This window comes from Microcoleus sp. M2_D5, from assembly GCF_036701935.1.
Lineage (GTDB): Bacteria > Cyanobacteriota > Cyanobacteriia > Cyanobacteriales > Microcoleaceae > Microcoleus.
In genome coordinates this window covers 1-57671 of sequence record NZ_JAUBRP010000041.1, presented here as the reverse complement: position 1 = coordinate 57671, position 57671 = coordinate 1, and the positions used below count along the sequence as shown (strand labels likewise).

At 46.4% G+C, this 57671-nt stretch carries 54 protein-coding genes (1 of these 54 running past the window's edge); 31 read left to right on the top strand and 23 right to left on the bottom strand.

The features are described 5' to 3' along the window. The 4 genes from QUA50_RS18025 to tatC form a co-directional block, all read left to right on the top strand. Positions 1-606, top strand: the final stretch of a protein-coding gene (locus tag QUA50_RS18025) for an EAL domain-containing protein (RefSeq protein ID WP_333265327.1). The gene continues 1569 nt to the left of window position 1, outside the view; 606 of the gene's 2175 nt are visible here — the last part of the coding sequence; its start codon lies off the left edge, out of view; it ends in the stop codon at positions 604-606. A 204-nt stretch (positions 607-810) separates the two neighbouring features. Next, entirely contained in the window at positions 811-1998 is a 1188-nt protein-coding gene (locus tag QUA50_RS18020) for a transposase (protein WP_333265326.1), read from the top strand. An 86-nt stretch (positions 1999-2084) separates the two neighbouring features. Next, positions 2085-3032, top strand: coding sequence for an NAD(P)-dependent alcohol dehydrogenase (locus tag QUA50_RS18015; protein WP_333265324.1), 948 nt, complete (start codon positions 2085-2087; stop codon positions 3030-3032). A gap of 494 nt (positions 3033-3526) precedes the next feature. Further along, the gene (gene tatC / locus QUA50_RS18010; RefSeq protein ID WP_333265335.1) at positions 3527-4294 is read left to right on the top strand and encodes a twin-arginine translocase subunit TatC; all 768 of its coding nucleotides are present in this window, start codon (positions 3527-3529) and stop codon (positions 4292-4294) included. A gap of 256 nt (positions 4295-4550) precedes the next feature. Here tatC and QUA50_RS18005 read toward each other — a convergent pair whose 3' ends face one another. Both QUA50_RS18005 and QUA50_RS18000 read right to left on the bottom strand, forming a co-directional pair. Then, positions 4551-4859 carry a carbon dioxide-concentrating mechanism protein CcmK gene (locus QUA50_RS18005; RefSeq protein WP_006631236.1) on the bottom strand — a complete coding sequence of 103 codons (309 nt, stop codon included), beginning with the start codon at positions 4857-4859 and terminating at the stop codon, positions 4551-4553. A gap of 411 nt (positions 4860-5270) precedes the next feature. Then, a complete protein-coding gene (locus QUA50_RS18000; protein WP_333036983.1) occupies positions 5271-5588 on the bottom strand; it encodes a DUF3067 family protein in 318 nt (105 codons plus the stop codon). A 214-nt stretch (positions 5589-5802) separates the two neighbouring features. Between QUA50_RS18000 and petC the strand changes: the two genes are divergently transcribed. From petC to QUA50_RS17970, 6 genes are all read left to right on the top strand, one after another. Continuing rightward, on the top strand, positions 5803-6345 hold the full coding sequence (gene petC / locus QUA50_RS17995; RefSeq protein WP_006631238.1) for a cytochrome b6-f complex iron-sulfur subunit: 543 nt from the start codon (positions 5803-5805) through the stop codon (positions 6343-6345). A 159-nt stretch (positions 6346-6504) separates the two neighbouring features. After that, positions 6505-7494 (top strand): cytochrome f, encoded by a 990-nt coding sequence (gene petA, locus QUA50_RS17990; RefSeq protein WP_333265321.1) that lies wholly within the window; start codon positions 6505-6507, stop codon positions 7492-7494. Positions 7495-7598: 104 nt separating this feature from the next. Continuing rightward, a complete protein-coding gene (locus tag QUA50_RS17985) occupies positions 7599-8450 on the top strand; it encodes an alpha/beta fold hydrolase (RefSeq protein WP_333265319.1) in 852 nt (283 codons plus the stop codon). A gap of 159 nt (positions 8451-8609) precedes the next feature. Beyond that, entirely contained in the window at positions 8610-9053 is a 444-nt protein-coding gene (gene psbQ, locus QUA50_RS17980; RefSeq protein ID WP_333265317.1) for a photosystem II protein PsbQ, read from the top strand. 491 nt (positions 9054-9544) lie between these two features. Beyond that, positions 9545-10672 (top strand): FAD-dependent oxidoreductase, encoded by a 1128-nt coding sequence (locus QUA50_RS17975; protein ID WP_333265314.1) that lies wholly within the window; start codon positions 9545-9547, stop codon positions 10670-10672. 51 nt (positions 10673-10723) lie between these two features. Then, positions 10724-11206 carry a hypothetical protein gene (locus QUA50_RS17970; protein WP_333265312.1) on the top strand — a complete coding sequence of 161 codons (483 nt, stop codon included), beginning with the start codon at positions 10724-10726 and terminating at the stop codon, positions 11204-11206. Here the strand turns inward: QUA50_RS17970 and QUA50_RS17965 are convergent. From QUA50_RS17965 to QUA50_RS17955, 3 genes are all read right to left on the bottom strand, one after another. After that, positions 11192-11671 (bottom strand): hypothetical protein, encoded by a 480-nt coding sequence (locus QUA50_RS17965; RefSeq protein WP_333265309.1) that lies wholly within the window; start codon positions 11669-11671, stop codon positions 11192-11194. The two genes, QUA50_RS17970 and QUA50_RS17965, sit on opposite strands and share 15 nt — an antisense overlap. A 214-nt stretch (positions 11672-11885) precedes the next feature. Then, positions 11886-12302 carry an NUDIX hydrolase gene (locus QUA50_RS17960; RefSeq protein WP_333265307.1) on the bottom strand — a complete coding sequence of 139 codons (417 nt, stop codon included), beginning with the start codon at positions 12300-12302 and terminating at the stop codon, positions 11886-11888. A gap of 392 nt (positions 12303-12694) precedes the next feature. Further along, the gene (locus QUA50_RS17955) at positions 12695-15325 is read right to left on the bottom strand and encodes a M1 family metallopeptidase (protein WP_333265306.1); all 2631 of its coding nucleotides are present in this window, start codon (positions 15323-15325) and stop codon (positions 12695-12697) included. 224 nt (positions 15326-15549) lie between these two features. On the opposite strand from QUA50_RS17955, the gene QUA50_RS17950 reads away from it, so the two are divergent. Then, positions 15550-16632 carry a class I fructose-bisphosphate aldolase gene (locus QUA50_RS17950; RefSeq protein WP_333265304.1) on the top strand — a complete coding sequence of 361 codons (1083 nt, stop codon included), beginning with the start codon at positions 15550-15552 and terminating at the stop codon, positions 16630-16632. Between the two features lie 306 nt (positions 16633-16938). After that, positions 16939-17820 carry a CRISPR-associated endoribonuclease Cas6 gene (gene cas6 / locus QUA50_RS17945; protein WP_333265302.1) on the top strand — a complete coding sequence of 294 codons (882 nt, stop codon included), beginning with the start codon at positions 16939-16941 and terminating at the stop codon, positions 17818-17820. On the opposite strand, the gene QUA50_RS17940 is transcribed toward cas6, so the two are convergent. Then, positions 17821-18147: an antibiotic biosynthesis monooxygenase gene (locus QUA50_RS17940; RefSeq protein ID WP_333265299.1), complete on the bottom strand. Its 327-nt coding sequence runs from the start codon at positions 18145-18147 to the stop codon at positions 17821-17823. 417 nt (positions 18148-18564) lie between these two features. Between QUA50_RS17940 and QUA50_RS17935 the strand changes: the two genes are divergently transcribed. Together QUA50_RS17935 and QUA50_RS17930 are read left to right on the top strand one after the other, a co-directional pair. Beyond that, positions 18565-19032: a response regulator gene (locus tag QUA50_RS17935; RefSeq protein ID WP_333265297.1), complete on the top strand. Its 468-nt coding sequence runs from the start codon at positions 18565-18567 to the stop codon at positions 19030-19032. 100 nt (positions 19033-19132) lie between these two features. Then, positions 19133-19426 carry a DUF2103 domain-containing protein gene (locus QUA50_RS17930; RefSeq protein ID WP_333265295.1) on the top strand — a complete coding sequence of 98 codons (294 nt, stop codon included), beginning with the start codon at positions 19133-19135 and terminating at the stop codon, positions 19424-19426. Here QUA50_RS17930 and QUA50_RS17925 read toward each other — a convergent pair. Continuing rightward, positions 19415-20041 carry a HEAT repeat domain-containing protein gene (locus tag QUA50_RS17925; protein WP_333265293.1) on the bottom strand — a complete coding sequence of 209 codons (627 nt, stop codon included), beginning with the start codon at positions 20039-20041 and terminating at the stop codon, positions 19415-19417. The two genes, QUA50_RS17930 and QUA50_RS17925, sit on opposite strands and share 12 nt — an antisense overlap. Positions 20042-20112: 71 nt before the next feature. After that, on the bottom strand, positions 20113-20835 hold the full coding sequence (locus tag QUA50_RS17920) for a LuxR C-terminal-related transcriptional regulator (protein WP_333265291.1): 723 nt from the start codon (positions 20833-20835) through the stop codon (positions 20113-20115). 87 nt (positions 20836-20922) lie between these two features. On the opposite strand from QUA50_RS17920, the gene QUA50_RS17915 reads away from it, so the two are divergent. After that, on the top strand, positions 20923-21627 hold the full coding sequence (locus QUA50_RS17915) for a DJ-1/PfpI family protein (protein WP_333265290.1): 705 nt from the start codon (positions 20923-20925) through the stop codon (positions 21625-21627). 198 nt (positions 21628-21825) lie between these two features. Here QUA50_RS17915 and QUA50_RS17910 read toward each other — a convergent pair whose 3' ends face one another. The 6 genes from QUA50_RS17910 to QUA50_RS17885 form a co-directional block, all read right to left on the bottom strand. Continuing rightward, positions 21826-22659 (bottom strand): HEAT repeat domain-containing protein, encoded by an 834-nt coding sequence (locus tag QUA50_RS17910; protein ID WP_333265289.1) that lies wholly within the window; start codon positions 22657-22659, stop codon positions 21826-21828. Between the two features lie 244 nt (positions 22660-22903). After that, the gene (locus QUA50_RS17905; RefSeq protein ID WP_333265288.1) at positions 22904-23266 is read right to left on the bottom strand and encodes a phycobilisome linker polypeptide; all 363 of its coding nucleotides are present in this window, start codon (positions 23264-23266) and stop codon (positions 22904-22906) included. 4 nt (positions 23267-23270) lie between these two features. Next, on the bottom strand, positions 23271-24140 hold the full coding sequence (locus QUA50_RS17900; RefSeq protein ID WP_333209621.1) for a phycobilisome linker polypeptide: 870 nt from the start codon (positions 24138-24140) through the stop codon (positions 23271-23273). A gap of 193 nt (positions 24141-24333) precedes the next feature. Beyond that, positions 24334-25149 carry a phycobilisome linker polypeptide gene (locus QUA50_RS17895; protein ID WP_333265287.1) on the bottom strand — a complete coding sequence of 272 codons (816 nt, stop codon included), beginning with the start codon at positions 25147-25149 and terminating at the stop codon, positions 24334-24336. Between the two features lie 148 nt (positions 25150-25297). Then, a complete protein-coding gene (cpcA, locus tag QUA50_RS17890) occupies positions 25298-25786 on the bottom strand; it encodes a phycocyanin subunit alpha (protein WP_006631256.1) in 489 nt (162 codons plus the stop codon). Positions 25787-25888: 102 nt separating this feature from the next. Then, positions 25889-26407 (bottom strand): phycocyanin subunit beta, encoded by a 519-nt coding sequence (locus QUA50_RS17885; protein WP_332948147.1) that lies wholly within the window; start codon positions 26405-26407, stop codon positions 25889-25891. Between the two features lie 1449 nt (positions 26408-27856). Here QUA50_RS17885 and QUA50_RS17880 point away from each other — a divergent pair. The 5 genes from QUA50_RS17880 (at position 27857) to QUA50_RS17860 (ending at position 36276) form a co-directional block, all read left to right on the top strand. Next, on the top strand, positions 27857-29128 hold the full coding sequence (locus QUA50_RS17880; RefSeq protein ID WP_333265286.1) for a transposase: 1272 nt from the start codon (positions 27857-27859) through the stop codon (positions 29126-29128). A 135-nt stretch (positions 29129-29263) separates the two neighbouring features. Then, positions 29264-32086, top strand: a complete 2823-nt coding sequence (locus QUA50_RS17875) for a cation-transporting P-type ATPase (RefSeq protein WP_333265285.1) — start codon at positions 29264-29266, stop codon at positions 32084-32086. A 408-nt stretch (positions 32087-32494) separates the two neighbouring features. Continuing rightward, positions 32495-33727, top strand: a complete 1233-nt coding sequence (locus QUA50_RS17870; protein ID WP_333265284.1) for an AAA family ATPase — start codon at positions 32495-32497, stop codon at positions 33725-33727. A 147-nt stretch (positions 33728-33874) separates the two neighbouring features. Continuing rightward, complete coding sequence (psb27, locus tag QUA50_RS17865) at positions 33875-34273, top strand: photosystem II protein Psb27 (protein ID WP_333178376.1); 399 nt, start codon at positions 33875-33877, stop codon at positions 34271-34273. Positions 34274-34632: 359 nt separating this feature from the next. Next, positions 34633-36276: a family 10 glycosylhydrolase gene (locus QUA50_RS17860; RefSeq protein ID WP_333265283.1), complete on the top strand. Its 1644-nt coding sequence runs from the start codon at positions 34633-34635 to the stop codon at positions 36274-36276. Positions 36277-36314: 38 nt separating this feature from the next. Here the strand turns inward: QUA50_RS17860 and QUA50_RS17855 are convergent, their stop codons facing one another. Continuing rightward, positions 36315-37019: a Uma2 family endonuclease gene (locus QUA50_RS17855; protein WP_333265282.1), complete on the bottom strand. Its 705-nt coding sequence runs from the start codon at positions 37017-37019 to the stop codon at positions 36315-36317. A 131-nt stretch (positions 37020-37150) separates the two neighbouring features. Between QUA50_RS17855 and QUA50_RS17850 the strand changes: the two genes are divergently transcribed. The 6 genes from QUA50_RS17850 (at position 37151) to QUA50_RS17825 (ending at position 42534) form a co-directional block, all read left to right on the top strand. Next, positions 37151-38302 carry a DUF262 domain-containing protein gene (locus QUA50_RS17850; RefSeq protein WP_333265281.1) on the top strand — a complete coding sequence of 384 codons (1152 nt, stop codon included), beginning with the start codon at positions 37151-37153 and terminating at the stop codon, positions 38300-38302. Beyond that, on the top strand, positions 38299-39459 hold the full coding sequence (locus QUA50_RS17845) for a DUF3696 domain-containing protein (protein WP_333265280.1): 1161 nt from the start codon (positions 38299-38301) through the stop codon (positions 39457-39459). Before QUA50_RS17850 ends, QUA50_RS17845 begins: the two co-directional genes overlap by 4 nt. 3 nt (positions 39460-39462) lie before the next feature. Beyond that, on the top strand, positions 39463-40404 hold the full coding sequence (locus QUA50_RS17840) for a hypothetical protein (protein ID WP_333265279.1): 942 nt from the start codon (positions 39463-39465) through the stop codon (positions 40402-40404). Positions 40405-40559: 155 nt separating this feature from the next. After that, positions 40560-40922, top strand: coding sequence for a hypothetical protein (locus tag QUA50_RS17835; RefSeq protein WP_333265278.1), 363 nt, complete (start codon positions 40560-40562; stop codon positions 40920-40922). Next, positions 40916-41182 carry a hypothetical protein gene (locus QUA50_RS17830; protein ID WP_333433661.1) on the top strand — a complete coding sequence of 89 codons (267 nt, stop codon included), beginning with the start codon at positions 40916-40918 and terminating at the stop codon, positions 41180-41182. The genes QUA50_RS17835 and QUA50_RS17830 overlap by 7 nt, the downstream gene beginning before the upstream one ends. Positions 41183-41256: 74 nt before the next feature. After that, positions 41257-42534 carry a bifunctional sterol desaturase/short chain dehydrogenase gene (locus QUA50_RS17825; RefSeq protein ID WP_333265276.1) on the top strand — a complete coding sequence of 426 codons (1278 nt, stop codon included), beginning with the start codon at positions 41257-41259 and terminating at the stop codon, positions 42532-42534. A 378-nt stretch (positions 42535-42912) separates the two neighbouring features. Here QUA50_RS17825 and QUA50_RS17820 read toward each other — a convergent pair whose 3' ends face one another. Continuing rightward, positions 42913-43512 (bottom strand): glyoxalase-like domain protein, encoded by a 600-nt coding sequence (locus QUA50_RS17820; RefSeq protein WP_333265275.1) that lies wholly within the window; start codon positions 43510-43512, stop codon positions 42913-42915. Between the two features lie 121 nt (positions 43513-43633). Between QUA50_RS17820 and QUA50_RS17815 the strand changes: the two genes are divergently transcribed. Continuing rightward, positions 43634-44038 (top strand): gamma-glutamylcyclotransferase, encoded by a 405-nt coding sequence (locus QUA50_RS17815; RefSeq protein WP_333265274.1) that lies wholly within the window; start codon positions 43634-43636, stop codon positions 44036-44038. Between the two features lie 243 nt (positions 44039-44281). Here QUA50_RS17815 and QUA50_RS17810 read toward each other — a convergent pair whose 3' ends face one another. The 3 genes from QUA50_RS17810 to QUA50_RS17800 all read right to left on the bottom strand — a co-directional run bounded on the left by QUA50_RS17810 (position 44282) and on the right by QUA50_RS17800 (position 46260). Continuing rightward, entirely contained in the window at positions 44282-44869 is a 588-nt protein-coding gene (locus tag QUA50_RS17810) for a zf-HC2 domain-containing protein (protein ID WP_333265273.1), read from the bottom strand. Between the two features lie 139 nt (positions 44870-45008). Beyond that, the gene (locus QUA50_RS17805; protein WP_333265333.1) at positions 45009-45668 is read right to left on the bottom strand and encodes a sigma-70 family RNA polymerase sigma factor; all 660 of its coding nucleotides are present in this window, start codon (positions 45666-45668) and stop codon (positions 45009-45011) included. A gap of 100 nt (positions 45669-45768) precedes the next feature. Continuing rightward, on the bottom strand, positions 45769-46260 hold the full coding sequence (locus QUA50_RS17800; RefSeq protein ID WP_333265331.1) for a molybdenum cofactor biosynthesis protein MoaE: 492 nt from the start codon (positions 46258-46260) through the stop codon (positions 45769-45771). A gap of 140 nt (positions 46261-46400) precedes the next feature. Here QUA50_RS17800 and QUA50_RS17795 point away from each other — a divergent pair, with 140 nt between their 5' ends. Beyond that, positions 46401-46535 carry a hypothetical protein gene (locus QUA50_RS17795; RefSeq protein WP_333265272.1) on the top strand — a complete coding sequence of 45 codons (135 nt, stop codon included), beginning with the start codon at positions 46401-46403 and terminating at the stop codon, positions 46533-46535. 362 nt (positions 46536-46897) lie between these two features. Then, on the top strand, positions 46898-47299 hold the full coding sequence (locus QUA50_RS17790; RefSeq protein WP_333265271.1) for an SH3 domain-containing protein: 402 nt from the start codon (positions 46898-46900) through the stop codon (positions 47297-47299). A gap of 133 nt (positions 47300-47432) precedes the next feature. Here QUA50_RS17790 and QUA50_RS17785 read toward each other — a convergent pair whose 3' ends face one another. Next, positions 47433-48413, bottom strand: a complete 981-nt coding sequence (locus QUA50_RS17785) for an aspartate carbamoyltransferase catalytic subunit (protein WP_333265270.1) — start codon at positions 48411-48413, stop codon at positions 47433-47435. Between the two features lie 912 nt (positions 48414-49325). Between QUA50_RS17785 and QUA50_RS17780 the strand changes: the two genes are divergently transcribed. After that, the gene (locus QUA50_RS17780) at positions 49326-49544 is read left to right on the top strand and encodes a DUF4327 family protein (protein WP_193973492.1); all 219 of its coding nucleotides are present in this window, start codon (positions 49326-49328) and stop codon (positions 49542-49544) included. A 188-nt stretch (positions 49545-49732) separates the two neighbouring features. Here QUA50_RS17780 and QUA50_RS17775 read toward each other — a convergent pair whose 3' ends face one another. Beyond that, positions 49733-50974, bottom strand: a complete 1242-nt coding sequence (locus tag QUA50_RS17775) for a protein kinase domain-containing protein (RefSeq protein WP_333265269.1) — start codon at positions 50972-50974, stop codon at positions 49733-49735. A 373-nt stretch (positions 50975-51347) separates the two neighbouring features. Here QUA50_RS17775 and QUA50_RS17770 point away from each other — a divergent pair, with 373 nt between their 5' ends. After that, positions 51348-52034, top strand: a complete 687-nt coding sequence (locus QUA50_RS17770; protein WP_333265268.1) for a PEP-CTERM sorting domain-containing protein — start codon at positions 51348-51350, stop codon at positions 52032-52034. On the opposite strand, the gene QUA50_RS17765 is transcribed toward QUA50_RS17770, so the two are convergent. Next, positions 52031-54316 (bottom strand): serine/threonine phosphatase, encoded by a 2286-nt coding sequence (locus QUA50_RS17765; RefSeq protein ID WP_333265267.1) that lies wholly within the window; start codon positions 54314-54316, stop codon positions 52031-52033. The two genes, QUA50_RS17770 and QUA50_RS17765, sit on opposite strands and share 4 nt — an antisense overlap. A gap of 483 nt (positions 54317-54799) precedes the next feature. Continuing rightward, entirely contained in the window at positions 54800-57376 is a 2577-nt protein-coding gene (locus QUA50_RS17760) for a DHH family phosphoesterase (RefSeq protein WP_333265266.1), read from the bottom strand. Positions 57377-57671 lie beyond the last annotated feature (295 nt).

Sequence of the window (57671 nt, the reverse complement as noted above, 5' to 3'; positions counted from 1 at the left end):
GTATCTCCAAATGAGTTTATTCCCGCCGCTGAGCGTTACGGCTTGATAACAGAAATCGATTGTTGGGTAATCGAAAAGTTTTTCTCTAGCTATAAAAAGCTACCGGAGAAAGATGTTCTTAGTCAAGGCTTGTACACGATAAATCTTTCGGGGGCTAGCATTAGTAACAATCAGTTTATGAGGTTTTTGATAGAACAATTTTCTCGCTACCAAGTCGCCCCACAGAGCATTGGTTTTGAAATCACGGAAACGGCAGCAATCGCGAATTTTGAGCAAGCTAGATATTTCATGACCGAACTTAAAAAGCTTGGCTGTTGCTTTGCTTTAGATGATTTTGGCAGTGGGTTTAGTTCCTTTGCGTATCTGATAAATTTACCAGTTGATTATCTAAAAATTGATGGTGCTTTTGTCAAGAATATTAGTCATAATTTGATTTCTCAAGCGCTCGTTGAAGGGTTTAATCGTATTGCCCATGCGATGAATCTTAAAACTATAGCTGAGTTTGTCGAAGACGAGACTATCTTAGAAAAATTGCGGGAGATTGGCGTAGATTATGCTCAGGGTTATGGGATCGCCCGCCCTGTTCCTATTAATTTTAATCGCTAGCCGATCGCACGCTCGCCAGCGAACCCATTACTTCACGCCTGCGCTGCGTCTGGAGGTTTTCAAGAGTCGATCGCCCGCTGCGACAAGGCTGGCTCAATTTACCAAAAAAATGGGTTGAAAGCCCCGTCCTTATAGGACGGCTTTAATTATTCCCGATCGTCTTGCAAAACCTAGTATAATAGAACAAGAATACAGCTAAAAAAAATGAAAGCAAGGTATCAATACAGATTCTATCCGACCGACCAACAAAAACAGAGCTTGTCTCGGTTATTTGGCTGTGTTCGCGTAGTCTGGAACGACGCTCTTGCCCTCTGCAAACAGTCCGAGAAAAAACCCAAATCAGCAGAACTTCAGAAACTAATAATCACTCAGGCAAAAAAGACTGAAGAAAGGGCATGGTTGGGGCAAGTCTCGGCAATTCCCCTACAACAGTCTATCGCGGATTTGGAAACAGCATTTAAGAACTTTTTCGAGTCCTGTAAAGGGAAAAGAAAGGGTCGCTCTGTTGGCTATCCTAAGTTGAAAAAGCGCACGAATAGCCAGTCTGCAAGGTTGACTCGCGGAGGTTTCTCAATTAAAGGAGATGGCGTTTATCTAGCCAAGATCGGTATTGTTAAGCCAATCAGGTCGAGGGAGCTACCCTCCGAACCTAGTTCGGTCACGGTAATCAAGGACTGTGCCAACCGCTATTTCCTCAGTTTTGTCGTAGAGATTGAACCCAGTCGAGTTGATGCCAAGAACCAAAGTATCGGCATCGATTTGGGAATCAAAACTTTTGCGGTAATGAGTAACGGCGAAACAGTCCAAAGTCCCAGCTACAAAAAACCTTACCGAAAAATCCGCCGGCTGCAACGCAAGCTAGCGAGGCAGTCCAAAGACTCAAAACGCCGTTCGAGAACCCGCATTCAAATTGCCAAACTACACAATTGTATTGCCGATACTCGTAAGGACTTTCTGCACAAACTATCAACCAAAATAGTAAACGAAAACCAAGTAATTGTTTTGGAAGATTTGAACGTGTCGGGAATGCTCAAAAACCGCAAACTTTCAAGAGCAATTAGCCAGCAAGGATGGTATGAATTCCGAGTTTTGTGTGAGGCTAAATCTCAGAAGTTTGGCAGGGAGTTTAGGGTAATTAACCGTTGGGAACCTACCAGTCAAGTGTGTGCGGACTGCGGGTTTAAATGGGGGAAAATCGATTTGTCTATTCGTTCGGTGCTTTGTTTAAATTGCGGTATTGAACAAGACAGAGACTTGAACGCGGCGAGAAATATAAATAAAGTCGGGATAGGGCATTGCCACGACTTAAAACGGACGCAGAGGGACTGTAAGACTATTTCGGTAGCAAGACCCGATGAAGCGTCAAGAATCACCGCACTTTTAGGGCGGTGAGTATGTCAATGTGTAACATTTAGATGGAATGTGCTGTAATTGTAAAGGATTAAGTGTTCTATTGGAAATAAACAGGAAAATTTGCCATGAAAGCAGTTGCGTTCGATCGCTACGGTTCAGCAGAGGACTTGCAGTACCGAGAATTGTCCAAGCCGATCGCCAAATCCAACGAATTGTTAGTGCGAGTTCGCGCTAGCAGCGTCAATCCCGTAGACTGGAAAATCCGCCAAGGACACCTGCAACTATTAACAGGATATAACTTTCCTCGAATAGTCGGTTCTGACATATCGGGAGTTGTCGTGGAAGTCGGCCGGGAAGTCACCAAATTTCAGCCAGGAGATGAAGTTTATACTTTCTTAAATCCCGCCAATGGGGGTGCTTGCGCCGAATACGCGGCCGTGCCAGAATCCGATGCAGCAATTAAACCGAAAAACATCACTCATGCAGAAGCAGCCGCAGTACCGATCGCCGGTTTAACTGCTTTGCAAGCACTCCGAGATTTGGGTGGGATTCAAGCAGGAAACAAAGTATTGATTAACGGGGCTTCCGGCGGAGTAGGCATTTTTGCCGTGCAAGTTGCGAAAGCAATGAACGCGCAAGTAACGGGAGTTTGCACTGCTAAAAATAGAGAATTTGTCAAGAGTTTGGGAGCAGATTTTGTCCTGGATTACGCAGAAATTGACTTTACTCAACAGCCAGAAAAATACGATATAATCTTGGATGCTGTCGGGACAAGAACATTTGCTGAATGCGAAAAAGTGCTGCAACCGGAGGGAGTTTATATCTCGACTTTGCCGAGTTTGGACAACCTCCCACCGATGTTGAGTAGCTGGTTTATTCCTGGTAAAAAAGCTAAATTTATTCTCGCCAATGCCAATCCGGGCGACTTGGGGATTTTGCGCGAGTTAATCGAAGCCGATCGAGTTGAGCCGATTGTCGATCGCACTTACAGCTTACAAGAAGTAGCAGCAGCCCACGCTTACAGCGAAACGGGGCGCGCTGTCGGCAAAATTGCGATCGTGATTGATGGCTAAAAAAAATTAAGTCTAACCAATGGGCTTAAAGTAAAAAGAGCGATCGCCCTTAATCCAGAAACCGATTTCTGCTACCACCTGCACCCAAGACTAATAAACGTAGAACCTAAATAAAATCAACAATACCTATGACTGTGCCCTCAGAATTGGAGACATCCGAACAAGGTTCCGACAACAACCTCGAACAAGTTAGCGAGGAAAATAGCATTGCCCCAATCGCCGATGATTTAGAGGCTGTCAGTAACTTAGAAGACGAACCAGTTATCGAGGAAAATAGCATTGCCCCAATCGCCGATGATTTAGAGGCTGTCAGTAACTTAGAAGACGAACCAGTTATCGAGGAAAATAGCATTGCCCCAATCGCCGATGATTTAGAGGCTGTCAGTAACTTAGAAGATAAAAAAGTTAGAGCTAAAAATAGCATTGCACCCATCGCCGATGATTTAGAGGCTGTCAGTAACTTAGAAGACAAATCAGTTATCCCGGAAAATAACATTGCATCCATCGCCGACAGTTTTCTGGGTTCCCGCAACCTAGAAAATGAATATCTCGACGAACTTCCCGACGAAGTTGAAATGTCTTTATTCGAGCATTTAGAAGAATTGCGTCAGCGAATTTTTTACTCGCTAATTGCAGTAGTAATCGCTGTAATCGGTTGCTTTTTCACAGTTAAACCCATCGTGCAACTGCTAGAAGTACCGGCTGGGCCCGTCAAGTTTCTGCAACTAGCTCCCGGCGAGTATTTCTTTGTTTCTATCGAAGTAGCCGGATACAGCGGTTTGCTCATCGCCAGTCCGTTTATTTTTTACCAGATAGCGCTGTTTGTTCTCCCCGGTTTGACTCGCAAAGAACGCAGGTTGCTGGGGCCGGTGTTTTTAGGTTCGAGTTTCCTATTTTTGGGCGGTTTAGTCTTTGCTTACATCGCTCTGATTCCTGCGGCGCTCAACTTCTTTGTTACCTACGGGGCGGATGTTGTAGAGCAGTTGTGGTCGATCGACAAATACTTTAAATTTGTGCTGCTGTTAATGTTCAGCACGGGCTTAGCTTTTCAAATTCCGATTCTCCAAGTATTGCTGGGAGTTTTGGGCATAGTTTCTTCCAACCAAATGCTTTCCGGCTGGCGGTATGTAGTCTTGGGAGCCGCAGTTTTGGGAGCGGTTTTAACGCCTTCTACCGATCCTTTAACGCAAAGTCTTTTAGGAGGTGCGGTGCTGAGCTTGTATTTTGGCGGGGTTGGTTTGGTAAAGCTTTTAGGGCGGTAAAAACTCCACCGAAAGATCGATCGACTCGCAGCAAAAAAATATAGAGACGCGATCGCCCGCGCCTCTATAATTACTAAAAGTTAAAATTCCACACCAAAGTTTTGTCAAAACTTTGAACCCGCGTAAAAGCAGGTTAAACCCCGCGACTTAAGGAGTGGAGCACCCAAAATTTTAGACTAAGTTTCAAGCTCTCAGATTCAATACAAAAGTAAATCTAAAATCTAAAATCTAAAATCTAAAATCTAAAATCGACTGACTACATTCGGAACTGTTCGACTTCGGGAGTGTAGCCGATCGGCAAAACGTAATCCAGATTCTCGTGGGGACGAGCAATTATGTGATACGATAGCAACTTTCCGCCATCGACCTTTTTAACTGATTCAATTCCAGCAGCAACGGCTGCTTGCACTTCAGAGACATCTCCTCGCACTATAATTGTCCAGTAGGCGCGGGTTATTTTCTCATAGCGAACTAAAGTAACACGGGCTGCTTTCACCATTGAGTCCGCAACTTCTACTGCAGCGGGAAATCCTAAGACTTCAACCATTCCCAGTGCAACACCCATTACAACATTCTCCTAAGTTTCACAAGATATCTGACACTCATTGTAGGTGAAATTGTTGACAGAAATTGGTTCGGATGATTTTGGCAAGCATGAAGGACGATCGCCCAAAATAAAAAGATCCCCTAAAAAGCCCCAGAAACTGTTGCGGCATTTAAATCCCACAGCAGGGCGCGCGCAGCAAAGCCCGCCACACAAGACTTTGAATCAAAACACCTGTGCAAATTAGATGCGCCACAGCTTAGTTTCTCACCAGCGGCAAGTCGTATGACAAACTCGCCGATCGATTTTCGGGACTTTGGGCTCAACTAATCGGGCCGCGGCGCGACACAAAACTTTAGGGAACTCTCCCAGATCCCGGCTGTGCAGTCAATCTAAAATCTAAAATCTAAAATCTAAAATCGACTGAGTGATTCAAAACTCGTCTAGCAACCACTCCGAGGCTCTTTCACCCAAATCTAGGGGAACGCTGACAGCTTTACCCAAGCGGGGGCGATCGCGAGTAGTTACGATATATTCTCTCACCTGTTCTGTACTCCCCCAGCCGTTGAGGTAATTGGCCACCGCATCCAAATGCTCGAAATAATCAGCCTCCGTCATCGGAAAAGATGCCTGTTCTAGATATTTCCACATAACTTGCACAAAAATCTTGCCCCGCGTTCGCCGCAATCTGATATCGTAAGACTTTCCCCATTTTTCTAGCAGTAGCTGGTGTAAATCCTGGCCCGTCATGGTTGCTCCTGAGTTAATCCATTAAACAATAAAAGACAAAGTTCAAAAAATGTAATAATACTCTAATAAAGGCTGGAAGGCGCATTCTTAAAAGGAATTTTCGTTGCCTAAAATTTGTGCGAGCAGATTAACGGCAATTATCCCAGTTGTCTGCACGTAAAGGTTCGCGCTCCAGCTAACAAACAAACGTAACTTAAAACCGTAAAGGCAGGTCATGGCTCAATCTTCTGCTGGAAATCCCGATGTCCCCGATATGGGGCGTCGCCAATTTATGAATTTGCTGACGTTCGGTACAGTCACAGGTGTGGCACTGGGCGCACTCTATCCCGTTGTCCAATATTTTGTTCCTCCGGCGAGTGGGGCAGTTGGCGGCGGAGTGACAGCTAAAGATGCTTTGGGTAACGACATCATCGTTAGCGAATATTTGGCTTCGCACCCTGCAGGCGATCGCAGCTTAGCCCAAGGTCTCAAAGGCGACCCCACCTATGTTGTGGTGAAAGAAGACCAATCTATCGCCGACTACGGCATCAATGCAGTCTGCACTCACTTGGGTTGCGTCGTGCCTTGGAATGTTAGCGAAAACAAGTTTATCTGTCCTTGCCACGGTTCTCAATACAACAATGAGGGCAAAGTGGTGCGCGGCCCCGCGCCTTTGTCTCTGGCCCTGGCCCACGCCACTGTCGCAGATGACAAGATCGCTTTTACAACTTGGACAGAAACTGATTTCCGCACCGGCGAAGCACCTTGGTGGTCTTAAACAATTTTGGATTTTAGATTTGAGATTTTAGATAGGGGGTGAATGGTGAAAATCCAAGATAATTGCATCCCTAAAACAGTCTAATAATCCGAAATCCAAAATCCAAAATTCAAAATCTAAAATTCACGCATTGTCTGACCTTTGAGATTGAATACTCTAATGCCACAAACTAATTTATCTGCGATATTTCGCCGCAGTGCCAGGACGATCGCGAAAACAGCCTTAATTGCGATCGCCGCCGCAGGATTTTTCCTAACCAGCGACATCGCACTTCCCCAAGCAGCATTTGCTTACCCTTTCTGGGCACAGCAAACAGCACCCGCTACTCCCCGCGAAGCAACAGGTCGCATTGTTTGCGCTAACTGTCACCTCGGTGCAAAACCGACTCAAGTTGAAGTACCGCAATCTGTTTTGCCTGACACTGTTTTTGAAGCTATTGTCAAGATTCCCTACGATACTAGCGTGCAACAAGTTGTCGGCGACGGCAGCAAAGGTGGCTTGAATGTCGGCGCAGTTGTGATGTTGCCCGAAGGTTTCAAGATTGCTCCCGCTGACAGAATTCCCGAAGAAATGAAGGAAAAAGTCGGCGATCTTTACTTCCAACCTTACAGCGAAACCCAAGAAAATATTGTTTTAGTCGGCCCAGTACCGGGAGAACAGTACAAAGAATTGGTATTCCCAGTTTTGTCGCCGAATCCGGCAACTGACAAGTCCGTTCACTACGGCAAATACCAAATTTATGTCGGCGGCAACCGCGGTCGCGGTCAGGTTTATCCTACTGGCGAAAAGAGCAATAATACTGTTTACAATGCTTCGGTAGCTGGCAGCATTTCTAAGATTGCTCAACCGGAAGCTGGCGGTTATGAAGTGACCATTCAACCTGCAGAAGGTGCAGCCGTTGTTGATACGATTCCCGCAGGCCCAGAACTGATTGTTACCGAAGGACAAACAGTTGCCGCAGGCGAACTTTTGACGAACAATCCTAATGTGGGCGGCTTCGGTCAAAAAGACGTGGAGATCGTGCTGCAAAGTGCCGATCGCGTTAAAGGATTGATGGCTTTCGTGGCTATAACCATGCTGGCTCAAATTATGCTGGTTCTCAAGAAGAAACAGGTCGAAAAAGTTCAAGCTGCTGAAATGAATTTCTAAACGCGGCTGTAATTAGTTGGGTAAGGTACTATGTACCACCAAACGATTAGGTAAGTAGGGCGGGGAATCCCCGCCTTATTGTTTGATAAATAACCAGTAAAATAATGTCAATTGATGAGAAAATAGTTGAAGTAGGCCCGCTGCAATGGTTTTATCGGGAAACAAATCCGGTTAACGAAACTGAGAAACCCCCCGTACTGCTGCTGCACGGTTTGCCGTCCCAGAGTTTTACCTGGACTGTAATGATGCCGGATTTGGCGGCAAGCGGATTTAGATCGATCGCCCCAGATTGGGTGGGTTACGGGCGATCGACAAAACCAGACAAGCGCGACTTTGCCTACACTCCCGATGCTTTTGTTGACGCCCTCACAGGCTTTATTCAAGCTCTAGAATTAGACCGATTTTACCTCGTTGTTCAAGGATTTTTAGCTTCAGCCGGCATTCAATACGCTTTACGCAATCCCGATAAAATTGAGCGTCTAGCCGTCATCAATACACCAGTTTCAGGAAATATAAAATTGCCTTGGAAAATGCAGCAGTTGGGGCTGCCTTTTATTGGCGACATGATGACGCAAGACCCGCTTTTGGTTGACAGAACTCTCGAAGGTGGCAGCGGCCAGACAATATCAGACAAAGATTTAGATGTTTACCGCCGCCCGTTTTTGAAGAGTTCGGATGCAGGTCGATCGCTGATGAATACAGTCCGCAATATTCAATTGCCGCAGTCAATGGCAGAAATTGAATCCGGCTTGAAAGGATGGACTAGACCAACTTTATTTGTCTGGGGTTTGACAGATCCTTGGCTGAGTGTTGAACCCGCTCAAAAGCTAGTAGGTTCCCTCCAAAATGCAGAGTTAGTCACACTGGAACAAGCGGGGCATTATCCTCAAGAACATTGGTCAGAAAAAGTTGGCGATGCTCTGATAACTTTTCTGCGCCGCCAGGAGGTAAAATAATATTTTGTACATAACTCTCGGTGCTGGGTCAGCGAAGCAGAGCCAAAGCATCTGCGTTTTCAGGCAGAGCCTTGGAACGAACACGAGCAACCCCGTACCCGCCCTGTGCCCGCTCGCAACGAGCAATCTAAAATCTAAAATCTAAAATCTAAAATCGACATGACTCGTCCCCGTTCAATTTTTGCCTTGATGATGGCGTTTTTGATGGCATTTCTGGTTAGTTGCAGCAGTGTCGAAGCAAAAGTTCCAACGACTTACACAGCAGCGCAAATCCAGCAAATAGAGCGCTATGTTCCTACCCTGACAGAGTTCCGATCGCGCATGGACAACCTGGGAACGCTCATTCAAAAGCGAAATTGGGTTGATACCAGAACTTACATTCACGGGCCTCTAGGCGACTTGCGAAACACCATGAAAATGGTCTCTGCGAGTTTATTGCCTAAGTCTCAACAACAAGCTGTTGATTTGACCAAGAGTTTGTTTGCAGATTTGGTTAACATCGATCTTGCTGCTAAAGACCTTGACTATGCAAAAGTCACGGCCAGCTATCAAAAAGCTGTCAATGATTTCGATAGCTTCTTGCAGCTAATTCCTAAAGCTTAATTAGCCTTAACTGACATCTTGTATCATTGTCAATAACAGGCAAGATGCCTGTTCCACAAAGAAAAAATTAGTTTTCTTGTGGGGCGGGCATCTTGCCCGTCCAAAATAAGCCTTAACTGACATCTTGTATCATTGTCAAGAACAGGCAAGATGCCTGTTCCACAAAGAAAAAATTAGTTTTCTTGTGGGGCGGGCATCTTGCCCGTCCAAAATTAGCCTTAACTGACATCTTGTATCATTGTCAAGAGCAGGCAAGATGCCTGTTTCACAAAGAAAAAATTAGTTTTCTTGTGGGGCGGGCATCTTGCCCGCCCGAAATTAGCCTTAACTGACATCTTGTATCATTGTCAAGAACAGGCAAGATGCCTGTTCCACAAAGAAAAAATTAGTTTTCTTGTGGGGCGGGCATCTTGCCCGCCCGAAAAAGGTTTATATGGACAAAACCTAGGAAGCAGTTAATCTAAAATCTAAAATCTAAAATCTAAAATTGAATGGTTCGCGTTGCAATTATTGGTTGCGGTATTGTTGGGGCTTCGATCGCCTTTGAACTAAGTCAATTTCCCGAACTGAAAGTTACTGTGTTCGACAAACAGCCGCCGGCACAAGGTTCTACTGGCGCTGCACTCGGTGTTTTGATGGGAGTTATCAGCCACAAAACCAAGGGCAGAAATTGGCAGTTGAGGGAAACCAGCCTTCAGCGCTACGAAACTTTGATTCCTGAATTGGAAGCAGTTACGGGGCGAAAAATTCCTTTTAACAAACAAGGAATTTTAATGCTGTGTTCGGAGGGAGAGGATTTAAGTAAGTGGGAAAATTTGATAGCAACTCGCAAGTCTCAAGGTTGGAAATTGGAACTTTGGGATGTGGAACGAGTGCGCGATCGCTGCCCTCATCTCTATTTAAACGATCAGATTATTGCTGCGATTTATTCGCCTCAAGACCGGCAACTCGATCCGACGGCGCTAACTTTGGCTTTGGTTGATGCTGCTGAACGAAATGGAGTTAATTTTGAGTTTGGGGTGGAAGTTGAAGGAATTACTCAGTTGAATTCTCAGGTGTCTGAGATTCAACTCCCATCTTCCATTGCTGTCAATAAGTCTTGTGGAACAGGCATCTTGCCTGTTGCTGAAAATTTCGATCGACTAATTGTGTGCGCTGGTTTGGGTTCTGCTGCTGTGACTGCATCGTTAAATCAGTTGGTTGACATTCGCCCGGTGTTGGGACAAGCGCTGCATTTGCTGACGCCCCATCCTGTAGGAAACCCAGATTTTAGCCCGGTAATTACTTGCGATGACGTTCACATTGTGCCTGTGGGAAATCAGGAATTTTGGGTGGGGGCGACGGTGGAGTTTTCCGAAAATGGCGGGGAAATTGAGGCGAATGCTGATATGTTGGCGCAAGTGATGGCGAGGGCGACATCCCTTTGTCCGGCCTTAGCAGACGCTGAAATCATCAAGAAATGGTCGGGATTGCGCCCGCGGCCCGAAGGGCGGCCGGCCCCAATTATCGAGACGCTTCCCGGTAACAGCAACGTTCTCATCGCCAGCGGCCACTATCGCAACGGTGTTCTGCTGGCCCCTGCAACCGCGCGATCGATCCGAGAAATGATTTTGCAATAATTAACAAATGTTAATACAATCAAGATAGCCATTCATATCTTACATCTAAATATGTCCGACAAACCTTTAGGTAAACCGCGCTCTTTGTGGCGAGTAATTTTGCTGTCTGGAGTCAGCTTGCTGCTATATTACGGATGGTACAAATGGATTATTCAAGAAGAATTGCGTCGCTATAACGGCAGCGGTTGGTCGGGAACTCTTTGCTTGCTTCCCTTTGGTTTAGGAGTAGCCGTCCCCCAAGCTTTGCGGATATTCGATCCTGACGTTCCCGGATGGTTTGGTTGGTTTTCCCTCCTCGGTATTGCTTGGATTTACATCGTGCAGTTCAAACTTTACAAGACAGTTAACGAATTGTACCGCCAAGAAGGAATCAAAGAACCGCTAACAGTTTGGTGGATTTTTGTACCGGGTTTAAATTTAGTTGTCGGCTTGCGGCAAATTCACTTTTTGAGCCAGTTTTGGGCGAGAAAACAGGGAATTGAAGTTAAGGATAACTTAGCCGAAAGCATTCCTTTTCTGTCAGCTAACGCTTAAATAAATTAAGCTCCAATCGCTTAGCGCTGCGAGTAAATTTCTTGTAAGCTGTTGTGCATTTAAACTGCACAGTAAAAATTTGGTCAAGTTCTTGTGGGGAGTAGGGGTTGGGCCAGAAAGCCCGCACAAAAAATGCAATTTAGATGTCGAACAGCTTATAAGCAGGTCGCGCAGTTCATCCGCAATGTCCGTGGGAGGGCTGCCTGCGAGGGCGCGTCCAATCAGCCGTTCTGCTTGCCGGAGTTGGGCACACTCAATGCCAAGTACGGCGGCGCTCCGATGCAGTATAGAACGAGTAGGCTCAAAATCCCATTCGTTTGCTACTAAATCCGCTGCCGCCCGTTCTTTGGCAAAGGCGGCTCTGGTGAGTGCAGTCACTTGGTCGATATCACCGCACTGACGGGCGAGAACTGCTCTATCGACCAGTTCCATTGCTTCGCGGTGAAGGGCTTCTACGGTCTGCATTTTTTGACGATCCGTGCTTTGGGAGTACCGAACTCAATTACAGATACATAGCCAGGATCTACGTCATCTGAAGGGCGGATTTGTTCTAATTTTATGTTAACTCTGGCTTGAATACAGCATATATTCTTCAGTCATTTTGTTCTGTTAGCGGGTTCACCCGAATTTATGGTTGAAAACCAAAGTATTGGTAAACCCGCCCTTACCCAGCGACTCTTCACCAGAACCGATTCGGCAAATCCGCCAAAATGAGTTTGAGTTCCGGTTCATTAACCCGCTTAATTGCTTTAGGAATACTTACCCACTGCCGCTTTCTCTTGCTAGCTTCCGGCCAAATTTCTAGAACTGCTTGCACTTCCAGTAGAAATACTCCTACCTCACAAGTACAGCCGGACTTTTGATACTCGTAAGTTCCCAGCAAATCGGGGAACACTTTACCCAACAAACCTGCTTCTTCCCAAGCTTCCTTGGCTGCGGAATCTTGAGGAGTCATATCAGGTTCAATTAATCCTTTGGGAATAACCCAGCGCTTGCTAGCCGAAGAAGTAATCAGCATTACTTCAATTTCTCCGTCTTGAATGCGATAGGGAACTACCCCTGATTGCTCGACCAGTAAAGCGATTTTTATACTCATGATTTCGGCAATATTTAGGGCTGCAAAAGCTGCTGCAACTTGATTGACTTAGGACTAAAGAAACCGGGTTTTTTGCCGAGTCTCCGGGCTACAGCGCAGGATTTTCGTAAAAAACCCGGTTTCTCGCCACCCGCGCATAACTCCGATTAATAGCTGCCAACTAAACAATAAAAACTGCACGCCTGATTTTATACACTTCCCAAGTTGAGACAGCAATAAAGTGGAGAATAAACATATTTGGCTTTTCCTGTCTGTCTAAAATAGGAAATTCCCCTGCATTCCCACTGAACAATAATATTATTATAATAACCGCGCGCAATCCTTTACAGACAAGCAGATAAAAGCCGATCGCCAATATCTGCCTCGATCTGCGCCGGTATGCGGTTTTACACCTAATCTTTCTTCGCCTTAGCCTCCAAATTTTCCATGCGGCTTCTCAAATCTTGATTTTCCTTTTTCACCTGGTCTAATTCCTCCCGCAACTGCTTTACCGCTGCATCAGAACCAGCATTTTTCTGCACTCTTTGGACAGCTTCATCAGCCATGCGGCGAACGCGGCCGTCGGGAGTTTGGTCAGCTAAAGAACGCAAAATGCGAATTGCTTTGCGAGTTTGCATTTGTCCTAATCCCGCTACTACAGAGACTTGAGTCAAGAAAAACGTCTCTTTAGATAATTCTGCCAATCGCTGCAAAATCCGTTCTAAATTGACCTTCGTTTGACCAGTCGAAATTGTCCCCAAAGCTCGAATTGCAGCCAAGCGCAAAGCTTGCGGAGTACCGGCGGCTGTGTATTTCAAAATCAGATTCAGCGCATCTTCAGAAGTTTTCATCTGCGCCAAACCTGCGATCGCACCCGATCGCACTACCTCATTCCAGCCCTGACGCTCTTTCAGCACCAATTTTAACTCTTTGAGTACCTGTTCGTCGGTCGGTTTTTCGTCGGGGTTAGCCCCTGCAATTGAGCCAATAGCACTCGCTGCGGCCGCTTCTACATAATAGCTGTCGTCGCCTTTTTCGACGATCGATCTCAGCGCCTTATAAGTTTCGTGAGTTTGGATTTTACCCAGCGCATTCACCACAGCGCGACGAACGCGAGCATCTTTATCTTTTAAACCACTTACTAAACCTTCAAAAACTTGGTCGAGTTTAATTTCAACTAACTGACCGGCCACTTCTGCCCGTACTGCCCAGAACGGCTCTTTCTTGAGAACTTCTGACAGCGTTTTCACCGCTTCCAGTCCTCCTTTTTTCGCCAAAGCTTGGGCAGCGTAAATCCGCGAAACCGGGTCTGGATCGAATTGCAACTGAGCTTTTAGTTCCGCAATTCCATACTCTAAAACAACAGTTTTTAAGTATTTATTGCCGACATCAAAACTGATAAATGCAGGCTTTTGTTCTAGAGGAAAATAGAAGCTTTGCTCGCGCTCATGCACTCGGACTGTGAAAGTTTTTAGGTTCGGAGTTGAGCGTACCCAACCGTCATCATCTGCTTCTTTTTCCGGCTTGTAACCGAAGCCTATGGGAATTTTTAGGTCAAAGACATCTTTGCTGTTGCCGTTGCCATTTTTGCTGTCTTTTACCTGAGTTTGTGTGACAGTAACTTTGGCTAATTTGCTGTCGCCATCCCAGGAATAAGCAACCTTATAATCTGGATGACCGCCGCGATAAACGTACTGGTCAAACAAAAACATGAGATTGCGACCGGTAGCCTTTTCTATCGCCCTAAGCAAATCGATCGTTTCTACAGTTTTGTGAGCGTTATCCCGCACAAAAGTGTGAATTGCTTTGTAAAATAATTCGTCGCCCAACTCGGCGCGAATCATGTGATAGACACAAGCACCTTTTTCGTACAAATGGCGATCGTACAATTCAATGGCTTCCCGGTAAACGTGAGTAACAATGGGGCGGCGGTAGCGGGAACTATCTTCAGCTAAATAATTGCGGGCTTCATTTAACATATAGTAAGCCGCGTCTTCTTTGCCATATTCTTTATCAGTCCACAGCACCTCGGAATAAGAAGCCATGCCTTCTTTCAGCCAAGCATGAGACCAATGTTTAATTACTACTAAATCGCCGAACCACTGGTGAGCCAATTCGTGGGCGACTAAGCTTTCAGTACCTCGATTGTCGAGACTGGCGCGTTCGTCTAACAAGCACCTATCTGTCAGCAAAGTTGTCGAAGTATTTTCCATACCGCCGAAGATGAAATCATCGACGCAGACTTGAGCGTATTTGGGAAAAGGGTAAGGATAGCCAAATGCTTTAGAGAAGAATTCAATCATTTGAGGCGTTTTGCCCATGCTGCGCTTAGCGTCTGCTTCGCGGCTTCTTTCCACGTAATAATTAACTGGTTTGCCGTTCCATTCGTCTTTAATTTCTGCAAAATCTCCGACTGCTAAGGTCATTAAGTAAGTCGGGTGTACCTGGGTTTGGGACCAGTGATAAATCTTATCGTCGCCTTCGTTTTTTGTACTAATTAATTCGCCGTTGGAAATAGCAAAGAGTTGTCTCGGAACTTGCACTCGAATTTCCGAAGTAGCGAGTTGTCCGGGATAGTCGAAACAGGGAAACCAGAAGCGGGAATCTTCGTCTTCGCCTTGAGTCCAGACTTGTGTTGGTTTGTCTGGATAGTGTTTGTCCGGGCCGACGAAATAGAGGCCGCGCTGGGGTTTTTCGACCGAGTATTCGATCGCAATTGTAATTGGTTGGTAAGCTTCTGTTGGTTCGTGCAGTTGAATTTGCAGCACTTCGCCATCGCTGTCGAAATTTTGCTCAATTTCGCCGACTTTTACTGATTTAATATTCAGGTTTACAGCATCTAAGGTTAATTTGTCAATACCGCTGCGGACTGGATTGATGCGGATGCTGCAAGTGCCGCGAAAGCTTTGTTTGGGAATATTCAGCACTAAGTCGAGGAAAATGTGCTCTACTTGACCGGGGCGATCGGGGTTGTAGTGGGGTCTGGCACCGGGCATCTCGAAGGATTTGTGAGCGTTTTCAGAATCGAAGTAAGTATTTGACATTGTGATGGCAAAGTTGTGAGTCGATCGGCGATCGCTGGCAGCGCCGATCCGGCTGAACTGCCAGCTTATTATAGAGTAGCGCGTCCTCGTTGCTGTTGTCGCTAACTTGTTAAAAACTGGGTCGAGCGTTGACGGTATGGAAAAAATGATTTTTTCGCTACAATATCAGCAAGGTTAATGTCTGCAATCATCAGCCTGCAATTGAAATTGAGAGGGAAATCTGTATGACAGCTACACTATCAGTTCCCAATTCCATCGAGTCTTGGCTTGGCGACGAAGCCGAAGACTTGCTCACCCATCAAGCAAAAGTTTCTAAAGATTTGTTGCACCTGCCGGGTCCGGATTGGGTCGATCGCATTTTTGCTCAAACCGATCGATCTCCTCAAGTTTTGCGATCGCTTCAGCAACTCTATTCTAGCGGACGCTTGGCGAATACCGGCTATTTATCCATCCTGCCCGTAGACCAAGGAATCGAACACTCAGCCGCCGCTTCTTTTGCACCGAATCCCATTTATTTCGACAGCGAAAACATCATCAAACTAGCAATTTCTGCTGGCTGCAACGCTGTCGCGACAACGCTGGGAGTTTTGGGAAGCGTATCTCGCAAATACGCGCACAAAATCCCTTTTATTGTCAAGCTAAATCACAACGAATTGCTGACTTATCCCAATCAATTCGACCAAATAATGTTTGCTTCTGTCGAACAAGCTTGGAATTTGGGAGCAGTTGCAGTGGGAGCAACAATTTATTTTGGTTCGCCGGAATCGACGAGGCAAATCCAAGAAGTCAGTCAAGCTTTTGCCCACGCTCACGAATACGGAATGGCGACAATTTTGTGGTGCTATCTCCGCAACGATATCTTTAAACAAGACAAAGATTATCACGTTGCCGCCGATTTGACCGGGCAAGCAAATCACTTAGGAGTGACAATTGAAGCTGACATTATCAAGCAGAAACTGCCCGAATGCAACAACGGTTACGAAGCTGTTGCTAAAGCTAGCGGTCACAGTTACGGCAAAACCGACAAGCGGGTTTATTCGGATTTGACAACGGATCACCCGATCGATCTAACTCGCTATCAAGTGCTCAACTGTTATGCGGGAAGGATGGGTTTAATTAACTCCGGCGGTGCTTCCGGGAAAAGCGATTTTGCAGAAGCAATTCGCACCGCAGTAATCAACAAGCGCGCTGGCGGCTGCGGCTTAATTTCCGGTCGCAAAACTTTTCAGCGTCCCTTTGAAGAAGGGGTAAAATTGTTCCACGCCATTCAAGACGTTTATTTGTCGCCAGAAATCTCGATCGCCTAAAAATTTCCCGCAGTCAATATCACCACCTAAACCTAGGGTGCACTGCACAAATCCCCCTAAACGTAAGGTGCAGAGTGTGCACCTTACGTGATTAAAATTCTTTAATCTAAGGATCGCGAATTAAATAACTTACAATTTTAATTGTTATTGTGGGATGGGCTCTTATAGCCCGTCCACTCATGACGGGCTATAAGAGCCCATCCCACAAACTTGTGGAAGTTATTTAATTCTCATTCCTAAGTGCCAACTTAGCTGTAATATTAATACGAGCTGAACATATATAGAGACACAGTATATAATTTAAAAATGCCCCACAGCCTTGTTTTAAACCTGCTGCCAGTTGCACCAATTCCATCCCAGTTTTTAACGGGGCGGCATCTCCACGCTTTGTTTTTGAACCTTGTGAGTGCTGTAGACAGCGATTTGAGCGCCTACCTGCACGACCAATCTCATGAAAAAGCTTTCACTTTAAGTCCTTTTCAAGTAAGCAGAAAAGAGGCTTACAAAAGCAGCGCGCCCCAGCCACAAAAGAGAGTTTTGCCTCCGGCTTCCCGCACAATATCTCCGGCCCTACAGTGGGAACACAAGCAAGCTATTCGGGAAAATACGCCAATTTGGTGGCGAATTTCTCTGCTGGATGACGGTTTGTTCGATCGGCTAACTCTACTTTGGCAGCAACTTAATTTCGATCGCCCCTGGCATCTTGGCCCGACAAATATATACATTACTAATATTTTGAGGGAACCGCAATCCAACCAGCCGTGGGTAAACTTTTGTACTTACGCAGAATTGTTCGAGAGAGCTTCGGAAACTGAGCGGCAAATTGCTTTTAGTTTCTGCACTCCTACTAATTTTCGGCAAGGTGTCTACGATAGTGCTATGCCCACTCGTGAGAGTATTTTCGGCAGTTTAGCGAATCGCTGGAACAAGTACAGCAGGATGGCGATCGAACCTACTTTGACAGAAGCTATTTTTCCCAGTTTCTTCGATATCAGAACAGAAGTTAGTACGGATTCTCGCAGTAAATTTATTGGCTGCGTCGGGGATATTAGTTACCGAATTATGGGAGATATAGCTCCTGTTACTATCAAGCAAATTAACACTTTAGCCGATTTTGCTCTTTACAGCGGAGTAGGGCGAAAGACGCCGATGGGAATGGGAATGACGCGCAGGTTGCAGGTTTTTTAATCATTCACTTTTGGGCTGAATTTCACTGACAATTTCATAAACATTTGTGTCTGGTATTTTTGCAAATAAAGGCGCCATCTGCTTCAATATTTCCTGATAAGCTTCGCTTTGATTGGCTGCCATCTTTTCTACGCTTTCCCAAAAAATGATGGCGATACCTTTGTCTGTATTTGGCAATTGCAGCAGGTATGCTCCCTTAAAACCTGTGGCATAAGTTGCAACGGCTTTTTCAAAAAGTTGTTCGGCAGCTTCAAATTTTCCTGGTTTAAATTCGCCAATGGCAACGTAGGCAAACTGATGTCTGAGAAAGTCTAGAAATTCTGACATATCTTTTTCCTCACTTAATAGCGATACACCAAGTTATATTTTACCCGATCGCCCGAAATTTGTGAACTGCACAGGTTGGAGTTTCGCGCTTAGCTCATCGGTAATTACACGTAACTGCGATGCCACTCAAATAGAAACTTTTTGAGTCAGGCGGCTAAAATCTTGATTAAATAAACTATGGAATTGCTGATTTTAGACGTTCACAATCCTAGGTACGCCGGAGCGACTTCTAGCGCTACTACACAAGGTAAAGCTGCTGATAACCCAATTATTTTGGTAACTGCGAGCATACACAAAGCCGTAAAAAATATCCAGTCAAAAGCGGTTTTTTGCAATAACCCTATTGAATTATTTAAAACTTACCTGTAACAATTATAACTGAGCAATAAAAACCAAGTAAAGAGCTAGCTAAAACAAATGAAAAAAATATTAGTCATTGAAGACGATAACTTAATCCGAGAAACCGTATTAGAACTTCTGGAATCGCGCGGTTTTGAAGCTGTCGGCGCCGAAAACGGACAAGTTGGTATCGAGTTAGCAGCCGAAATTCCCGATTTAATTTTGTCAGATGTCATGATGCCGGAACTAAACGGTTTTGAAGTATTCGCAGCCGTGCGATCGCACCCTGCAACTGCCAGCATTCCGTTTATTTTTATGACAGCCTCCGAAATGGAAAAAGCCCTGGAACTCAAAGCAGACGGCTATCTCAAAAAACCTTGCAGCGTAGCAGAAATGCTCGGGGCGATCGCAACTCAACTAGAAAAACCGACAGTTAGCAACCCACAACATCAAAAAGTACAGGACAATTCTGCGCCCTCAAATCTCAGCTTGCGCCCCCGGAATCAAAAATCTCGGTTTGAGATTGTCTCCGTTTGCTGGCAATGACACTCACAGTAACGTTATTGATAAATAAGTTGAGGGAAATTCAAATTGGTTCCCCCCAGGGGTGGCTTAGACTGGGTATGTTGAATTTGGTTAAATATTTATGAACGCACAACCCAAAGGCCGCCTAGTTTGGAACCACTCTACCCACCTTCCCGGTTTGATACCAATTTTAGAGCGCCTCACCCTAAAAATGGGCATTCAAACAGTCACGCCTGGGGTCATCAACAAAGTTAAAGGACACATCCCCCGCATGACATTAAGAGTGTCAGTACCCATCCGCGGGGGATTTAAAATCATCGCCAGACAGGGCAAAACCGTACAAGAAGTCTTTATATTAACCACTCTCAGTCAAGGGGATTTGGAAGACACCATCGCCCAAACCCTACCCAAGTGACAATTTTTCCTTAGCAAGCAAAGCCCGAGCCCTAACTGAAGTAGTTTCATCGCTTTGGATGATTTCCTCAAGCCGGGCCAAAACTTCCGCTAACCAATCCGGTTTGACAGTAGCAGCACCCGCCAAAGCTTGCAAACCCCCCGCTGCTGCGTAGCGCACCACCCATTCTGGATCTCGGGACGCTTGCAGCAGCGTTTTCACAGCGCGAAGTTGAGCATCTGCAATTTGTTCTGCCGGCATCAGTTCCCAGCAAATCGTCCCCAAACCCCTAGCCGCGGCCCGCCGCACGCTCAAAGCAAAGTCATTCGCCGCTGCATCCAGCAAAATCTCCAAACCCCTGGGGTCGCCAATTCCCGCCAAAGCCCGAACAGCCCAAGCTCTCGCTCCGTAATTGTAGCCGTCAAGCTGTTCTAGAAGCGGCAGCACGGCAGCTTCTCCGATTTGAATTAGCCCGTCAACGGCCGCAACAGCGGCGCCTGGGTTGTTGTAACCGAGAACTGTAATTAAGGTAGGAATTGCTTGTTTTGATGAAGCTGCCGCCAGTGCTTTGACGGAGTTTAACAAGCCTTCGGAAGAATCTGCTTGTTCGACAGCCTGAATTAATTCTAATGCCATTTATTGATAGTATTTACAACAGGTTTACCAAACAATATTAGATTTTAGATTGCTGATTTTAGCAATACTTTTTACGAAACCAAAGCCCCTTGAAGCCGCGCTACCATCTCAGTACGAGACGAAACATTCAGCTTGCGGAACATCCGTTTGAGAGCTTGCTTGACAGAATTCTGCGTAATCCACAGTGCTGTACCAATTTCGGCATTTGTTAGTCCCCGCGCCACCAGTTCAGCAATTTGTAACTCTCGCGGTGTCAAACGCATTGCTAACGACGAATTTAATTTGGTCGATCGCACCTGTAACGTTGCTAGACTGGCTGACAGGTGAAGGCACAAAGCGCTCAAATTGGCAAGTTCCCCAGCACCAAATGCGGGTGTATCACCCACGCGGGCAAAATGAATTGAACCGATGAGATGACCTCCACCGACGATCGGCCCTGTCATAATATGTTCGTGCCCGTAATAGGCACAGCAGCGCCGGTACAGTTCGCACTGCTTCCAACCTTCCGAGGGTAGCACTAATTGTTCGTGAGCCGGAGCGTGCCGATCGAGTACGTAGCGCATCACCGGATCGACAGCCCTACCGAATTTTTCGTAGCAATCTACAAAATCATTTACATCAGACACGCCGCAGACATCAACCTCCGCAAGCTGGAACTTCTCGTCGAGTAAATAAATTCCCCAACGCTGCGCGCCAAAATGCTCGCCCACTGCATCCATGACGCGCATTCGCAGTTCGCGATCGTCCCGAGCGCTTGAGATTGCTTGAAATAAGGGCAGAAGAGAATTAGCCATCGAGTTAAAAGTACCCACTTGAGGACTATGCAAGCTTGAAATTAATTCTTAGCATAATCTCTAACAAAAGTTGAAATAATTTTAAAAATGATGAATCCAACAAAATATTGCATTGGCTTAGTGATTTTCCCCGGCATGACGCAACTCGATATGACTGGCCCTTACCAAGTATTTTCCATGATGCCTGACACTCGTGTTCTGCTGTTGTGGAAGACTCTCGAACCTGTGACAAGTAGCGAGGGAATGACGATTTTGCCAACTACTACTTTTAATGACTGTCCGTCTTTAGATGTTTTGTGCGTTCCCGGCGGCGCGATCGGACAGGTGGAAATGATGCAGGATGGAGAGATGCTGGAATTTCTGCGCCAACAGGGTAAAATAGCAAAATATGTGACATCGGTTTGTACGGGTTCTTTGATTTTAGCTGCTGCTGGACTGTTGCAAGGATACCGCGCTGCTTGCCATTGGGCATTTCGCGACCAGTTAGCAATGCTGGGCGTTGAAGTTGGGACTCAAAGAGTGGTTGTCGATCGAAATCGCATCACAGGCGGCGGCGTAACTGCTGGTATCGATTTTGGATTGGTGGTTGTTGGCAAACTCTGTGGCGAGGAAACTGCCAAAATGATTCAGTTACTTCTAGAGTATAATCCCGCACCACCTTTTAATGCTGGTTCTCCCGAAACTGCGGGAGAGATTTTAGTTGAGCAGGTGAAGAAATTTGGCGAGCAGCTAATAGAGGCATCTCTGGAAGCAACGAAGAAAAGAGCGATCGCATTAGGTATTAATAGTTAATTTGATAGTCTTGGACGCATGGGCCCAGAAACCGGGTTTTTTACTAAAAAACTTCGTTGCAGCCCTTAGATTCGGTAAAAACCCGGTTTCTTTGTCGGAGTGCGTAAGTCCTAGTTAATATTAATGTTTATTAGCCCCATTAGAGTTTGAGGTCAAAAACGATTTCAATCACCGATGTCTATCAAAGAGTTTTCAAGTTCAAAGCAAACTGTCCATTAAATCCATAACCCGGATAGCATCATCTGACAAAGATAGTGATTCTTGTTGATTGAGGTGATGCTCCAAAACTCCTTTGAGCGCAATCAATTTCATGCTATTTTCTGCTAAAGTTTCAGAAATAGCTTGCGCTCCCGGCAAATAGCCGATCGCCCCCAAGTCCATCAAAGCCGATCGTCTCAACTGCAAATTATCCCCATTCAAAGCACTTACCAACCGCTCTCCATAAACCCGCTCACCAGTTAACTGATACATCGCCCGCGCCGCAGCGTACTGCACCCGTTCCACAGAATGTTCCAAAAAAGGTGAAATTAGCGGTATGGCCTCTATCGCTTGCAGCGTACCCAAAGCTTCAATTACCGAGTCGTAAGGCTGCACTAAATGCGATTTTCCCGGCACTCGCACAGCCACAGCTACGCCCCCATCCAATAGCTTCATTAGCGGCCCAATAGAATCGATCTCGCCCAGCATTTCTAAAGCTTGGGCCGCCGCTTCCCGCACGTAATAATCCGCGCATTCCAAACAGCGAATTAGCGCCGGCAATGCTTGTTTGTCGCCCAATTTACCCAGTGCCCGCGCCGCATTTCGCAATAGGGAATAATCGCCAATTTTTGTTTGTTCTGACTCTTCTTCCAAAGCCCCTATCAAAGCTGCAATAGCAGCAGGTTCCTTGACTCGAAATCTGCCAATCCACCAAGCAGCATAATAGCGGAGACTATAATCTTGACAGTGCAAATTGGCGATCGCCTGTTCCACAGTTAAAGACTCGCCCTCAGCTACACCCGCCGGCGGTGAGTCGGATTCGTAATAATCCATAGTGATTAGTTATTAGTTATTAGTTATTAGTTATTCGGCGATTGAAATCGCTGCTACCAAGACAAAACCTGCAAGGCAAGGGTTAGGAAAACTCGCCGATTTAAATCGCTACTAAACACACAAAACCCGCCAAGGCGGGTTACATTAACTCTTAGTCCGCTAGTGGACTTTGTTTGTCTAGCAGCGATTTTAATCGCCGCTTCTAGCTTTTGTCGGAGCGATTTTCATCGCCCCTGCAACCAAACTATTGGTGATCGTGCGATGATTCATGCGATGATTCTGCACCCGCGTTTAAAGGATGAATGCTGACAATTTTCCCGCCCATGCGAGTAATCCGCTGCATTGCTTGATTCATCCGATTGTAAGGCACGGTGATAAATGTACTCGCGCTCGATCGAATCGAATAATCCACATTATCTGTTTCATCGCTTTGGCGCAAGCCGACAACTTCATACCGAAAGCAGCGACTAGCCGAAGCTGTATTGCCACTTTTTCCAGCTACAATTTGACCCAACATAAGCTTCTTGGTAATTGGTAATTCTGACTGTTGACTGTTGACTGTTGACTGTTGACTAAAAGCTAGTAACTGCCAACTGCCAACTGCCAACTGACTAAATTGGAGTAATGCTGGCGATTTTCGCGCCCATGCGTTGAAATTTCTGCATTTGCGAGGACAACTCCTCAACAGGTACGATGAAAGCCTTGCTGCTGCGGCGCACGCTGGGATAGCCGCCCGTGCGAATGCCGGAAACTTCCACGCGCACCAGCCGCCCTTCTTTACCGTAAGCTGCCGCACCGCCGAAAGTGCTGGCGGGAGTTACGTTTCTGGCGGAAGGCCGATATGCCCAACCTTCGTTACCGCCAGAAGGCCCAACTACAGCCGTAGCGGTGTTAGTGCCGAGTTCGACAGCTAAGCGAGAGATATTGCCTTCTAGCTGAGATGTATCGCTGTTTGCATAGCCCCGATACAACCGGAACATCCGGGTAAAACCGACGGTTTTTTGACCGCGCTGGGTGTTAAAGCCGCGGTAGTAAGGCACGATACTTTCGCCAAAGTTTTCTTGATACTCTACTGAATCGATGTAAGAATCAATATCAGCGTCGTAGCCTTTTGTTTGGTACAAATCTAAGTGCTCAATTACTTCAGATTCGTCGTAGGTAGCGCGACCGAGCAAGTGTTTGTAGTTTAGTTCGATCGTCCGAGTTTGGAAGCTGTTGTAGAAAAACTTGGTTTTGTACAGTTCTGACTTAGCTACAGCGCGTACAAATTCTCGTACACTCAAACTGCCGTCCCGCAGCAAAGACTCGGAACTTGTAAGTCGCTCGGATTTCATTAAATAGTCGTTGCCCAGCACCTGACGGTAAACGGCACGAATCACCGTTTCAACGTCGTCTTTGGTGTAGTTCGGGCGCAATTCTACCTTCGGCGCATCGCTCAATGCGGATGTGCCCAGTCTGGACGCTGCTGTTGTAATCGCCACCAGATTTTCTCCTAAATTATTAATGACAAAAGTTTTATGCTTCGTTGCACTTGAAATTTTTAGGACTAAGGATAATATGCCTCAAAGTAGGGTGTGCACTGCACACCTTACCTATACATATAAAATTGAATAATTTTTTAGCCTTAGTCCTAATTTGCTAAAGACGTTTCACAAAAACGTCAATACACAAACTTTAAGCTGTGGTAATACTTACCACTTTGCCGCCACGTTTGTTGATTTGCTGCAAGCGGCTCGAAAGTTGCTCGTAAGGCACGAGATATTCGGTAGTAGTCCGCCGCACTTGGGGCAGAAAATTACCCGCACCTTGCATTGCGGTGACTCGGTAGAGTTGGTCGCGAGAACCGCCGGATGTGCCGCCAAGGGCTTTTCCGGTGGAGGCCGTGTATATCGGCGAAGCCATATTTCTCGCTACTTCCCAAGTCAGCCGGGCTTGGGTTTGGTTTTGCGATCGATCGCTGGAAGCAAAACCCCGGTACAGTTGAAACATCCGGTTAAAACCGACGGTTTTTTGACCTCTTTGAGTCGCGAAACCGCGATAGTAAGGCACTACACTTTCGCCAAAATTTTCTTCATACTCAACGGAGTCAATGTAAGAATTAATTTCAGCTTCGTAGCCTTCTGCATTGTACAAATCAACGTGGAAAGCAATTTCCGACTCGTCGTAAGGAGCGCGGCCCAACAAATGCTTATAATTAAGCTCAATTAACCGCGTTTGCGAGTTCGGATAAAAAAACTTTTTCCGATAGGTTTCGGAATGTGCAATTGACCGCACAAAATCTTTCACTGAAATCTGCCCTTGCAGCAGCAGAGATTCAGCACTGGTAAGTCGTTCGCTCGACATTAAATACTCGTTGCCGAAAACTTGGCTGTAAGCAGCGCGAATTACTGCTTTCGCATCCTCTTGCGTCCAGTGGGGGCGCAGTTCTACCCGTCCCGCTTCTTCAAATGCTTTTATTCCCAACCGTTCTGCAGCTGCTAGTCCCGCCATCTTCGCTTCTTCCTTTTTTGCTGTAAAAATTGAAAACTGCTTAAAAAAGTATTTGCAAAACTAGGCTTGGATCGCAGATGCCCGGAATTGTAAACAACCGCTAACACTTAAGCTAACAGCAGCTTACAATCCCGGGCATCACGCAAATCTAGCTCAGAGCGTTGATTGCGTAGTCGATGTAGGAATTCGCTTCAGTTGCAGCGTCGCCACTGAGACCGTGGTTGCCTTTGATGTACTTGAGAGCTTCAACGTACCAGCTAGGAGACAATTCAAATGTCCGGTTGATTTCGTCAACACCTGCAATCAGGTACTCGTCCATCGGACCTGTGCCACCTGCAACTAAGCAGTATGTTACCATCCGCAGGTAGTAGCCGATGTCGCGAGAACACTTGGCTTTACCTGTTGGGGTAGAAGCGTAGTTCGGGCCTTGCATTTGTTGCGTGTACGGGAATTTGTTGTACACAGCTTGAGCTGCACCGTCGATCAAACGCTGAGAGTTGGCGGTCAACGCTTTGGCTGCTTCCAAACCTGCTGCTGCTTGGCGGAAACGGCCGAAGGCGACTTGCAGTTCAGTGCTGCTCAGGAAACGGCCTTGAGAATCGGCTGCGGTTACTGCTTCAGTCAAAGGGGTTTTCATTGTTCTGGTTTCTCCCTAATGTTGTGTTGTTTTTGTACAAAAATGATTGTTTGCAAAAATGCGATGCTCGCTTCTTTACAAGAAAGGTTCGCTTGGCTATTTTTAGCCGACTGCACTAGCTGCGCGGTCGAAGTAGCTGCCGATTTCAGACATTAGCGAGCTGCAATCACCACGGGTAACACCGTTGGGGTCGTTAGCGATCGCAATTGCTGCTTCCTTCATTTTTTGCACACCTGCTGCAACTGAGCCACCGGGAACTCCCAGAGCTTGGTATGTTTCACGCAGACCGTTCAAGCAGCGGTCGTCCAAAACGCTGGCGTCGCCTGCAAATGTTGCATAGGTGACGTAGCGCAAGATGATTTCCATATCGCGCAAGCAAGCTGCCATGCGGCGGTTGGTGTACGCATTGCCACCAGGAGCGATCAGTTGTGGCTGTTCGGCGAACAGGGTGCGAGCTGCATTGGCTACGATGCTGGATGCGTTGCCGGTGATGCGGTTTACTGCGTCAATCCGCTTGTTAGCGTCGGAAACCATGCTGCTGAGAGCATCGAGTTGACCCTGAGCTAGAAATTCGCCCCGAGCGTCAGATTGGGAAACCACTTTTGTAAATGCGTCAAACATGAAAGAACTCTCCTACTTGAGTTAATTGAGTTTGGTTGCGGTATAAAACCGTTAAGTTAAATTTGTTCAGGCTACGAGTGCCTGCAAGGGTTGAAATTTGATGCCAGCTAATCTGCTGGTTCGATCGAGTTTTCCCTTTCCGCTACCTGCACTATTGTTACATCGTAACGGACGTTTAAGAAACCTTAGAAATTTTAACATCTTTTATGAGATGCGACAAACCTTGTCAATCAGTCTTTTTGTTAACTTTGGCCTGTCGTTTCAACCCTCTGATAATCTTTATACAACGCTCGCCCGTCTTTGTTTATTACAAATTATTACAGAAACTTATCTCTCTAAGAAGGTAAATGGCTGGGTGGGGAGTGCGGGCTAATCTCTTTCTTTCGGTAGATGCGCGGTTGCAAAATTTAATGTATGGCCTGCTTCCCTCGCCCCGGCAGTCGCCGTTGAACCCCCCCGAACCATCTCGTGGCCCGATCGCCTTTGTTGGCTTTCTCTGGAAAAACCGAATTGTTAAGAAATTATAAGTAAATTAAAGTTTTCGTAAAATAAGGCTGGGGGAATAGGAAAAAAAACCAAAAATTCTGCCCAATGTCAGGAGGGCAGCAGAATTCGGTGCGGGAAAAATGCAATCTTATTGTGAACCCGATCGCCACAGCCTCAGCTTTTGCCGGAAATATCAGCCTTTAGTGACAAAACTCAGCCGTTGGAAATTGAAAGACCCGGCCCGGTGTTTCATAACGCGGGGATGCTTGGTCTGGGGAGTCATTGGGCTTGACCCCAGACCCAGCATCTACTGTTGATCCTGCTGCGGTTGCAAAAAAACTTTCTTCATCTATCTATCTGTTCTATGTTCTGCTTCCCACAGGCTAGTCCCACGCCAGCGTGTGGCAAGCTGAGCATTGTGGAGGGTGAGAAAACCAACATAGGCGATCGATACCTGTCGAGGCAGCGCCCTTTTTCTTTTAACCTTAAATAATAAAATAGATGAGTTCGGATATGCGCCTTTTATTACGTTTGTTTTAAGGTAGGTTTTGACCTGGGATGCACGCTTTCATCCCCAGACTAAAGTCACTCATGCTCTCAGCTTATTTTCTGTGTAAAAGCCGAAGGAATGGCTGATTTTTAGTAGCAAGGTGGATAGGTGCTATCAGCCGTAGGTATACAAACGGGGCGATCCAGCTGCCAGACGCAGTGAAGTTAAAAGCTTTTTGCTTCCCCGGCATCGAACCGCCCAAAACGAGTCCCAAGTTAAACAGTTTTTGATTCAGAGCTCAAAACTTAACTATTCGAGGGGGTCTGGGGGAGCAATAAGTCCCACACCATAATCTTCGATTTGGTGTTGGGATACATGGACGCCCCCAGACCGATTTTATCCCGTCAATCAGGCGTGAAATCGGTATCAGATGTAGGTTTATAGACTCGTAGTTCTGTGTTAGAGTTGACTGTATGACTCTTATCATGAACTACTGCTACCGAATTTATCCCGACGCCAACCAAGAAGAAACGATGCTTCATTGGTTGGAAATTTCTCGTAAGGTTTATAACTACGCCTTGCGAGAAATCAAAGATTGGGTCAATTCGCGTAAATGTAGTTTGGATTATTGTTCGCTGGAGAGAGAATACATCATTCTACCCGACAAGCCATTCCCTACCTATTACGCTCAACAGAACGAACTTCCTAAAGCGAAAAAAACGTTTCCGTTGTTGGGCGAAGCCCCTTCTCAAGTTCTGCAAACTACCATTCGCAGATTGCATGACGCTTGGAATTATTTTCAGTCGCGGGGGTTTGGCTTTCCTCGCTTCAAGAAGTTTGGACAAATCAAGTCCATGCTGTTTCCTCAATTCAAAATCAACCCCATTACAGGATGGCAGATAAGCTTGCCCAAAGTTGGGAAGATGCCTATCAACTTGCATCGACCTATCCCAGAGGGGTTTGTGGTTAAGCAAGCACGGGTTTTGAGGAAAGCTGATAGGTGGGAAGTTGTAGTGACAATTGAGTCTGACATGTCGATACCTGACGCTCAACCGCATGGAGATGCGCTGGGTATCGATTTGGGACTGTCCAAGTTTTTGACAACCTCGGATAAAGAGTTTATTGCTAGACCCCGATTCTTGACATCTTTGTACCGCAAGCTGGAATTGCTGCAACGTAAGTATGCCAGAACGAAAAAGGGTTCTAAGAACCGTGAGAAAGCTCGAATCAAGGTTGCCAGATTCCACAACCACATCGCTAGAGTTCGGAAGGATTGGCAATTCAAACTGGCTAACCATTTGTGTACCAAGGAAGGTATTGAGATGGTCTTTGTTGAGGACTTGAACTTGAAAGCGATGTCCAGGGGGATGTTGAGAAAACATACCTTGGATGCTGCTTTTGGTCAATTTCTCAATCTGCTGGAGTGGGTGGCTAAGAAGCATCAGATCTACTTCCTCCGGGTCAATCCAGATGGAACATCTCAAACTTGCCCTAAGTGCAACACGCATACGGGTAAAAAAGAGCTTTCCGAACGAGTTCATAGATGTGGTGAGTGCGGATACGAAACAGATAGAGATCATGCAGCATCAGAAGTCATTAGGTTGCGTGGTTTGGAACTCATCAGTACGCAAGGACTTTGCGGAATAGAAAACGCCTATGCAGTCGGTCGGCCGGGGATTGATGAAAGTCAGTCTAGGTCAGAGGCGAAATCCCGCAAGGGAAAAACTAGGAAAATCCAGCAGTGATGTTGGGAAGCCCACACCATAATCTTTGATTTGGTGTGGGAGGATGTCACAAGTCTCTGACTGTAATCAGCCGCATCCATCGGCTGTAGCTGTCCGGCCTCATTCGCCTAATTCCCCCATGCTCGATCGTAATTTATGTCTTCAAATTCTCCCTCTTCTTGGCACACCGTAGCAATTGACCAAACTCTCCAGCAGCTAAGCAGCAACAAAGACGCTGGCTTGAGCAGCAAACAGGTGTCAGAACGCTTGCAGCAATACGGCCCCAACGAACTCGAAGAAACAGGAGGCCGCAGTCCGTGGTCGATTTTTGTCGATCAGTTCACCAACATCATGTTGTTGATGCTGATGGGTGTGGCCGTGATTTCGGGTTTTTTGGACATCAGGTCGAATACTTTTCCCAAAGATGCGATCGCCATTTTTGCGATCGTCATACTCAACGGCATTCTCGGCTATTTCCAAGAGCAAAGTGCTGAAAAAGCCCTCGCAGCCCTCAAAAACCTCGCTTCCCCCCTAGTCAGAGTCCTGCGGGACGGCAAAACTTCGGAAATAGCCGCCAAGGAACTCGTACCCGGAGACGTAATGCTGTTGGAGGCTGGGGTAAAAATAGCAGCAGACGCACGCTTGATCGAAACATCAAATCTGCAAGTCAGAGAATCTGCTTTGACAGGAGAAGCCCTAGCAGTAACCAAGCAAGCCGATCTAGAACTTCCAGAAGATGCTTCCTTGGGCGATCGACTCAACCTGATTTTTCAGGGCACAGAAGTTGTTCAGGGACGAGCAAAGGCGATCGTCACCAACACCGGAATGAAAACTGAACTGGGCAAAATTGCCACCATGCTTCAGTCAGTAGAAACCGAACCGACTCCCCTGCAACAGCGGATGAGCCAGTTAGGAAATGTTCTAGTCTCCGGTGCCCTAACCTTAGTCGCAATTGTCGTCATCGGCGGCATGATTACCTTCCAAAACGGCGGCATCGGGTTCGATACCAGCAGGTTTGAAGAGTTGTTAGAAGTTTCTCTAAGCATGGCTGTGGCTGTGGTTCCCGAAGGACTCGCAGCAGTCGTGACAGTTACTCTGGCACTCGGAACTAGGCGGATGGTGAAGCGAAACGCCCTGATTCGCAAACTCCCTGCGGTAGAAACTTTGGGTTCGGTAACTACCATTTGTTCTGACAAAACAGGTACTCTGACTCAAAATAAAATGGTAGTTCAGCTAGTGTCTACGGGCGACTGCACTGTCGCCGTCGCAGGGGATGGCTATGCCCCGATCGGAGATTTTACCGATCGCCTGACAGCGGCCAAAATTAATAATTTAGAGGAATATCCAGAACTCGAATCTTTATTAATTGCCTGTGCAGTTTGCAACGACGCAGTATTGCAACAAGAAAAACAAGAATGGCAGATTTTAGGCGACCCCACAGAAGGAGCTCTGCTTTGTGTAGCGGGAAAAGCAGGCATTTATAAGGAAAAACAGTCTCAATTGCTGCCGCGGACGGCGGAATTTCCTTTTTCTTCCGAACGCAAGCGGATGAGCGTGATTTGCGAAGTGCCCGGCCGATCAGGACATTCGGGATTTCCCGCAGAAACAGGACAGCAGTCGAATTATTTGATGCTGACCAAAGGTTCTCCAGAGTTGACTTTGGAGCGCTGCAAAGGCATTATAGTCGGCGATCGAGTACAACCTTTAACCCAGGAAATGCGCGATCGCATCCTCGTCGAAAACAACAACATGGCAAGCGGCGGTTTGCGAGTCCTCGGGTTTGCGTACAAACTCTGGGAAAGCCTGCCGCCCGAAGGTTCTGAGGAAATTAGCGAACAAGACATGATTTGGCTGGGACTCGTCAGTATGCTGGACGCCCCGCGGCCGGAAGTGCGGGAAGCTGTGGTTAAGTGCCGCAATGCTGGCATTCGGGTGGTGATGATTACAGGAGACCACCAGTTGACTGCAAAAGCCATCGCCTACGATTTAGGTATTGCCACAGAGGGCGATCGAGTTCTCACCGGTCAAGAATTAGAAAAGCTCAGCCAAGAAGAACTCAAACAGCAAGTCGAACAGGTTAGCGTTTACGCCCGCGTCTCCCCCGAACACAAATTGCGGATTGTCCAAGCTTTGCAAAGTTGGGGCAAATTTGTCGCGATGACCGGCGACGGAGTTAACGACGCCCCCGCGTTGAAACAAGCCGATATCGGCATCGCTATGGGGATTACCGGCACCGATGTCAGCAAAGAAGCTAGCGATATGGTACTCCTCGACGACAACTTCGCAACTATTGTCGCCGCCGCTGAAGAAGGGCGAGTGGTTTATAGCAATATTCGCCGCTTTATTAAATATATTTTGGGCAGCAACATCGGCGAAGTTTTGACAATTGCGGCCGCACCTTTAATCGGTTTAGGGGGAGTGCCGCTGACGCCGCTGCAAATTTTGTGGATGAACTTAGTAACAGACGGCGTTCCCGCTTTGGCCTTGGCTGTGGAACCGGGGGAACCGAACGTCATGAAAAGGCCTCCTTTCAGTCCGCGAGAAAGTATTTTTGCGCGGGGTTTGGGTTCTTACATGATTCGGATCGGGATTATTTTTGCAATTTTGACGATCGCGATGATGTCCTGGGCTTACGGATATACTCACTCTCCCGGACACGGCAATCCAGATGCTTGGAAAACAATGGTGTTTACAACTCTTTGTTTGGCACAAATGGGTCACGCGATCGCAATTCGGTCTAACACTCAGCTAACTATCGAGTTAAATCCCTTCACTAATATTTTTGTTTGGGGAGCTGTGATTGTTACTACTGCTTTGCAATTAATGCTGATTTATGTTCCGCCGCTGAGAGCATTTTTCGGCACTCACTATTTGTCGCCTTTTGAATTGCTAGTTTGCTTCGGTTTCAGCGCTCTGATGTTTGTCTGGATTGAAATGGAAAAACTGTTTGTGCGCTTTTACAACAAATCTAGGAAATAGTGTTAACGGCTGACGGATAGTGAGCTAAGTTTCATTATTAGCTAGAGTCCTCGCATTTGGCACTATCCTCTCTTCACATCCGCCAGGGGTTTCAACCCCTGGCTCATATCAAATCCGGTAGCATCGGAATTATTCATCTCTTTCTTCTCGAACTCTGCGTTCTGGAGCGCCCTCTGTGGTTAAATCATTCCGATGCAACCGGAAACGATATCACACCAAAATTCATCGCTATGAAGACTCAAGAGATTGTGTCACAATTAAACATTTATTACTTCGTTATAATGTGATTGCGAGCGCAACGCTCGGCAAAAATAGCCATAGCAAAGGCTCGCGGTTACAACCCGTAAGGTTCACCCTACGATAAGTGTATTACTAATTACCACTTACCAATTACCAATTACTAATATTATGTATTTGAAAACGCTGCACCTACGGCAGTTTCGGAACTACTTCGATCAAAAGGTAGCGTTTGACGCTCCCAAAACCATTTTAGTAGGAAATAACGCTCAAGGAAAATCTAACTTGTTAGAAGCGGTAGAGTTGCTTTCCACATTAAAAAGCCACAGGGTAGGGCGCGATCGCGATTTAATCCTCGACTCAAAGCCGATCGGGCAAATTGATGCTACACTCGAACGTCAAACCGGAGCGATCGACTTAGCTTTAACTCTTCGCTCTGCGGCGCGTCGGACACTGAAGCTCAACGGTGAACCGCTGCGCCGCCATTTAGACTTTTTGAGCGTCTTAAATGTAGTGCAATTTTCTTGTTTGGATTTGGACTTAGTGCGCGGCGGCCCAGAAGGAAGGCGCAATTGGATCGATCGCCTTGTCATCCAGTTAGAACCGATTTACGCTCACATTTTGCAGCAGTACAACCAAATTTTGCGCCAGCGAAACGCTCTGTTGAAACGTTCTAAGGAAATCAGGAAAGCGGAATTTTCCGACAGTTTTGACAAGATGCGATTTATTGCACCCGAAAGTCCCGAACCAGAAAATACAGAAGACTTACCAATTTCCAATTCCCCATTCCCAATTCCCAGTTCAGAATTAGCTTTGTGGGACGCGCAGTTGGCGACAGCGGGCGCTCGCGTCATCCGCAGGCGCGATCGAATTTTGGAGCGTTTGATGCCTTTAGCTCGAAATTGGCACCGTTCAATTAGCGGTTCAGCAGAAGTTTTAGATGTGAAATACGATGCTAATATTGAAGTAAGTTCAGAATTTATCGCTAAAGATAATCTCGAAGGAGTGCGGCAAGCGTTTTTAGAGAAAATTCAAAAAAGGGCGATCGCAGAACAGTTTCAAGGCACCACTTTAGTCGGCCCCCACCGCGACGACATTACATTTACCATTAACAATACCCCAGCTCGTCAATACGCATCCCAAGGTCAGCAGCGAACTCTGGTATTAGCATTAAAATTAGCCGAACTGCAGCTTATTGAAGAAGTCGTCGGCGAAGCGCCTTTACTGTTGCTCGACGACGTACTTGCAGAACTCGATCTGAGCCGGCAAAATCAACTTTTAGAAACAATTCAAGAACGATTTCAAACTCTGATTACTACAACTCACCTAGGCGCTTTTGATGCTCAGTGGCTGCGACAAACCCAAATTCTCTCCGTCGTTGCTGGACAAATCAATCGATTTTAGATTTTAGATTTTAGATTTTGGATTGACAAATTTTCTGTTTCATGGTAAGAATATAAAAAAAATGAAAAATTGGCATTATTAGCTCAATTCGAGATAGGATAAAGGTTAATTTTGATTACCGCTTTCGCTTCCATTTTTCTCAACCTTATGAAGCATTACATTTCCCGTCTGTTAGCCCTGGTATTAGTTGTTGTCATCGGCGTAGCGGGCTGTACCAATGTTCCCGCCACTCTGAGTGGAGATTATGGTCAAGACACATTAGCATTAGTGAACAGCTTGAGAACAGCGCTCACTTTGCCAGAGGGGACGCCGGAAAAAGCAGCCGCTCAAGCCAAGGCTCGCACGAGTATCAACGATTTTTTTGCTGAATACCGTCGCGATCCCGCTCTTACCAAGCTGGCCTCTTTCACGACAATGCGGACGGCATTAAACTCTTTGGCAGGACATTACAGTTCCTATCCCAACCGTCCCGTTCCTGAAAAATTGAAAAAGCGTCTTGAGTCAGAATTTCAGCAGATTGAAGCTGCTCTTAACAGAGGAGCTTAATCTCAAAATTTAGGATCGAGGATAAATTTTAATAATTCATCTTTCATCCTTGATATTTGAGTGTTAACAATTTTTAGTAGAAATATCAACTGCTTTTAGCGCCCACTGTATTCAGGCGCTTTTTTATGCAGCATTTAGGGAAAAAATACTGCAAAACCGTTTAATCGCGGAGTCTTGTCTTACCCGATCGCCTTTATTAAATTTAAATAGCCGCCAGATAGAATTTGCATTGTGCGATCGACTTGTGCCATAACTAAGTCAACCGAAAAAAGTAGAAAATTTGTAGCTGCTTGTTGAGCGCGATCGCATTTTTGCGATCGTCACCCAATTTAAACCAGAAAACCCCATTCAATTCTCCCATGAAAATTGCACCAACTCGCATCGCGAATTTTCAACACCAGCGACGCTTTTTAAGTGCGGTAACTGCTGTTTTAACCAGTAGCTTCATCAGCCAACTTGTTTGGCCGTTTATCGGAAATCAACCAGCTTTTGCCCAAACATCAGCCTATTGCCAATTATCCCCAGAACAGGTAAATCAAAAAGAAGACTTGCGCCGCGCCGCCCTGTCAGGAAAACGGGAATCTCAGCAAGCATATTTTGCTGTTTTGAACAAACACGCGCGGGAAATAGCAGAATGCCGTAAAAAAACTTGGCCCGAAACCCAAGCAGTTTGGCTGCGTTTGTATCCCTGCGATGTCAGACCCGGAGAACTCGATCGAGTATTAGACAAAGTTGTGAATAAAGGCTACAACCAAGTCTATGTCGAAGTGTTTTACGATGGTCAAGTGCTGCTACCAGTCGCAGACAATCCTACGGCTTGGCCTTCTGTTGTGAGAAATCGCGGTTACGAGAAATACGACTTGTTAGAAAAGGCGATCGCCAAAGGCAAACAACGAGGTTTAAAAGTATACGCCTGGTTATTTACCATGAACTTTGGCTATAGCTATGCTCAGCGTTCAGACAGACAGCAAACCCTCGCTATCAACGGTAAAAATCAGACAAGTTTAACAGTAAGCGAATACGCAGCAATTAACGAGGACTTCGGAGAAGTTCCGGGCAATCAAGCCTTTATCGATCCGTACAACCCACAAGCACGGCAAGACTATACTTTGTTAGTAAATCAAATAGTCAAGCGCAAGCCGCAAGGAATGTTATTCGACTACATTCGCTATCTAAGGGGCATCGGACCCGCTTCAGTTGCTACAAATGTTCAAGACTTGTGGATTTACGGCCCAGCATCGCAGCAAGTTCTTTTGCAGCGGGCTACCAATCAGCAAGGGCGAGATTTAATTCAGCGGTATTTGACTAAGGGATTTATCAATCCTAATGACGTTCAAGCAGTAGTCAAACAGTATCCAAATGAGCGAGAACCTCTTTGGCAGGGCCGAATTCCGCAGGCGATGTCAGTAGCAACTCCACCTTCTAGAAGCCAGAATGCCGCATCAAGATCGGCATCAACAAATCCCGCCCCTAACAAGCCAAACCCTGCAACTCCCACACCAAAACCGACACCGCGGCTTCCCGATACCGGCACTCTGCAAAAAGACCTGTGGAAACTGACTGTTGCTCACGCAGTCCAAGGGATTTTAGATTTTTTTGGAATAGCAATTCAACCCCCTCAAAGGATGGGAATTCCTGTAGGAGCAGTGTTTTTTCCTACTGCAAATCAAGCAATAAATCAAGGGGGATATGATTCGAGATTGCAGCCTTGGGACAATTTTCCGGCTGCTGTGGAATTCCACGCCATGTCTTACGGAAATTGCGGGGATGTAAGCTGCATTGTGCCACAAGTGCAGCGGACAGTGAGTTTAGCGCCTGCGGGAGCAAAAATCATTCCTGCCATTGCTGGAGATTGGGGAAAACCTCTGAAAAATCGACCGTCTTTGGAGATTCAAATGGCTGCTATTCGCTCGGCGACGCCGCAAATTAATGCGGTAAGTCATTTTGCTTTTGGGTGGCAAGAACCGGAGGATGAAAGGGCGCGGCAAACTTGCCGGTTGTAGGGGGATTAGTTGTTGTAGAGATGCGATTTGTAGCGTCTCTACAAAACGGGATTTGGGAAAGCAGCTAACTGTTGGACAAACTCTTGGTGCGTGGCACTGTTCAATCCCGTTTGAAGAGTTGCGATCGCACTTGTCATATCCCCGTCTAAGAGTGCTGAAACAGCCAGCCACAACCCCGGAAAAACTCGGCTGCGGATAATTCCTTCTGCATCGGGGAGCAGAGAAATATATTCTTCTTCCTGCAAGGAAAACCAATCGATCCGGCGATCGATTACTTGCCAGACGAGATATTCTCTCACCATGCTGCGGCGGTAAACTCGCTTTTTGTCCCGCAGATCGATCGTAGCGGTACTAGCAGCAATTTCGGCAACAAATTCGGGCGCGCCTACGATGTAGCCGTCATCACTGAGGCTAGTTGCACCGCCATGTCGGGCATCAATCAGCAATACAGCATCCGGTTGAGGTTCGTTATCCACGTCGAGACGCACGGTGGGGTTATCGCCGAGCCGAGTATGTTTGGTAAAAGCAGCATAGAAGCCAAGACAAGTCATCAGGCGAGCATGGGGCTCGGCGTGAGGTTCAAAGCGTAAAGGTGAAGCCATATAAACAATTCCTTCGATCAATTCTGCTTTTTTGAGTCCCGGCATGGCTGTATAGCGTCGCTCGAATTCGGCACGGGTAAGCAAATCGCCATTTTCCAAAGGAGGGATGCTGATGCGACTGAGATTTGCGGGAGCAATCATGGCTTTTCTCGTGTTTTTATGCGTCGGTATCTTGAATTTTATCTAATTTTAGGATCTCATTTGCTACAATAGTAAGATCAAATTTTACTTAAAAAATCCTGAATAAAAGTTAACACAAAGGAGTATTCCCTATGGTAAGTCAGCCCAAACCAGATCGGCAAGTATCCAACCAAGATTCAATTGATGACTTAAATGTGAGTCAAGAAGAAGATAACGGTGATGAACCATATGAAAAAGACAAACTGATATATAACCCTGACAAAATTAATATTTTCACCAAAGAACCAACCATCGAGCAACTCCTAAGAAGAATCAATGAGGAAGCTCTCGATTTAGCACCGGACTTTCAGCGCCATGCAAACATCTGGAAAGATGACGCGAAAAGCAGACTAATTGAGTCGATCCTGATTCGGATTCCATTACCCGCTTTTTATATAGATGCCACTAATGAAGATAAATGGTTAGTCGTGGATGGATTACAGCGGCTATCTGCTCTCAAGCAATTTATGAGCGATAAAAAACTAAATTTATGTGGACTAGAATACTTGCTCAATTTAGAAGGCAAAAATTATGATGAAATCGGGCGCAGATACCAGCGTCGAATAGAGGAGACTCAAGTGACAGTTTATTTGATTGAAAAAGGTACGCCTCCCGAAGTTAAATATAACATTTTTAAACGGATTAATACAGGTGGACTGCCGATGTCTCCTCAAGAAATTCGCCATGCTCTCAACCCTGGTAAGGCAACAAAGTTCTTAGCTAAACTTGCTATATCTAATGAATTCGATCAAGTTACTAATCTTAGTGATTCGCGGAAAATGCGGATGGAAGATCGGGAATTTATACTCGGTTGTGTAGCCTTTATGCTTACATCTTATAAAAATTATCAATCTGAAACAAGAGATTTGTTTTTGACTAAAGCATTATCCAAAATTAATAATATGTCCGAGTCAGAATTAGGAGCAATTGAAAATAATTTCAAAAAGGCTATGGTCGCAGCATGGGAAATATTTGAAATAAATGCTTTCCGTAAAATCTCTCAAAAGCAGAAAAAAAAGTTTCCAATTAATAAAGCATTGTTTGAAGTCTGGTCTGTTAATCTCAGTTTACTTAGCGACGAGCAACTTGATATATTGAAGCAACACAAGGAGCAATTGATTGAAAAATTTAGAAATTATGTAGATGAGGATCGAGAGTTTCTGACTTCTATCTCTCAGGCAGCGGAAAAAATTGAGTACAGATTTAAGATAATTGAAAAAATAATTCAGGAGGTTCTGGCATGATTACTTCGCTGCAATTGCTAAATTTTAAACCTTTTGCAAATCAGTTATTGGAATTTAAAAAGCTCACGTTATTTTCCGGCTTAAACAGCACTGGTAAATCTTCTGTTATGCAATCGCTCCTGTTGCTGCGCCAATCTTACCAACAGGGTTTACTGCCAGAAAAAGGGTTGGCGCTTAATGGCGATTTCGTGAATGTGGGTACTGCTAGAGACGCACTTTTTGAGGGAGCAAAGGAGGACTTAATTAGTTTTGACATTGTTTGGGAAAACAACAGCGAAGGGCTATGGCGTTTCAAATATGACCAAGAGGTAGATGTGTTGAACATTGTTTCGGAACCAGTTACTTCGGAAGTGTATAAATCGAATCTTTTTAGCAACAATTTTCATTACCTTCAGGCAGAACGGATCGGGCCCCGGCCATTTAATGAAATGTCAGATTACCAAGTACGACAGCTCGGTCAATTGGGTATAAAAGGTGAATATGCGGCTCATTTTCTGGCTATTAATGGACGGAAAGTTATTCCGAATAGCAGTCTCAGTCATCGAGAGGTAAAATCAAAGACTCTAAGAAACGAAGAGCAATCTACTGCAAAATCAATGGATTTAATCGACCAAGTTGAGGCGTGGATGGGAGAAGTGAGTCCGGGTACGCGCCTCAAAATTGATGCCAAATCAGATGTCGATATGATGAGCTTTCAATATTCCTATGGAGATAGCAATCCTTACCGCGCAACTAATGTTGGATTTGGAATTAGTTATACTTTACCGATTATTGTAGCGGCACTTGCATCAACACCTGGTACAATCATTTTAATTGAAAATCCTGAAGCGCATCTCCATCCGAAAGGACAAGTTAAAATGGGTCAATTATTAGCTTTGGCGGCTAGCGGTGGCGTTCAAGTTGTGATAGAAACTCACAGCGATCATGTTTTAAACGGGATTCGCCTTGCGGTTCACGGGGGCAAAATTGACCCGAAGGACGTTCGGTTGCATTACTTCCACCGTGACAATAAAGAAAAAGAAAGACAAGCTGTGACTGAGGTAATATCGCCAAAAATCGATCGCAACGGACGAATTGATCGATGGCCGGAGGGTTTTTTTGATGAGTGGGACAACAGCTTGGAGATTTTGTTGGAACCTGCGGTGGAAGGAGAATAAGCGATGGATTTGGAGATGGTGTTTAATGAACTGTCTGCACGAACTCTTGCTCCTGATATTTCTACGGCACGACAATGGATGTCAGAATTGATTAGGACAATGGTTGCAGCTAAAGGCTGTGGGCTGAAGGGAATTCGCATTCAAGCGGATTTTCATGCTATGATTCTTGCTGAAAGCTATCCTCTTTCTCTTTGGCGTAACGATCCTGAAGTTAATAAAGACGAGCGGACTTTTCTGAAAACGCTGGCAACTAAAACTCCTTTATCCGTTGATATTCCAGATATAGAGATTCAAATAAAAGTTGAAGACCCTGGTTGTGAGTTGAGTTTACAGGGTATTCAATCCGAAAGCTTTAAAGTTGCTTACTACCTTGAAACATTAGTCATTAGTCTGCATTCAGAATTGCTGTGGAATGCTAGTCGCATCAACTTAGATTTGATACAAATTGATGAGAATGGAGAGCTAATAGTAGAAAGTGTAGAGGTTCTTCATGCTAGTCAGAAAAACCACGTTCTCGAACACGCTGATTGGATTAAGAAACGTCAGCAAACAGCGGTGGTTGACGGTTTGGAGCTTTGGAACCGTCGAACTGAGTTATTCTCCAGCCTGGAATTTTGCGATCGCATCCGCCAACAGATAGAAAGCCTGGTCGAGCCGAAAATGTTACGACAAGTTGTCAGAAAGTTATTTGAGCTTGATGAATTATCCAAAAATTGGACAGACGGAGCGCTGGATTTGGATAATCTTCCTAGCAAGGTATCTCCAGAGAGCGAGTCAAGGCTTAAGGAGTTTAAAGAGCAACTAAATATTGAGTGTCTTGACGGGAAAAACCGTATTTTCAGTTTGCACGTCCGCATGACACCGGGAGCTTGGCGACTCCATTTCTGCACAGAATTAGGGCCAGGAAAGATAATCATTGGGTATATTGGCCCCAAAATAAAATAATTTATAGCGAATTGTACTCGCAAATCCCCATGAACAGACATCTCAGTAAAATCAACTTACGCGAAATTTAATCTGCGTTTATCTGCGTTCATCGGCGGTTAAAAATTCCAATTATGCTAAACTTATTAATAACATAAAACCCTTTATTAATCATAATGCAAAAATTTATATCAAGACATATAAACCTCCGCTATCTAATCGACAACTTCGGCTTGCAGCGAGTTCGCAATAGCGAATTTTTCCGAGAATGGCAAGAAAACTTACCCGAAGTAACAGACTCAGAAAAACAATTGCTCGATCGCGTCCAAGAGATATACTTCAACTTCGTAGACAACCCGCCTGTATTGGAAAACGCAGTCAAGCTAACAATCATCAGCCCCATTTTGTTTATTGCGGGTCTCTTTGAGTCTCCTTTTCAAGTCAAAGCCGAAAAGTCCATAGCCATTCAAGAGGAAGACGAAGGCAGAATCATCGAAGGCAAAATAGATATCCTAATTATGAAAGCAAACTTGTGGTGACAGTAATAGAATCCAAACAACTTTCGTTTTCAACTGACGAAGCACTCGCCCAACTCCTGAGATATATGCTGGCAGATTCCAACCCAGAAAATCCTACTTTTGGGATGATTTCCACAGGTGCTAACTTCTCTTTTGTCAAGTTAGTTAGAGGCGAAACTCCCCAGTATGCGCGATCGGCTGAATTTGTTATTTCCAATCCCGGCAATGAATTGTACCGCGTTTTGCAGATTTTAAAACGTCTGAGTCAACTGCCAGACTAGCAATAAAAGCCATTTTGAGTTATCTTTCAAAGCAGACAATATCTAATATCTCAAATTTCTCTCCTGGTGCGAGCATGGTAAATTACTCTATAGTCGGCGCTGTGGCAATAGCTTCTGTCTGCTGGGCAGAAATAATACGAGACTTTTATCACGTCGCGTCCCATTATTGGTCCCCCCTGCAAAAGCTGCACACTTGGCATCACCGCGTTTTCCGCCCGAATTTGACCCCCGTCAGCGAGACAATTTACAAGCAAGCACACTGGCGTCACGACGTGCCCGAAGCTGCGGCGATGATGGTTTTGGGCTTGTTGCTGTGGGTTGTAGCTTATTTTTGGCTGCCGGAATATCACTGGGGCGCAGCAGCAGGTTGTATTTATACTTTAGGCTTTTTGTTGAGCGCGATCGCCCGCGCGTGTGGCATCAAAGGCGCAGACGAATTAACCGACATCACCCACCAACCGGGAGACTTCCTGACTCCCCCCGGCAAGTGGTTAGTTAATAAACCTTATCACTGGCGGCATCACTTCGACAATCAAAATGCTTACTATTGCGGTACTTTCACCTTAATAGATAAACTTATGGGTACAGCACTTTCTCTCAAAGGCAAAACTGTAGCCGTCACCGGTGCATCGGGAACTTTAGGGCGTTTGCTACTCAAACACCTGCACAAAGCGGGTGCAAAAGTTATCGCCATCTCCTCTGGAAATGAGGAAATTACTTTGAATTTAGACGGCGAAAATTTGCCTGTAAAAACCGTAACTTGGCAAGCTGGCCAAGAGGCAGACTTAGCCCTATTTTTAGAAAAAGTCGATATTCTCGTCATCAATCACGGGATTAACGTACAGCGAGAAAGAACGGGAGAGGCGATCGCCAACTCATACGAAATTAACACTTTTTCCGCGTGGCGGCTGATGGAACTCTTTTTCTTAACAGTCCGCACTAACGAAAACATCGCTTGCAAAGAAGTCTGGATCAACACTTCAGAAGCAGAAGTAATTCCCGCTGTCAGTCCCCTGTACGAACTCAGCAAACGCGCCCTGGGAGATTTAGTCACCCTGCGCCGGCTGGACGCGCCCTGCATCGTTCGCAAACTGATTTTAGGGCCGTTTAAAAGCAACTTAAACCCGATCGGCATTATGTCTCCCGACTGGGTAGCGCAGCAAATTGTCAAACAAGCTAAAGCTGATGTTCGCAATATCATCGTGACAATTAATCCTTTGACTTTTATCATTTTTCCCGTCAAAGAGTTTTTTGTTTCTCTTTACTTCCAAATTTTCAGCCGGAAAGCGATTTCAGAGATTAAAGCAGTGCCGACATCGGAAAAATCTAGCGTTGAATCTAAGATTAATTAACAAACGAGAAACCCGGTTTTTTAGATAAACCGGGTTTCTAAGGAATGAGAATTAAATAACTTTCACAAGTTTGTGGGACGGGCGTCCCGCCCATCCCACAATAACAATTAAAATTATAAGTTATTTAATTCGCGATCCTAACTTGGGATGTAATACCAAATTCGGCTTTAATACCCCTTTTATTCTTTAGTCGCTCTCTGCTGTGACCGAAGTTTGTGTAGGATGGGTTTTAACTCAAATCTTGCACCATTCTCAGCAACAGGCTTTTCGGCCTGTTCCACAAAGAGTGAATTTTATTGTGGAACGGGCCGGAAAGCCTGTTCATACAAAGCTTATTGAGAATGGTGCAACATCTCAGTTTTAACCGCCGAGTCTTATCTAATTACTAACCTCAGCCATTTCAATCACGCGGCCGTCGTAATCCTTGACCAAAAAGTTCAGCGGCTTTTCCCGGCGAATTTTATAACTAATGCCGCGAGTTTGTACCCTCATCAATAGCTGATCCAAACAATCGCGATCGAAACAAACGTGACGCGGGCGATTTTTTTCCCCTACACCGGCCCCGCTAATAATGTGCAGTTGGGTATTTTTCATTAACTGATACCACAAACCCTCGGGATTCCCCATTGTTTGAGAGCTCGTTGCCCTCCCGACATTCGGCGACAAATACAGCGGATCGATACCTGTTGTCCCCAAAGTTTGCTCGTAATTGTAGTAGTAGTGCAGCGGCACTTCTGCTACGGGCAGGTTTAGCATACCTTCATAGAACTCCCTCGCTTGTCCGAGATCCGATACCATCACCGTGTGTACCTTCGGAGCACTGGTGAGAAACATCCACATCGCCCCCGCATAGGCGGCAAGCAACATCACCATAATCCCTTGAGTCGAAAACAAGCTGTCAAGCGGCAGGGAGGGCAAAAAAGAGCTCAAGTACAAAGGCCGAAGTCCAAAAGCAATAAAACTAACTGCTAGAGTCATGAATTATAAGAAAGGGTAAACAACGAAATTTATCAAGATTGCAGTCGCGATCGCCCGCGAGACTTAAACTATTAGCAAATACAATCTATGTTAGCAAAAACTAGCGGTTAGGCCCTACCCGATGAAAGTCTTTGTCTACGGCACTCTTAAACCGGGGGAGTGCAACTACCTCCGCTACTGCGAAGGAAAAGTTGTGAATGCTTATCCCGCGATCGCCCGCGGTCAACTTTTTGCGCTGCCGATCGGCTATCCTGCGATGATGGCCGGAGATGGCACAGTCTGCGGTTTTCTCCTCTGTTTCGCAAATTCGGCTATTTTGGACGATTTAGACCGATTGGAAGACTATCATCCGCTGCGGGAACCGACACAAAACGAATATCAGCGACAGGAAATCGAAATCTTCGATCGGCACCTCAAACCTTTAGGCACGGCTTGGGCATACTTCATGCTACCCGATCGCGTTCGTTCTCTAGGAGGCATCTGGCTGCCCCACGGCACGTGGGAAAATCGGTTTTTCACCAAATAAGGTGGTTAATGCCGATGAGCTTAGGAAATTGCCATTGCCGTGCGATTCGGCAGCTCTAATTCCACTCGCTACCTACTCGGATATTAAGATGCGATCGCCCCACAATACGTCATTCAAAGCCAGGAAAATGTCAAAGGATATATCCACCTTTAAAAGTAAAAAATGGCAAAAAGCCCCCTTTTTTAGGGAGCTTAGCGACTTCCGTTATTGCTCAAAACAGAAACCTTACTGTGCCTTTGGCAATTACTTTTGAGGGGTTGCTACGCCAACTTTGGGAATATCAACGATCGGTGCATTCACCCCAAGCATCAAATCGTTGGGATTAACCATCTCCACCAGAGGCTCGTTTAAAGCCATCATCAAACCGTCAGATTCAGCAGGAACGGGCGATCGAGCAAACTGAGGAGCAAACAATTGGCGGCCGCCACCGACACCAGACACCACCGCAACCAACAAAGCTGCGATCGCACCTCCACCCAAAATCCAAGTTTGTTTCGGCTTGCGTTTCACCCGCTGCAAAACCTTCGTCGCCAACTCCTCGGCCGATTGTTCCGCTGCAGGCACTGGCATTGCTTGAAAACTCTGCTGCATCATCAGCAGTCGCGAGTACAAACGTTTCGTAGTGGGGTCATTTTTCAGCCACTCCTCAACTTGCCGACGTTCTGTCGCCGTCACTTCACCGTCGAGGTAGGCACTCAGCAATTCAAAGCGATCGCGCATCATAGTAGTTACATTGCCCTGGGCATAATTGTTGTTAACTTGATTTTGGGCGAGTGAATCCCCGACGCCTTGCTGATTCTGATTTTTATCGGATTCAAAGTTACCCTTCATATTTCACACTTGCTCTAATTGGGGAATCACGCACTCGCTATTAGAATGATTTACTGCTTATTTATATTTTAAAATAGAAGTTTTGATGTCACAGCAAACTTCATCAAATCTTCTTGACCCGCCTCTGAAATTACTCTTGCTAATTACCATCAAGATATTTTTGCAATTCCAACTGCAATCTTTGGCGAGCTCTAGCAATTCTCGACTTGACAGTTCCCAGAGAAACTCCGGTCATTTCGGCTATTTCCTCATAGGCTAAACCTTCTATTTCTCTCAAAACAATGGTAGTGCGGAATACTTCCGGCAAATCTGCGATCGCCACCCGCAACTGGTCGTAAAATTCTCTCGTCGTCAAATCTTCATCAGGCCCCGGACTGTCGGCCGGAATTTCCCAATCAACCTCGCCATCTTCCAGAGTACGGGGTACGTCGAGCGACAGCGGAGTTCGCACCCGTTTGCGCTTCCGCAACTCATCGTAAAACAGATTAGTGGCGATGCGGCTCAGCCAGCCGCGAAATTTAACAGGCTCTTGCAAGCGGTTAATATTGCGGTAGACCCGAATCCACACTTCCTGAGCCAAGTCTGCTCGGTCTTGCCAGTCAGGGGCCAAGTGATAGAGAACCCTGTCTACGTGGGACTGATACCGCTTCAACAGTTCTGAAAAGGCAGCGGTCTCAGGTCGATTTCCTTCCTGACACCGCAACACCAAGTCATAATTAGAGAGTTTTTCGGCTGGCAATTGCACTCTTTGAACGGTCGCCACAACCGCAGACCAGGACACGGAAATAAAGTCGCTCATCGGTGGAATTGGCTCATCGAACATTCCAGACTTTTTGACGTTAGGAGAGCGTAACAAGTTCCCCTCTTCAATCTCAAATCTCAAATCTTAAATCGATTGACTAATGCCCGACAAGCTCGCACGCTCCAATACTAACCCAACTGCTAGAACCGTCAGCCCAATGTTCCTTTTTCCAAATCGGTACATTGTGTTTGAGCGTATCTATGGCGTACTGGCAAGCTGCAAATGCCTCGCCACGGTGGGGACAGCCAACAGCCACCAGTACGCTGATTTCGCCCACCTGCAAGTGTCCGACGCGGTGGTGAATAGCGACCCGATTGACATCGACCCACTGGCGGCGGATTTCAGTAGCAATTTGCTGGAATACTCGCACTGCCATCGGTTCGTAGGCTTGATATTCTAGGGAAACTACAGCTTGACCGTCAGTTTGGTTGCGGACTGTACCGCTCATTATTACCACGGCTCCGTTGGCGGGGTCATCTGCCAAAGCGTATATTTCCTCTACAGACAACGGCGCTATGGTAATGGCGAAGCTGTCTGATTCATGGCGTTGAGGAATTGTGCCGATCGAAAGTGCAGCCAAGGATTTCATTGCGAAAGAAGTGGTGCTGGATATCTTAATTGATCTTGACACACATCAAGTCTCGATGGATTTGTCTTGCATCCTTGTCCGGCAAACGGGGAGGCTAATCTTTAAGACGAATCTCGTAGCACGGGTAAGATCCCGACGCCATGACCCCCAACTTTTCTACGAGTGCGATCGCCTACACTATAACTGGCCCGAAGCAAATTAAGAGCGTGCTTGAAGACAAGCCGGATGCTTGTTCGATCGAATTAACTGCCGATCTTCCTGTAGCAATTCAATAAATCAGCACCAAAATAAGTAGTGTCATTCGCAACTCAGTACAAGCAATTTCCCACCCCAATCGATAACTTCCTTCCTTTTTGAATGACACAGTTAAGTTTAATTTAGCCCGGAGTTCAGATCCGCGCCTGCAAAATTTTTAGCAGTCGATGTAAACTTTATTTATTTTTTTGTTCCGGAAAGCTACATCAATGACATGATATACCTGTGCAGGGTTCAGGAACCTTAGCCAATACTCGGCAAAAGCAAGACCTTAACGCCCTTTTGTAGCTTTTATGAAACATAAGTTAATAATTAGGGCTGTTAATTGAGGTTTTGACCTGAGTCTGCACCAATAAAGGTTAACAACAATCACGAGGAAACTATGGAAGCACTAGCATTGAGCCACTCTTTTGTTGCTTATGAATCTCCAGAGTCCGAACTCCAAGTCAAGTCGTTAGACCAACTGGGCTTGAAAATTCCTAATTCTGCATGGATAGGCGTTGCAGGTATGGCAGTAGCTTTATCTGTTCTGAGTGTCGGTGGCGAAGCCCAGGCCGCAGGTTGCTACAAACGCTGTGGCCATCGCGCCCATCACGGTCATCACAACTACGCCAAAGTTGTCACAAATGGCGGCAGACTGAATATCCGCAACCGCCCCACTAGCTGTTCTCATGTAATCGGCAAGTTACATTATGGAGACCACGTAAAATTAACCGGTCGTTACAAAAACGGCTGGGCACAAGTCAAAGGTGGCGGCTGGGTATCTGCGTCCTGGCTTTCCTAACTCTTAACTAGAGGACTTGACATTTCTTGAAAGAGTTTTAATCGTTACCCAGTATGACCGGGTAACGATTATTGTAAAGAGGCGATGCTGAAAATAATCGAATATCCGAAATTCATGACTCACAACTAACAGCCTAAACTTTACCGCCGCCGATCAGATAAAGTAATGCCATCCGCACCGCCACGCCACTGGTAACTTGCTGAGAAATCAGGCTAAACTGGTCATCGTCCATCAAATCCGAACTAATTTCCACGCCGCGGTTAACCGGGCCCGGGTGCAAGACCTTTACATCCGGCTTGCAGAGTTTTAGCCGATCGCGCGTAATCCCGTACAAAGAATGGTACTCTCGTAAACTCGGTAGCAAATGGTCGCTCATCCGTTCCTTTTGCAGCCGCAAAGTCATCACAAAATCAGCATCGGCCAAAGCAGGTTCAAGCTGCCAGTGCAAAAATAACTTGCCTTCCCTACCATCGCCACACTCAGCAAACAACAGCGGTAGCAAAGTCGGCGGCCCGGCCAAATGAACCTCTGCCCCAGAAGCCGTGAGACTCCAAATATTAGACCTAGCCACCCGCGAATGCAAAATATCGCCCACCACAGCAATTTTTTTACCCGCTAAAAGTTCCAGCCGCGGACGTTCGGTATCTAACAGAGAACAAATAGTAAATAAGTCGAGCAAACCTTGCGACGGATGTTCGTGCTGGCCGTCTCCAGCATTGAGAACGCTGACTCTCGAACCCAAGCGATCCATTTCCGAAGCAATCGTACTGGGAACTCCAGCTTGTTCGTGCCGGATCACCATCAAATCCGTTCCCATCGCCAGATAAGTCTTAGCCGTATCCAGAATAGTCTCCCCCTTCGTCAGAGAAGAACTGCCGGGGGTAAAATTCAGCGTATCCGCTGACAGCCGCTTCGCCGCCAACTCAAAACTATTGCGAGTCCGGGTAGAAGGTTCAAAAAACAAATTCGCGACCACTTGACCCTGCAGGGCCGGCACTTTCTTCGTGCGGCGGCCGAGCACCTCCCGAAAACTGGCTGCTGTTTGCAGCACCGTATCGTATTCGTCCGAGGTAAAATCAGCCAGAGTGAGAATGTGTCGCCTTGTCCAAGTCATACAATTTTAGATTTTAGATTTTAGATTGACTCGATCAGGACGGACGATGGGTTTGGAACTTGCTTGTACGCCCGCTCTGCTGTAGCCTTTGAATGTTCGATCGACATTTTAGGGATTGCGATCAACAGTATCCAACAATTTTCGACCGCTTTTGCGGTCACTAGAGTTATAATCGGTTTATGTAGATCAGACCCCTCTCTCACAGCGAACCCAGCGTCGAAGGTGAAACAGGTGTGGTTTACCCGCAGGAAAGCGGAAATTACGCTGTAGCGGCCAAAACGCAGTAGTTGCAGTTTCTCCTAAGCAAACTCAGCCTTGCCAAGAACAAGCCGAACGCAGCCCTTGCATCTACCACTATGTGGTGGAAAAAATCAAGGGTGCAAACCTTCTACTGTCGATCGACAGCATATAGCGGGACATTTTAACTACCAGCAGGGAAGTTCCGGGCGTATATTTAGAGGGGATTAATCTGAGCGCTGCGCGAAGTACCCCGAATAAATTACCGATCGTGATCTCCAGAAGCGTCGGGTGTAGGTACCGAAACCGACAATTATTTCTGTATACCCATTGATAATCTGGAAATACTCTGGTACTGTATTAGTAAGTGGGGGTGGAACTACCTCACTATAAAAAGCCTTTGCAAAAAAGGAAATACGAAGCCTGCGTACTAACGGTACTCCGCTGAACGCCTGGTTTGTTCACAGATGATTAATTCTTTGAAGTCGGTCTTGACTCTTCAGTCCTGCTTATAGGCCCTTGTCAAAACGAACTCTGTTAAGCTACAAGTTGAATATGTAGCTTCCCGACAAAAATCTACACGTATGTTGGCGAGACTGTTCTTGGCGAAACTGCGGTAAAAAGTGTGAGATCGGAAGTGGTAATTCACAAAATTTAAACAATTCAAGAGGTATTATGAGCCAGAAGGTTATACAGCCGATGGTTAAGTTCCAGCGTCAGGTGCATTCTCTCGTCACGTCTGACATTATCAAGCCGACAGACAGCATTTGGAAAATTGCTCTGCTTTACGGCGACGAATGGCCGTACTGGAAACAGCAATTGCTAGAGTTTGATTTTTCTATGCAAGACCCCGTGAGCGAGTTGATAGCTGTAGAAGCTTGGGACGAAGAATAACAGAAAAGACGGAGGATTTCGGTGTGTGCGAGAAAAGAAGAGGCGATCGGCTTGCATTGTCTTTCATAAATTTTCCGTTGCTAACTTCTTCCCTTTTCCCTGTTCCCTCTTCCATCTTGCTAGTGACGAATGACGAAAAACAGCAGACTTTTTCCTTCTGACTAATGACTAATGAATTCTGACTTCTATTAAAGGGAAGCTGCTAAAGCTCGAGCTAATTGTTGAGCAGTTTGAAAGCGATCCCCAGGCTTAGCTGCCGTGGTTCGCAAAATGGTGTCCCGCAGCTTGGGGGCGATCGTCGGAATATTTTCGAGCTTAAACCCGTAACCTCCAGCTATTTTACCGTAAAAGTTTTGAGGGCTTTGGGCCGTCAGCAAAAAAATCAAAGTAGGCCCAATAGCATATAAATCCGACTGAGGGAGAGGCTGTCCCCGGTCTTGTTCCGGTGCGGTGTAGCCTTCAACCCCGATGCGAGTCCCTGGAGGAGTGCCGATTTCTTTAACGGCGCCAAAATCCAGCACTGTAATGCAATTGTCGCGGTGGCGCACCAGCAAATTAGCAGGTTTAATATCCCGGTGGACGATCGGGGGTTTTTGAGAGTGAATGTAGTCCAAAACCTCACAGGTTTGGATCGTCCACTCTATTGCTTGTTGGGGAGCAACAGGCCCGCGGTTGTAGATGCGTTTTTCTAAATCCTCGCCGTGGAGCATTTCCATCACCAAGTATTTTTTGCCCCCTTCCACAAAAAAATCAAAAAACTGAGGAATTCCCCGATGGTGGAGGGCCTTGAGAGTTTTAGCTTCACGTTCAAACAGTTCTTGAGCTTTGGCGATTTGAGCCATATCAGCATTCATTTCCTTGAGGACTACCAGAGAAGCTGCGGGGGAACTTCCAGGTTGTTGAGCTTTCGCTTTCTCTCGATCCCAGGCTAAAGTCGTTGTCCCCATACCGCCTTGGCCCAAAGTTCGCAGCACTTGGTAGTGGCGCACCGTGCGATCGACTTTAATCGGTTCGCCGCAGTGGATGCAGAATAAATTCCCCGGCGGGTTTCCCGCGTGGGTACACCTCGGTGCCACAAGATTGACGGTGGAGCTCGCCTCAATTTTGCCGCCGAGTTCAATAGTAATAGCTTGGAAATGCAGAGTTGGGCCGCCCCGCGCCAACTGGATCAGGGCACCGTCGGATATCCAACCCTGAGACATGAGAATACCGTTAACCAAAGTGCCATTTGTCCCCGAATTGACTAAGTACCACTGACTGGATCTCCCGTTATTAACTCTTTGCAATTCCAGATGCTGCCGCGACACTAGAGCATTGGGGATCACAACGTGATTTTCTGGAGAGCGGCCGATGCGAATAATGGATTCGCTCTCGAAACTCCACTGTTGCAGGGGGGTCTGTTTTTCTGGATCTAAAAGAGTCAGCAGCATTTGCGATTGATGTGGTTAATCTGCTAATAACTAGCAGGAGTTGCCCCGCTTCAGGCTGGGCAATTCTTTTGCCCAGCGCCAACTGTAATAGCTGGCTATCGAACGAGAAACTAATAACGAGCTCTCTTGCAGCGTTTAACCGTAAATTTACTATAGAGCGATCTGTTGAATCGTTCGCGAAACAGGTATTATTACTATAATTTCCGCCCTTAGCTTCATCAAATCTTTATTAAAGCACATTCTTTATTAAAGATTGCATAAAGATGCAATCGATCTCTCATTGTTTGTAAAATATTTCCCGTATTATTCCTGATAAATAGATAAAGCTTTTTACCCAAGCATTAATCCTATCAAAAGTAAGGACGGAATAACAATGACTAAAAACTTGTCAAAAATGGCTGTTGCTACTGCTGCTATTTTGGGATTGGGGGCGACCGCAGTGAAATCGGCAGAGGCTGCATCAGTGAAATTAACTTTTTTTCAGGGCGCGGACACTCCTGTAGCTGTAGGCTCTTTCAGCTATGATGAATCGACTCCTTATGAAGCTATTTTTCCGTCAACAAGGTTGGGAAGACCTCCTTTAGAAATTAAGGCCAGCGATAAATGGTTTGTAGTACAGGATTTTGCGGTAAGTATATTCGGGCTGTCGTGGAACTTGTCCCAAGCTACAGTTGGCGATAGGGCTAGAATGCTTTCACCTTTCTTGTGGGCACCGTTTGACCGAAATCAATTACAAGTTGTTATGGCAAGTTTTTCCTTTTCCGCTTCCGACGAAGAACCGAATCTGTGGGGAAATTGGGCATTTGGAAATATACGAACACCTCCAAATCTGGTCATATTTGGGAATAGCGACGGGCCAGGATCTAGAATGAGCTGGCTGCAAAATGGTTTCCAATCAAACGGAAGCTACCTCAACAGCGGATATGTAATAGCAGAGGAAGTCAAGCCTTGCTCTGAAAACTCAGAGGCTGTTCCCGAACCTGCAACAATTGCAGGTTTAAGTCTGGGGGCCGCCGGCTTGGCGGCGGGCAAGAAAAAGTTTGGAGCATCGAAAGTCTAAAATCGAAATGCGCCTACCTGGGCCCGAATGATAATTGCCGTGATATTGTCGTGACCGTTGCGTTGGTTGCCCAGTTCAATCAACTCGGCAACTCCCCGATCGAGATCGGCTTGGGGATTGAACAGGGGTTCGAGAGTGCTGGCCCAGTGAGTTTCCAACAAATCATTATCTGTCAGGCCGTCGGAGGCCAAAATTAATAAGGTATCTTCGCACAAGTCTAAAAACTGCACCTCTGGCTTGAGAAAATTACTGTCTCGCGGGCCGATGGCTTGAGTGAGTTGATAGGCGTCGGGACGGGCATAAGCAGTTTCCGGGTCAACCCCGCGCTTAATTTCGCGCTGCCCTACTTCGTGGTCTGAGGTGATTTTTTCTAGGGTTTGTCCTTTTCTCAGTCGGTAGAGGCGGCTGTCGCCGACGTGGGCAACGGCGAATTGGGTGTCTTGAACTAAGACTGCGACTAGAGTTGTACCCATGCGGGCGCTGCCGGAGCGTCCGTCCTTTTGATTGATTTCAAAGATGGCTTTGTTGGCTAGCAGGACTCCCTCGCGGATGGTGTCTGCCGGAGGTAGTTGATTTTCCCAACGGGTTTGAAAGAATTCTCTGAGGGTTTCAGCCGCTAGTTGGCTGGCTACTTCTCCGCTGTCGTGTCCGCCCATGCCGTCGCAGAGAATGTAAAGCCCTTTGGTTTGAAAGATGCGACCGAAGGAGCTTTCGAGTTTGTTGAGCTGAGTCCAGATGCTGAAGAAGTCTTCGTTGTGGTCGCGCGTGCGGCCGACATCGGTGAGGCCTGCGTCTTCTAAGCTGTAAATCTGGAGTGGCATGGGCTGGGTTAAGACCTCGCCAACGTCGGGGGGCGACTCGTCGGTGCTGCGGTAATTCCTGCGTGTCGGGGTTGAGCTTGGTGAAGGTGCGGGTTGGAGTTCGAGGGGAACTGTTTCTAGGCGCGATCGCAATTCTTCGATTGTGTTAATCTCGCCTCTGTACATTTGTTGCAGCAGTTCGAGCAATGCGCCAAACTGAGTGCGACGATCGGACTGGCTAAATATCACCTGCCACAGTTGCCCCAAATCTACCAGTTGCAGGTTGGAGCCGGCGGGTTCGGGATAGAGGTATTGCAGCCGCAAAGAAGCCAAGGAAAAGGAAGAGTCGGGGTTGACTCGCAAATTAGTCAGTTCCAACAAGCTTTGCCGACAGCGCCAGGGTTCTAGGGCAGCCCACAGTTCTGTCATTTCGTGCAGCCAGTATAAAATTTGCTGGGTGGAAGTTTCGGGTTGACTCCAGCGTTCTACCAGCAGCGGCCATTGGGAGCAGTCTTCTAGCAGCAGGACTGCCTGTTCGTTGTCTGACCAGCTATCGTGAATGACTGGCAGGTTTTGAGAGAATTGCCACCGGAGTGCCAGATAAGGTTCAGCTATGCCTTGGCAGAGCTCTGCTAAGGCGGAATTAGTTGAATTTTTTCCGCCTTTGATTGCTGTGGCGGTATAGGGGGATGTTCGTCTGGCGACGCTGGCAGAGTTGGCTGCTAGCATGGCTTTGAGGGGTGACATTTCTAGCGGCTGACAGTCTAATACTGTTACTTCTACTGTGTCTGAGCGTTTTCTCGGCGGCACGGTTTCTAGGAGTTGGTAGCGCTGCTGAGTGTCTAAATAAGCTCCGGCTGGCTGGGAAGGGATTGAATATTCTGAATTGGGGACGGGGAATTGGGGAGATTGGGGGGAGATGTCAGCTATGTTTGGGCTGTCGGGGTTCTCGGTTGCTTCCTGAATTTGTTTAGGCTGTGGTGCGGTTGTAAAATTCGCCTGAGATGGGGTTATTTCGCGCTCTGGTGCTGTAGTAGAGCTTTTTTCTGTTGTTTGAAAGGATGCTGGCGCGATCGCCCCTACGGCTACCACAGGGTCAATTTCTGGGCTGCTGAATTCGCCGTCGCTAGGCTGTGGAGATGTTGGTTCGACTGCTGTTGGGGATGCGGCTGGGGTGGTGATTTCTGTTTGAATGCTGTCTGTGATTGGTTCACCAGAGTTTTGGGGCGATGTAGTTTGGGGAAACTCGGCTGGGGGTAGGGTTGACTCGTCTGGTTCGACTGCTGGAAAATTCGATCGACCGCAGATAATGGCCCGCCACACTTGACCTGTTGCGACGCCGCAATTCTGACATAATGCGGCGCTAAAAGCGACTTGGGCACCGCATTCGTGGCAAGGTTTGTAAATTAGGGAATTTCCGCATTGTTGACAAAACTTGTTTGGATTGGGATTTTCAAATTGGCAGCGGGGACAGAGAAGCATAGGGGTTTTAAATTGGAGATGGGCGATCGAGTGAAAGCGGTGGGGAGTTTTGGGTTTTGGCTTGTGAGTTAGGAGTTATGAGTTTTGGGTCTGACTCGCAACGGATAACTCCCATTGCCCTATGCCTTATTTTATCGGGATGAATTCAGAAGTAAGATATTTCTTAGAACTGAGATGTTGCCTCCGTGTCAGGAATAGGCCTCTTAAGGCAGATACACAAAAAGTTCTCTCCCTTTAGGGGCCAAAAAGCCAGCCCCATCTGTGGTAACAGGGTGCGTACCCCATAACAAAAGTTATCTGATGAGTGGAACGGGCCGGAGAGGCCGTTCTTGATAATGGGGCAATATCTCAGTTAGAACTGATATCTTGCACCATTGTCAGCAACAGGCTTTCCGGCCTGTTCCACAAAGAGTGAATTTTCTTGTGGAACAGGCCGGAAAGCCTGTTCCTAAAAGGCTAATTGAGAATAGTGCAATATCTCAGTTAGAAGGGATTTTCTGTAGAATCTTCTTGGAAAACGGTTTCTCTGGCGATCGACACAATGGTGGAAAGGGGTACTTCACAGAAATATTTCCGCCGGAATTGTTCTTCGGATACTGCTGCTAGGAATTGCGCTGCAAAACGGGCGGCGATGGGGGAATTTGGCACTGAGAATTGAAGGGATTGGGTATCTAATAACCGTTGCGGGATTTGATCGCGGGCGGATTGCTGCTGTGCGGTTTCGGGTTGTTTGGTGATGTGGAAAGCTCGATCGCGATAATTGATTTGGAAACCGAGATATGTTAGGGTTTTGAACCCCAGTTGCAGGGAGGTGTCGCTGATGCCGAGTTTTTGACCCAGTTGCTGTCTGGTGACGGGTTTTTTGGTGCGGCTGAGGTATTTTGCGATGCCGATTAGCTGTTGGCAGATTTGCTGTGGGGGTACGAGTGGAGGTAATGTGTAGGCGATCGCGAGTTTTTTCTGAGTGTGCTGTGCTTGCCGAAACCAGATCCGCAGTTCGTCCCAGCTTGCGGGGCATTGTTTGAGGACGATCGAGTTTTCGCGATCGACCTTTTCGGAATTGTAAACTAGATTGTCGATCGACATTGAAGATTCTAAGTTTGTGCTGGCTGCTAACAACTCTCCATCATTATTTTTATTGCGCCAATCTACGATCCAATCTATTTTAGCGGGCGAATTGATTTGGCCCTCTTCCGTGCGTTCTTGCACTGCTACGAGGCGCACTTCATACCGCGATTTGTAAGTATTAAAATCGAGTTCAACGGTGACATCGCAGCGGCCTTGGGGAACTTCATTTTGATTGTGTCCCCACCAAATGCCGGGAAATCCCGTAGGGCTAGATTCATCCCTAATTGTAAATTCTGTTTTGATATATTCTACTTTTTGTCCTTTCAAATCCTTGATTTTTTGATTCCAGAGATTCTCAAACCAGCAGTTTTCAATCAGCAATTTGGGTGCTGGATTGCCCATACCGCACGGTTCGAGCAATTTTAGTTCTTGAAATAAGTCTTTGCCTAATTCGGATACAGTAATTTTTAGGTCTGCTTGAACGGGGGCGGCTGTTAAACTATCGGTGCTGTATTGTTGTCGCAGTTGCTGATTTACCGCATCGGTAAATAGGGGGATATTTTCCACAGGGAGACTCAATCCTGCCGCGAAGGGATGACCGCCAAATCTGTCCAATAAATGCGCTTGGCCTTTGACTAATTGGTAAAGGTCGATTTGATTGGCGGAACGCGCTGAACCCCTAGCTATTTTAGATTTTGGATTTGGAATTTTGGATTGGGGGAGTGTTGGTAATTCTGGGTTTAAGGAATCGATAAATTGTGTTTCAGGGGAATTTTCGTTAATTTCTTCGCTTCCTTCTGTGCTGAATAAAATCACGGGGCGGCCGTATTCTTGGGCGATTTGTCCCGCTACTAATCCTAATACTCCTACGGGCCATTGAGGGTCGCTGAGGACGATGACGCTAGTAGTTGAAAGGTCGAGTTTGGCTAATTTGTTGGCGGCATCTTTGGCAACATCTTTTTGTAAAGATTTGCGCCGGGAGTTGGCAATTTCGGTTAGATTTGCTAGTTCTTCGCAGCGTTTTTTGTCGCGGCTGGTGAGGAGTTCTACGCAGAAGCTGGCGTCGCCCTGAATGCGGCTGACGGCGTTGATTCGGGGGCCGAGGCCGAAGGAAATGTCGGTTGGGCGATCGCCCGATCTTTTGCACAGTTCGAGCAATTTTGCAACTCCTGGACGGGTGGGATTTGTGAGTTGTTTTTGCAGTTGTTCGATTCCGAGTTGTGCTAGATAGCGGCAGTCTCCTGTGAGTTGGACTAAATCGGCAATTAAGCCGATCGCCACTAATTCTAATAAATCTGCGATCGGGCGGTGCGGAATATCCGGTAATGTGTGATATAATGCTTCAATTAATTTGTAAGCTACTCCCACTCCTGAAAGGTTAAATAGTTGGTGGTTTGGGGGAAAGTAGCGGGGATTGATAATGGCTGTAGCTGGCGGGCGATCGTCTGGTAATGTATGATGGTCGGTGACAATTGTATCGATGTTTAAGCTGGTGGCATATTCGATTTCGGCGATGTTTGTACTGCCGGTATCGCAGGTAATAATTAAGCTGATTCCCGCTTTTGCTAAGGCATCTATTCCTGGAATATTGAGTCCGTGAGATTCGGTTAAGCGGTTGGGAATGTAATAAGTTAATTGGTCGTTTTGAGCAAAAAATTCTCCCAGTCCATCCCAAAGTACGGAGGTTGAGGTAATGCCGTCGGCGTCGAAATCTCCCCAAATTGCGACTTTTTCGCCGCTGTTGCGTGCTTGCTGGATTCTTTCTATTGCCCAGTTCATTTCTAGTCCGAATTCAAAGGGACTTGCTGGTTGGTAAAGTTTGGGATTTAAGAAACCGGGTATTTGTTCGGGGTTTTGAATTCCTCTATACCAGAGAAGTGCGGCGGCATAGTTTCCGGGGAGTTCTGGTGCGTGGTTCCTGACAGCTTGGATCAGCCAAGCTGGGGGTTGGGATAGGGGTTGAGTTGGCAAATTTTGAAGTAGTTGCGTCATTCGATTTTAGATTTTAGATTTTAGATTTTAGATTTTAGATTGTGACCACATATGAAGGCAGTAACTGGTTCCCCGGCTATGCCTGGGAACCCATTTCCAGAGGCTCTGCCTCGCTTACGAGCCGGAAAATTGGAGGCAGAGCCTCCGTATCTGCGTTACCAGGCAGAGCCTATTAACGAGTAAAAGTAGTTGTGTCATAAGTTATTTCATTAATTCCTGTAGATACTGTCTTGAGCTGTCAAGGGGTAGCGATCGCATAATTGGGGTCGAAAGGCTTTTGGGATTTTAAAATACC

Coding starts and splice junctions, on each gene's coding strand:
- QUA50_RS17825 (WP_333265276.1), top strand. CDS start 41,257: ATGGTAAATTACTCTATAGTCGGCGCTGTGGCAATAGCTTCTGTCTGC.
- QUA50_RS17965 (WP_333265309.1), bottom strand. CDS start 11,671: ATGCAGACCGTAGAAGCCCTTCACCGCGAAGCAATGGAACTGGTCGAT.
- QUA50_RS17935 (WP_333265297.1), top strand. CDS start 18,565: ATGAAAAAAATATTAGTCATTGAAGACGATAACTTAATCCGAGAAACC.
- QUA50_RS17915 (WP_333265290.1), top strand. CDS start 20,923: ATGATGAATCCAACAAAATATTGCATTGGCTTAGTGATTTTCCCCGGC.
- QUA50_RS17975 (WP_333265314.1), top strand. CDS start 9,545: ATGGTTCGCGTTGCAATTATTGGTTGCGGTATTGTTGGGGCTTCGATC.
- QUA50_RS17960 (WP_333265307.1), bottom strand. CDS start 12,302: ATGAGTATAAAAATCGCTTTACTGGTCGAGCAATCAGGGGTAGTTCCC.
- QUA50_RS18000 (WP_333036983.1), bottom strand. CDS start 5,588: ATGACGGGCCAGGATTTACACCAGCTACTGCTAGAAAAATGGGGAAAG.
- cas6 (WP_333265302.1), top strand. CDS start 16,939: ATGCCCCACAGCCTTGTTTTAAACCTGCTGCCAGTTGCACCAATTCCA.
- QUA50_RS17800 (WP_333265331.1), bottom strand. CDS start 46,260: ATGAAATCCTTGGCTGCACTTTCGATCGGCACAATTCCTCAACGCCAT.
- QUA50_RS17950 (WP_333265304.1), top strand. CDS start 15,550: ATGACAGCTACACTATCAGTTCCCAATTCCATCGAGTCTTGGCTTGGC.
- QUA50_RS17760 (WP_333265266.1), bottom strand. CDS start 57,376: ATGACGCAACTACTTCAAAATTTGCCAACTCAACCCCTATCCCAACCC.
- QUA50_RS17785 (WP_333265270.1), bottom strand. CDS start 48,413: ATGACTTGGACAAGGCGACACATTCTCACTCTGGCTGATTTTACCTCG.
- QUA50_RS17985 (WP_333265319.1), top strand. CDS start 7,599: ATGTCAATTGATGAGAAAATAGTTGAAGTAGGCCCGCTGCAATGGTTT.
- QUA50_RS17840 (WP_333265279.1), top strand. CDS start 39,463: ATGGATTTGGAGATGGTGTTTAATGAACTGTCTGCACGAACTCTTGCT.
- QUA50_RS18005 (WP_006631236.1), bottom strand. CDS start 4,859: ATGGGTGTTGCACTGGGAATGGTTGAAGTCTTAGGATTTCCCGCTGCA.
- QUA50_RS17770 (WP_333265268.1), top strand. CDS start 51,348: ATGACTAAAAACTTGTCAAAAATGGCTGTTGCTACTGCTGCTATTTTG.
- QUA50_RS17805 (WP_333265333.1), bottom strand. CDS start 45,668: ATGAGCGACTTTATTTCCGTGTCCTGGTCTGCGGTTGTGGCGACCGTT.
- QUA50_RS17765 (WP_333265267.1), bottom strand. CDS start 54,316: ATGCTTCTCTGTCCCCGCTGCCAATTTGAAAATCCCAATCCAAACAAG.
- QUA50_RS17850 (WP_333265281.1), top strand. CDS start 37,151: ATGGTAAGTCAGCCCAAACCAGATCGGCAAGTATCCAACCAAGATTCA.
- QUA50_RS17885 (WP_332948147.1), bottom strand. CDS start 26,407: ATGTTTGACGCATTTACAAAAGTGGTTTCCCAATCTGACGCTCGGGGC.
- QUA50_RS17875 (WP_333265285.1), top strand. CDS start 29,264: ATGTCTTCAAATTCTCCCTCTTCTTGGCACACCGTAGCAATTGACCAA.
- QUA50_RS17970 (WP_333265312.1), top strand. CDS start 10,724: ATGTCCGACAAACCTTTAGGTAAACCGCGCTCTTTGTGGCGAGTAATT.
- QUA50_RS17780 (WP_193973492.1), top strand. CDS start 49,326: ATGAGCCAGAAGGTTATACAGCCGATGGTTAAGTTCCAGCGTCAGGTG.
- QUA50_RS17815 (WP_333265274.1), top strand. CDS start 43,634: ATGAAAGTCTTTGTCTACGGCACTCTTAAACCGGGGGAGTGCAACTAC.
- QUA50_RS17855 (WP_333265282.1), bottom strand. CDS start 37,019: ATGATTGCTCCCGCAAATCTCAGTCGCATCAGCATCCCTCCTTTGGAA.
- QUA50_RS17845 (WP_333265280.1), top strand. CDS start 38,299: ATGATTACTTCGCTGCAATTGCTAAATTTTAAACCTTTTGCAAATCAG.
- QUA50_RS17810 (WP_333265273.1), bottom strand. CDS start 44,869: ATGAAGGGTAACTTTGAATCCGATAAAAATCAGAATCAGCAAGGCGTC.
- QUA50_RS17910 (WP_333265289.1), bottom strand. CDS start 22,659: ATGGATTATTACGAATCCGACTCACCGCCGGCGGGTGTAGCTGAGGGC.
- QUA50_RS17895 (WP_333265287.1), bottom strand. CDS start 25,149: ATGGCGGGACTAGCAGCTGCAGAACGGTTGGGAATAAAAGCATTTGAA.
- cpcA (WP_006631256.1), bottom strand. CDS start 25,786: ATGAAAACCCCTTTGACTGAAGCAGTAACCGCAGCCGATTCTCAAGGC.
- petC (WP_006631238.1), top strand. CDS start 5,803: ATGGCTCAATCTTCTGCTGGAAATCCCGATGTCCCCGATATGGGGCGT.
- QUA50_RS17790 (WP_333265271.1), top strand. CDS start 46,898: ATGGAAGCACTAGCATTGAGCCACTCTTTTGTTGCTTATGAATCTCCA.
- QUA50_RS17925 (WP_333265293.1), bottom strand. CDS start 20,041: ATGGCATTAGAATTAATTCAGGCTGTCGAACAAGCAGATTCTTCCGAA.
- psbQ (WP_333265317.1), top strand. CDS start 8,610: ATGACTCGTCCCCGTTCAATTTTTGCCTTGATGATGGCGTTTTTGATG.
- QUA50_RS17955 (WP_333265306.1), bottom strand. CDS start 15,325: ATGTCAAATACTTACTTCGATTCTGAAAACGCTCACAAATCCTTCGAG.
- QUA50_RS17775 (WP_333265269.1), bottom strand. CDS start 50,974: ATGCTGCTGACTCTTTTAGATCCAGAAAAACAGACCCCCCTGCAACAG.
- QUA50_RS17920 (WP_333265291.1), bottom strand. CDS start 20,835: ATGGCTAATTCTCTTCTGCCCTTATTTCAAGCAATCTCAAGCGCTCGG.
- QUA50_RS18020 (WP_333265326.1), top strand. CDS start 811: ATGAAAGCAAGGTATCAATACAGATTCTATCCGACCGACCAACAAAAA.
- QUA50_RS17795 (WP_333265272.1), top strand. CDS start 46,401: ATGACCCCCAACTTTTCTACGAGTGCGATCGCCTACACTATAACTGGC.
- QUA50_RS17930 (WP_333265295.1), top strand. CDS start 19,133: ATGAACGCACAACCCAAAGGCCGCCTAGTTTGGAACCACTCTACCCAC.
- QUA50_RS17940 (WP_333265299.1), bottom strand. CDS start 18,147: ATGTCAGAATTTCTAGACTTTCTCAGACATCAGTTTGCCTACGTTGCC.
- petA (WP_333265321.1), top strand. CDS start 6,505: ATGCCACAAACTAATTTATCTGCGATATTTCGCCGCAGTGCCAGGACG.
- QUA50_RS17860 (WP_333265283.1), top strand. CDS start 34,633: ATGAAAATTGCACCAACTCGCATCGCGAATTTTCAACACCAGCGACGC.
- QUA50_RS17870 (WP_333265284.1), top strand. CDS start 32,495: ATGTATTTGAAAACGCTGCACCTACGGCAGTTTCGGAACTACTTCGAT.
- psb27 (WP_333178376.1), top strand. CDS start 33,875: ATGAAGCATTACATTTCCCGTCTGTTAGCCCTGGTATTAGTTGTTGTC.
- QUA50_RS17880 (WP_333265286.1), top strand. CDS start 27,857: ATGACTCTTATCATGAACTACTGCTACCGAATTTATCCCGACGCCAAC.
- QUA50_RS17820 (WP_333265275.1), bottom strand. CDS start 43,512: ATGACTCTAGCAGTTAGTTTTATTGCTTTTGGACTTCGGCCTTTGTAC.
- QUA50_RS17835 (WP_333265278.1), top strand. CDS start 40,560: ATGCAAAAATTTATATCAAGACATATAAACCTCCGCTATCTAATCGAC.
- QUA50_RS18015 (WP_333265324.1), top strand. CDS start 2,085: ATGAAAGCAGTTGCGTTCGATCGCTACGGTTCAGCAGAGGACTTGCAG.